Source organism: Streptomyces sp. NBC_00210 (assembly GCF_045160975.1).
Classification (GTDB): Bacteria; Actinomycetota; Actinomycetes; order Streptomycetales; family Streptomycetaceae; genus Streptomyces.
The window spans coordinates 6,372,275-6,429,085 of the sequence record NZ_CP108120.1 but is presented as its reverse complement, the minus strand read 5'-3'; the positions used below and the strand labels follow the sequence as shown (position 1 = coordinate 6,429,085).

The 56,811-nt window shown below is 69.8% G+C and carries 50 protein-coding genes, 3 pseudogenes and 1 riboswitch (1 of these 54 running past the window's edge); of the genes and pseudogenes, 30 read left to right on the top strand and 23 right to left on the bottom strand.

The features are described from left to right. Positions 1-76 precede the first annotated feature (76 nt). Both OG729_RS29030 and OG729_RS29025 read left to right on the top strand, forming a co-directional pair. The gene (locus OG729_RS29030) at positions 77-805 is read left to right on the top strand and encodes a rhomboid family intramembrane serine protease (RefSeq protein ID WP_405808809.1); all 729 of its coding nucleotides are present in this window, start codon (positions 77-79) and stop codon (positions 803-805) included. 74 nt (positions 806-879) lie between these two features. Further along, on the top strand, positions 880-1,161 hold the full coding sequence (locus OG729_RS29025) for an Lrp/AsnC family transcriptional regulator (protein WP_277325772.1): 282 nt from the start codon (positions 880-882) through the stop codon (positions 1,159-1,161). Positions 1,162-1,242: 81 nt separating this feature from the next. On the opposite strand, the gene OG729_RS29020 is transcribed toward OG729_RS29025, so the two are convergent. The 6 genes from OG729_RS29020 to OG729_RS28995 all read right to left on the bottom strand — a co-directional run bounded on the left by OG729_RS29020 (position 1,243) and on the right by OG729_RS28995 (position 8,458). Then, positions 1,243-2,655, bottom strand: a complete 1,413-nt coding sequence (locus OG729_RS29020; RefSeq protein WP_360866428.1) for an aminotransferase class V-fold PLP-dependent enzyme — start codon at positions 2,653-2,655, stop codon at positions 1,243-1,245. 201 nt (positions 2,656-2,856) lie between these two features. Continuing rightward, positions 2,857-2,974, bottom strand: a riboswitch (SAM riboswitch). A gap of 97 nt (positions 2,975-3,071) precedes the next feature. Continuing rightward, positions 3,072-4,136, bottom strand: a complete 1,065-nt coding sequence (trpD, locus tag OG729_RS29015; RefSeq protein WP_405808807.1) for an anthranilate phosphoribosyltransferase — start codon at positions 4,134-4,136, stop codon at positions 3,072-3,074. A gap of 158 nt (positions 4,137-4,294) precedes the next feature. Next, positions 4,295-5,917: a ubiquinol-cytochrome c reductase cytochrome b subunit gene (locus OG729_RS29010; protein WP_360866434.1), complete on the bottom strand. Its 1,623-nt coding sequence runs from the start codon at positions 5,915-5,917 to the stop codon at positions 4,295-4,297. After that, the gene (locus OG729_RS29005) at positions 5,914-6,966 is read right to left on the bottom strand and encodes a Rieske 2Fe-2S domain-containing protein (protein ID WP_360866437.1); all 1,053 of its coding nucleotides are present in this window, start codon (positions 6,964-6,966) and stop codon (positions 5,914-5,916) included. The genes OG729_RS29010 and OG729_RS29005 overlap by 4 nt, the downstream gene beginning before the upstream one ends. Next, on the bottom strand, positions 6,963-7,772 hold the full coding sequence (locus tag OG729_RS29000; RefSeq protein WP_360866440.1) for a c-type cytochrome: 810 nt from the start codon (positions 7,770-7,772) through the stop codon (positions 6,963-6,965). Before OG729_RS29000 ends, OG729_RS29005 begins: the two co-directional genes overlap by 4 nt. 65 nt (positions 7,773-7,837) lie before the next feature. Further along, positions 7,838-8,458 carry a heme-copper oxidase subunit III gene (locus OG729_RS28995; protein ID WP_360866443.1) on the bottom strand — a complete coding sequence of 207 codons (621 nt, stop codon included), beginning with the start codon at positions 8,456-8,458 and terminating at the stop codon, positions 7,838-7,840. A gap of 178 nt (positions 8,459-8,636) precedes the next feature. On the opposite strand from OG729_RS28995, the gene OG729_RS28990 reads away from it, so the two are divergent. Beyond that, entirely contained in the window at positions 8,637-9,038 is a 402-nt protein-coding gene (locus OG729_RS28990; protein WP_360866445.1) for a hypothetical protein, read from the top strand. Positions 9,039-9,100: 62 nt separating this feature from the next. Here the strand turns inward: OG729_RS28990 and OG729_RS28985 are convergent, their stop codons facing one another. The 4 genes from OG729_RS28985 to coxB all read right to left on the bottom strand — a co-directional run bounded on the left by OG729_RS28985 (position 9,101) and on the right by coxB (position 13,594). Further along, positions 9,101-10,354, bottom strand: coding sequence for an Ig-like domain-containing protein (locus OG729_RS28985; RefSeq protein WP_360866448.1), 1,254 nt, complete (start codon positions 10,352-10,354; stop codon positions 9,101-9,103). Between the two features lie 161 nt (positions 10,355-10,515). Further along, positions 10,516-10,914 carry a cytochrome c oxidase subunit 4 gene (locus OG729_RS28980; protein ID WP_360866450.1) on the bottom strand — a complete coding sequence of 133 codons (399 nt, stop codon included), beginning with the start codon at positions 10,912-10,914 and terminating at the stop codon, positions 10,516-10,518. Continuing rightward, entirely contained in the window at positions 10,911-12,641 is a 1,731-nt protein-coding gene (gene ctaD / locus OG729_RS28975; protein WP_360866453.1) for a cytochrome c oxidase subunit I, read from the bottom strand. Before ctaD ends, OG729_RS28980 begins: the two co-directional genes overlap by 4 nt. Next, a complete protein-coding gene (gene coxB, locus OG729_RS28970) occupies positions 12,638-13,594 on the bottom strand; it encodes a cytochrome c oxidase subunit II (RefSeq protein ID WP_360866456.1) in 957 nt (318 codons plus the stop codon). Before coxB ends, ctaD begins: the two co-directional genes overlap by 4 nt. 383 nt (positions 13,595-13,977) lie before the next feature. On the opposite strand from coxB, the gene OG729_RS28965 reads away from it, so the two are divergent. Then, entirely contained in the window at positions 13,978-15,360 is a 1,383-nt protein-coding gene (locus tag OG729_RS28965; protein WP_360866459.1) for an aminotransferase class V-fold PLP-dependent enzyme, read from the top strand. 171 nt (positions 15,361-15,531) lie between these two features. Here the strand turns inward: OG729_RS28965 and OG729_RS28960 are convergent, their stop codons facing one another. Further along, a complete protein-coding gene (locus tag OG729_RS28960) occupies positions 15,532-16,506 on the bottom strand; it encodes a carbohydrate kinase family protein (protein WP_360866462.1) in 975 nt (324 codons plus the stop codon). Between the two features lie 128 nt (positions 16,507-16,634). Here OG729_RS28960 and OG729_RS28955 point away from each other — a divergent pair, with 128 nt between their 5' ends. Together OG729_RS28955 and OG729_RS28950 are read left to right on the top strand one after the other, a co-directional pair. Further along, entirely contained in the window at positions 16,635-16,841 is a 207-nt protein-coding gene (locus OG729_RS28955; protein WP_360866465.1) for a hypothetical protein, read from the top strand. Positions 16,842-16,957: 116 nt separating this feature from the next. Next, positions 16,958-18,445, top strand: coding sequence for a hypothetical protein (locus OG729_RS28950; RefSeq protein ID WP_405808803.1), 1,488 nt, complete (start codon positions 16,958-16,960; stop codon positions 18,443-18,445). Between the two features lie 119 nt (positions 18,446-18,564). Here the strand turns inward: OG729_RS28950 and OG729_RS28945 are convergent, their stop codons facing one another. Next, entirely contained in the window at positions 18,565-18,921 is a 357-nt protein-coding gene (locus OG729_RS28945; protein WP_360867362.1) for an iron-sulfur cluster assembly accessory protein, read from the bottom strand. Positions 18,922-19,187: 266 nt separating this feature from the next. Between OG729_RS28945 and nadA the strand changes: the two genes are divergently transcribed. Next, on the top strand, positions 19,188-20,378 hold the full coding sequence (nadA, locus tag OG729_RS28940; protein ID WP_405808801.1) for a quinolinate synthase NadA: 1,191 nt from the start codon (positions 19,188-19,190) through the stop codon (positions 20,376-20,378). Positions 20,379-20,458: 80 nt separating this feature from the next. Here nadA and OG729_RS28935 read toward each other — a convergent pair whose 3' ends face one another. The 4 genes from OG729_RS28935 to OG729_RS28920 all read right to left on the bottom strand — a co-directional run bounded on the left by OG729_RS28935 (position 20,459) and on the right by OG729_RS28920 (position 23,642). Further along, positions 20,459-21,145, bottom strand: coding sequence for a response regulator transcription factor (locus tag OG729_RS28935; protein WP_360866473.1), 687 nt, complete (start codon positions 21,143-21,145; stop codon positions 20,459-20,461). Beyond that, a complete protein-coding gene (locus tag OG729_RS28930) occupies positions 21,142-22,362 on the bottom strand; it encodes a sensor histidine kinase (RefSeq protein WP_405808799.1) in 1,221 nt (406 codons plus the stop codon). The genes OG729_RS28935 and OG729_RS28930 overlap by 4 nt, the downstream gene beginning before the upstream one ends. 180 nt (positions 22,363-22,542) lie before the next feature. Next, positions 22,543-22,821 (bottom strand): hypothetical protein, encoded by a 279-nt coding sequence (locus tag OG729_RS28925; protein WP_405808798.1) that lies wholly within the window; start codon positions 22,819-22,821, stop codon positions 22,543-22,545. A gap of 29 nt (positions 22,822-22,850) precedes the next feature. Next, complete coding sequence (locus OG729_RS28920; protein ID WP_405808796.1) at positions 22,851-23,642, bottom strand: PspA/IM30 family protein; 792 nt, start codon at positions 23,640-23,642, stop codon at positions 22,851-22,853. 293 nt (positions 23,643-23,935) lie between these two features. Between OG729_RS28920 and OG729_RS28915 the strand changes: the two genes are divergently transcribed. From OG729_RS28915 to OG729_RS28905, 3 genes are all read left to right on the top strand, one after another. Then, positions 23,936-24,532, top strand: coding sequence for a DUF3043 domain-containing protein (locus tag OG729_RS28915; RefSeq protein ID WP_360866485.1), 597 nt, complete (start codon positions 23,936-23,938; stop codon positions 24,530-24,532). A 59-nt stretch (positions 24,533-24,591) separates the two neighbouring features. Then, a complete protein-coding gene (locus OG729_RS28910; RefSeq protein ID WP_360867365.1) occupies positions 24,592-25,326 on the top strand; it encodes a methyltransferase domain-containing protein in 735 nt (244 codons plus the stop codon). A 221-nt stretch (positions 25,327-25,547) separates the two neighbouring features. After that, positions 25,548-26,594, top strand: a complete 1,047-nt coding sequence (locus tag OG729_RS28905) for a S1C family serine protease (RefSeq protein WP_405808794.1) — start codon at positions 25,548-25,550, stop codon at positions 26,592-26,594. Positions 26,595-26,812: 218 nt separating this feature from the next. On the opposite strand, the gene OG729_RS28900 is transcribed toward OG729_RS28905, so the two are convergent. Continuing rightward, positions 26,813-27,019 carry a hypothetical protein gene (locus OG729_RS28900; RefSeq protein WP_360866491.1) on the bottom strand — a complete coding sequence of 69 codons (207 nt, stop codon included), beginning with the start codon at positions 27,017-27,019 and terminating at the stop codon, positions 26,813-26,815. A gap of 98 nt (positions 27,020-27,117) precedes the next feature. Between OG729_RS28900 and OG729_RS28895 the strand changes: the two genes are divergently transcribed. From OG729_RS28895 to OG729_RS28880, 4 genes and pseudogenes are all read left to right on the top strand, one after another. After that, positions 27,118-28,317, top strand: coding sequence for a bifunctional adenosylcobinamide kinase/adenosylcobinamide-phosphate guanylyltransferase (locus tag OG729_RS28895; RefSeq protein WP_405808792.1), 1,200 nt, complete (start codon positions 27,118-27,120; stop codon positions 28,315-28,317). A gap of 54 nt (positions 28,318-28,371) precedes the next feature. Beyond that, the gene (gene cobT, locus OG729_RS28890) at positions 28,372-29,442 is read left to right on the top strand and encodes a nicotinate-nucleotide--dimethylbenzimidazole phosphoribosyltransferase (protein ID WP_360867368.1); all 1,071 of its coding nucleotides are present in this window, start codon (positions 28,372-28,374) and stop codon (positions 29,440-29,442) included. A gap of 74 nt (positions 29,443-29,516) precedes the next feature. Further along, positions 29,517-31,292: a phosphatidylglycerol lysyltransferase domain-containing protein gene (locus tag OG729_RS28885; protein ID WP_405808790.1), complete on the top strand. Its 1,776-nt coding sequence runs from the start codon at positions 29,517-29,519 to the stop codon at positions 31,290-31,292. Continuing rightward, a pseudogene (locus OG729_RS28880) lies at positions 31,289-31,933 on the top strand (hypothetical protein); the annotation flags it as partial. The gene OG729_RS28885 and the pseudogene OG729_RS28880, both read left to right, overlap by 4 nt. A 236-nt stretch (positions 31,934-32,169) precedes the next feature. On the opposite strand, the pseudogene OG729_RS28875 reads toward OG729_RS28880, so the two are convergent. Next, a pseudogene (locus OG729_RS28875) lies at positions 32,170-32,916 on the bottom strand (hypothetical protein); the annotation flags it as partial. A 25-nt stretch (positions 32,917-32,941) separates the two neighbouring features. Between OG729_RS28875 and OG729_RS28870 the strand changes: the two are divergent. Then, positions 32,942-33,757, top strand: a complete 816-nt coding sequence (locus OG729_RS28870; protein WP_405808789.1) for an adenosylcobinamide-GDP ribazoletransferase — start codon at positions 32,942-32,944, stop codon at positions 33,755-33,757. A gap of 6 nt (positions 33,758-33,763) precedes the next feature. Here OG729_RS28870 and OG729_RS28865 read toward each other — a convergent pair. Then, positions 33,764-33,990, bottom strand: a pseudogene (locus OG729_RS28865) (endo alpha-1,4 polygalactosaminidase); the annotation flags it as partial. A gap of 305 nt (positions 33,991-34,295) precedes the next feature. Between OG729_RS28865 and OG729_RS28860 the strand changes: the two are divergent. From OG729_RS28860 to OG729_RS28830, 7 genes are all read left to right on the top strand, one after another. Beyond that, on the top strand, positions 34,296-35,834 hold the full coding sequence (locus OG729_RS28860) for a leucyl aminopeptidase (protein WP_405808787.1): 1,539 nt from the start codon (positions 34,296-34,298) through the stop codon (positions 35,832-35,834). 262 nt (positions 35,835-36,096) lie between these two features. Further along, positions 36,097-37,485, top strand: coding sequence for a dihydrolipoyl dehydrogenase (gene lpdA / locus OG729_RS28855; RefSeq protein ID WP_360866506.1), 1,389 nt, complete (start codon positions 36,097-36,099; stop codon positions 37,483-37,485). A 92-nt stretch (positions 37,486-37,577) separates the two neighbouring features. Further along, positions 37,578-39,350, top strand: coding sequence for a 2-oxoglutarate dehydrogenase, E2 component, dihydrolipoamide succinyltransferase (sucB, locus tag OG729_RS28850; RefSeq protein ID WP_405808785.1), 1,773 nt, complete (start codon positions 37,578-37,580; stop codon positions 39,348-39,350). Between the two features lie 207 nt (positions 39,351-39,557). After that, entirely contained in the window at positions 39,558-40,181 is a 624-nt protein-coding gene (locus tag OG729_RS28845; RefSeq protein ID WP_360866511.1) for a GntR family transcriptional regulator, read from the top strand. Between the two features lie 345 nt (positions 40,182-40,526). Next, positions 40,527-43,211, top strand: coding sequence for a pyruvate dehydrogenase (acetyl-transferring), homodimeric type (aceE, locus tag OG729_RS28840; RefSeq protein WP_405808784.1), 2,685 nt, complete (start codon positions 40,527-40,529; stop codon positions 43,209-43,211). 129 nt (positions 43,212-43,340) lie between these two features. Further along, positions 43,341-44,159, top strand: a complete 819-nt coding sequence (locus OG729_RS28835; protein WP_405808782.1) for a MerR family transcriptional regulator — start codon at positions 43,341-43,343, stop codon at positions 44,157-44,159. A 33-nt stretch (positions 44,160-44,192) separates the two neighbouring features. After that, positions 44,193-45,158, top strand: a complete 966-nt coding sequence (locus OG729_RS28830) for a helix-turn-helix transcriptional regulator (protein WP_405808780.1) — start codon at positions 44,193-44,195, stop codon at positions 45,156-45,158. 81 nt (positions 45,159-45,239) lie between these two features. Here the strand turns inward: OG729_RS28830 and OG729_RS28825 are convergent, their stop codons facing one another. Next, entirely contained in the window at positions 45,240-46,169 is a 930-nt protein-coding gene (locus OG729_RS28825) for an SDR family oxidoreductase (protein WP_405808778.1), read from the bottom strand. A gap of 122 nt (positions 46,170-46,291) precedes the next feature. Between OG729_RS28825 and OG729_RS28820 the strand changes: the two genes are divergently transcribed. Next, the gene (locus OG729_RS28820; RefSeq protein WP_360867370.1) at positions 46,292-46,813 is read left to right on the top strand and encodes a DUF4240 domain-containing protein; all 522 of its coding nucleotides are present in this window, start codon (positions 46,292-46,294) and stop codon (positions 46,811-46,813) included. Between the two features lie 98 nt (positions 46,814-46,911). On the opposite strand, the gene OG729_RS28815 is transcribed toward OG729_RS28820, so the two are convergent. Then, complete coding sequence (locus OG729_RS28815) at positions 46,912-47,418, bottom strand: GNAT family N-acetyltransferase (protein WP_405808776.1); 507 nt, start codon at positions 47,416-47,418, stop codon at positions 46,912-46,914. A 45-nt stretch (positions 47,419-47,463) separates the two neighbouring features. Here OG729_RS28815 and OG729_RS28810 point away from each other — a divergent pair, with 45 nt between their 5' ends. Next, on the top strand, positions 47,464-48,363 hold the full coding sequence (locus OG729_RS28810; protein WP_405808774.1) for a TIGR01777 family oxidoreductase: 900 nt from the start codon (positions 47,464-47,466) through the stop codon (positions 48,361-48,363). 243 nt (positions 48,364-48,606) lie between these two features. Further along, a complete protein-coding gene (locus OG729_RS28805) occupies positions 48,607-49,956 on the top strand; it encodes an NAD(P)/FAD-dependent oxidoreductase (protein ID WP_405808772.1) in 1,350 nt (449 codons plus the stop codon). A 122-nt stretch (positions 49,957-50,078) separates the two neighbouring features. Here OG729_RS28805 and OG729_RS28800 read toward each other — a convergent pair whose 3' ends face one another. After that, complete coding sequence (locus tag OG729_RS28800) at positions 50,079-51,524, bottom strand: regulator (protein ID WP_360866534.1); 1,446 nt, start codon at positions 51,522-51,524, stop codon at positions 50,079-50,081. A gap of 264 nt (positions 51,525-51,788) precedes the next feature. Between OG729_RS28800 and lipB the strand changes: the two genes are divergently transcribed. From lipB to OG729_RS28780, 4 genes are all read left to right on the top strand, one after another. Continuing rightward, positions 51,789-52,586 carry a lipoyl(octanoyl) transferase LipB gene (gene lipB / locus OG729_RS28795; protein ID WP_405808771.1) on the top strand — a complete coding sequence of 266 codons (798 nt, stop codon included), beginning with the start codon at positions 51,789-51,791 and terminating at the stop codon, positions 52,584-52,586. Positions 52,587-52,688: 102 nt separating this feature from the next. Then, positions 52,689-53,645, top strand: a complete 957-nt coding sequence (gene lipA, locus OG729_RS28790) for a lipoyl synthase (RefSeq protein WP_405808769.1) — start codon at positions 52,689-52,691, stop codon at positions 53,643-53,645. Positions 53,646-53,977: 332 nt separating this feature from the next. Further along, positions 53,978-54,187 carry a hypothetical protein gene (locus tag OG729_RS28785; protein WP_360866545.1) on the top strand — a complete coding sequence of 70 codons (210 nt, stop codon included), beginning with the start codon at positions 53,978-53,980 and terminating at the stop codon, positions 54,185-54,187. Between the two features lie 19 nt (positions 54,188-54,206). Continuing rightward, positions 54,207-54,914: a DUF4191 domain-containing protein gene (locus OG729_RS28780; RefSeq protein ID WP_405808767.1), complete on the top strand. Its 708-nt coding sequence runs from the start codon at positions 54,207-54,209 to the stop codon at positions 54,912-54,914. A 123-nt stretch (positions 54,915-55,037) separates the two neighbouring features. Here OG729_RS28780 and OG729_RS28775 read toward each other — a convergent pair whose 3' ends face one another. Continuing rightward, the gene (locus OG729_RS28775; protein WP_360866719.1) at positions 55,038-55,505 is read right to left on the bottom strand and encodes an RDD family protein; all 468 of its coding nucleotides are present in this window, start codon (positions 55,503-55,505) and stop codon (positions 55,038-55,040) included. A gap of 209 nt (positions 55,506-55,714) precedes the next feature. Here OG729_RS28775 and glnA point away from each other — a divergent pair, with 209 nt between their 5' ends. After that, positions 55,715-56,811, top strand: partial view of a type I glutamate--ammonia ligase gene (gene glnA, locus OG729_RS28770; RefSeq protein WP_360866722.1) — the 5' portion only. Its footprint extends 313 nt past the window's final position; the window shows 1,097 of its 1,410 coding nt (coding positions 1-1,097); it begins with the start codon at positions 55,715-55,717; its stop codon lies off the right edge, out of view.

Below are 56,811 nucleotides of genomic sequence, written 5' to 3'. Positions count from 1 at the left end.
CCTACGGCCTCGCCGGTACCCTGTGCCGCGGCGAGGCACCCTGTACCGTTCAGTCCCACTACGCCATGCTCTGTCCATGATCGGTTGGCGGGGTGCGGGCCTCGGGAGCGCGGTCCTGCGGGGCACGCTCACCGGACCTGCGGTGACGTACGGAGTGATCGCCGTCTGCTGTGCGGTGTTCGTGATCAGCCCGGTCTCGGGCGTCAACCCGGTGTACGGCACCGGTGACGCGCTGCTGACCGCGCAGAGCCTGTATTTCCAGCGCTGGGGCGTGATCCCCGCCGAGCTGCTGAACAGCTCCCCCGACACTCTCCTCACTCCCCTCACCGCCCTCTTCGTCCACGGCAGTTGGCTGCATCTGCTGGGCAACATGCTCTTCCTCTACGTCTTCGGGGCGATGGCCGAGGAGCGCATGGGGCAGCTGGAGTTCGCCCTGTTCTATCTGGGCTGCGGCTACCTTGCGCTGCTCGCCTACGCGGCGGCCAACGCCGACTCCGAGCAGACCCTGGTGGGAGCGTCCGGGGCGATCTCGGGCGTGCTCGGGGCGTTCCTGTACCTCTTCCCGAAGGCCCGGGTCACCAGTCTCTTCCCGTTCCTCTTCTTCCTGCCGCTGCGCTTCCCCGCATGGATCGTGCTGATCTTCTGGTTCGTTCTGCAGGGGTTGGCGGCGCGAGGGGCGGGCAGCGGTCCGGGGGTGGCGTATCTGGCGCATCTGGTGGGGTTCGGGATCGGGTTCCTCTACGCCTGGGGGCGATTCAGGCGTACGGCTGCCGTGATTCCCGGGGGCAGTGACATAGGGGGCTGACGCCGGGCGGCACCGGGACCCCCAGCCAGTAGGCTTGAGGCCCAAGCAGCGGCCACCGAGGGAGAAAGCCAGCCGTGATCACCGCGATCGTGCTCATCAAGACCAGCGTGGACCGCATCCCTGAGATCGCCGAGTCGATCGCCGCGCTGGACAGCGTCAGCGAGGTCTTCTCCGTCACCGGCACCTATGACCTGATCGCCATGGTGCGGGTGGCGAAGCACGACGACCTTGCGGATGTCATCCCCGGCCGGATCAGCAAGATCCAGGGCGTGGAGGCGACGGACACGCATGTGGCGTTCCGTACGTACTCGCAGCACGACCTGGAGGCGGCGTTCGCCATCGGCCTGGACGCGTAGCGCCTGAGGCGGGGGCACACAGGCAACAAGCCCGCGCCGGCAGGCGCGGGCTTGTTCATGGGCCCAGGGCAGCGGACCGGGTCAGACGGCCGGGACGCAGCGGCCGTCCTCCGTGTGGTACGTCCACTTCGCGCCGTCGCGCACCAGCTCCTTCACCGCCCCCACGAAACGCTCCACGTGCTCGTCCGGCGTCCCCGCACCGAAGCTCACCCTGATCGCGTTCAGCGAGCGCTCACCCGGCTCGGCCTCCGGCGCGCCGCACTCGCCCGGGTCCTGCGGGTCGCTGCCGAGCAGCGTGCGTACCAGCGGGTGGGCGCAGAACAGACCGTCCCGGACGCCGATCCCGTACTCCGCCGAGAGCGCCGCCGCGAAGTGCGAGCTGTTCCAGCCCTCCACCACGAAGGAGATGACGCCGACCCTCGGTGCGTCGTCACCGAAGAGGGAGAGGACCTTCACCTCGGGGACCTCCGCAAGTCCCTCCCGCACCTTCGCGATCAGGTGCTGCTCGCGCTCGACCAGCGACTCGAAGCCCGCCTCGACCAGCGCCTTGCAGGCGGACGCGATGGAGTAGACGCCGATCACATTCGGCGATCCCGCCTCGTGACGCGCGGCCGTGTTGTGCCACTCGACGTCCACACCGCCGTCCGTGCGCCGCGCGACCTTCCGCGAGGCGCCGCCGCCCGCCAGGTACGGCTCCGCGTCCTGCAGCCAGTCCGAGCGGCCCGCGAGAACGCCCGAGCCGAAGGGTGCGTACAGCTTGTGCCCGGAGAAGGCGATCCAGTCGACGTCCAGGTCCTGCACGGAGACCGGGTGGTGCGGCGCCAGCTGAGCGGCGTCCAGCACGATTCGCGCGCCGTGCGCATGCGCCGCGGCCGCCAGCTCCTTCACCGGCCACAGCTCACCGGTCACATTGGAGGCGCCGGTCACGCAGACCAGCGCGGGGCCGTGAGGCTCACGACCCGCGAGGGCACGCTCCAGTGTGGCGACGGCGTCCTCCGGCGTGCGGGGCGCGTTCAGGTACGTCACCCGCGCGTCCCTCCAGGGCAGCAGCGAGGCGTGGTGCTCGGTCTCGAAGACGAAGACCTGGCAGTCGGCGGGCACGGCCTGGGCCAGCAGGTTGAGGGAGTCCGTGGTCGAACGGGTGAAGATCACCTGGTCGCCGGGCCGGCAGTCGAGGAACTCGGCGACCGTGACCCGGCTGTTCTCGAAGAGGTCGGTGGACAGCTGCGAGAGGTACCCGGCGCCCCGGTGCACGCTGCCGTAGTACGGCGCGTACGCGGCCACGTCGTCCCACACCCGCTGCAGCGCCGGCGCGCTCGCGGCGTAGTCGAGGGCGGCGTAGGTGACCTCACCGCCGGTCACGAGCGGGACCGTCACATCGCGGCCGAGGACCGGCAGCGGCGCCGCGCAGGCGGGGTCGGCGGAGTCGGCAGCGGCGGAGGCTACGGAGGAGGGGGCAGAGGCGGCGGCAACGGCGTTCGGGCGTGCGGACATGGCGATATCTCCCGGCAAAGGCGGAATGGCTTCGTGAACCCGCGCATCGGCGCCTCAACGGCCGCTCTGCACGCGGGGGTTGCCTCGAACGCACGGCAACTGACCGTACGGAGGCGTACTGAAGTGGGGGCGAAAAGCCCTATCGCATTCGCTTGCTCACGAGACTGCTCCCTTGAGGACCAGGACCCCAGGGTTTGCAGGGGTCCGCGCTTGCCGCAGACCTCGCTGCCCACGGCCTGGTCTTCACCCGGGGCACCCCGCCACGGACGGAGGGTTGCCGGACAGCGAGCCGGGGCCTTAATCGCTGTCACTCATGACCTTGAAGAGCATCCTGCCATACGTCCCGCGGCGTGCAAGGCGAGGTCCAGTTCCTGAGACGGGAACCAGCACACGCCTTGCCTCACGCCACAGACGCCTCAGGCGTTGCTGACGGCCACCCAGCGCTCGAGCGCCGCCCTGGCCGCACCCGAGTCGATCGACTGGGCGGCCCTGGCCATGCCGGCCGCAAGCTGCTCGTTCAGCGTGCCGTCCGTCGGCTCCAGCGCCGCCAGCGCCGCTGCCGAGTTCAGCAGCACCGCATCCCGTACCGGCCCGGTCTCACCACTCAGCAGCCGGCGCGCGACATCCGCGTTGTACGAGGCGTCGGCGCCCCGCAGCGCCTCCACCGGCACCAGGTCGATGCCGATGTCCCGCGGATCGAAGGCCTCTTCGCGCACGGCGCCGTCCCGTACCACCCAGACCCGCGACGTCGCCGTCGTAGTCAGCTCGTCCAGACCGTCGTCACCTCGGAAGACCAGCGCCGAGGAGCCGCGCTCGGCCAGCACGCCGGCCACGATCGGCGCCACGCGGGCGTCCGCGACGCCGGTGGCCTGAGCCTTCACCTTCGCCGGATTGGTCAGCGGGCCAAGGAAGTTGAACGTGGTGCGGATGCCCAACTCCTTGCGGGCGGCAGCCACATGCCGCAGCGCCGGGTGGAACTTCACCGCGAAGCAGAAGGTGATCCCCGCCTCGTCCGCGACCTCGACGACCCGCTGCGGGGTCAGCTCGAGATTGACGCCCAGCTTCTCCAGCACGTCCGATGCGCCGCTCGCCGACGAGGCGGCACGATTGCCGTGCTTGACGACCTTCGCGCCCGTCCCCGCGACGACGATCGCGGACATCGTGGAGATGTTCACGGTCTTGGCGCCGTCGCCGCCGGTGCCGACGATGTCGACGCTGGGCCCGGGCACCTCGATCAGATTCGCGTGCGCGTACATGGTCCGTACGAGACCGGAGATCTCCTCGACCGTCTCGCCCTTGGCCCGCAGGGCCACCACGAAGCCCGCGATCTGTGCGTTCGTCGCCTCGCCGCTGAGAATGCGGTCCATCGCCCACGCCGTGGCGTCTGCGCTCTGGTCACGGTTCTCCAGGAGGGCGTTCAGCACGACGGGCCAGGAGAGGTCCGCCACGCTGTCGCCGCCACCACGGGTCACAACGTTCATGGTCCACTCCAGGGTCCACAGCCGAACAGGGATGCTCCCACCCTATCCAGCCCCGGGGACAGCAAAGAGCCCCGTCCGATGAATGGACGGGGCTCTCGCTCAGCTACCGCCGGGAGGTGCCCCCAGCTGTGGCGACCGCTGGGGGCGGTCAGCTGGGATCAGTGGTGGCCGTGGCCGCTGGTGATCTCCTTGTACTCATCCGGGGTGGGCTTGGGGATCTTGGTCCCCTCGCCGTAGAAGCCCTTGCTGAGCCTCGCCCTGAGCTTCTGGGTGAGCGGGACCTTGCGCTCGACACCGTTCTCGTCGACCGTCGGGCCGATCTCCAGCGGCTTGGGCTGCTCGTGCGCGGTCAGCGTGTACAGCTGCTCCTGGTTGAGCGGCTCGTGGACCTCGACGAACTCACCGTGCGGCAGGCGCTTGATGATGCCGGACTCGCGTCCGTGCAGCACCTTCTCCCGGTCGCGACGCTGCAGACCAAGGCAGATTCGCTTGGTGATGACGAAGGTGACGACCGGCGCGACGAAGAAGCCGATCCGGGCGAACCAGGTGATGTCGTTGATCGACAGATGGAAGAAGACGGCGAACATGTCGTTTCCACCTGCGATCAGCAGGACGAAGTACCAGGTCAGCCACGCCACACCGAAGGCCGTACGGGTCGGGGCGTTGCGCGGGCGGTCCAGGATGTGGTGCTCGCGCTTGTCCCCGGTGACCCAGGACTCGACGAACGGGTAGACCGCGATCGTGGCCAGGACCAGCGGGAAGATCATCAGCGGGATGAACACGCCCAGGGCGAGAGTGTGGCCCCAGAAGTTGATCTCCCAGCCGGGCATGGCCCGGATCAGCCCCTCGGAGAAGCCCATGTACCAGTCCGGCTGAGCGCCGGTGGACACCTGGTCCGGACGGTACGGACCCAGCGCCCAGATCGGGTTGATCGAGGCGATGGCGGCGACGGCCGCGATCACACCGAAGACCAGGAAGAAGAAGCCTCCGGCCTTGGCCATGTAGACCGGCAGCAGCGGCATGCCGACGACGTTCTTGTTCGTACGTCCGGGGCCCGCGAACTGCGTGTGCTTGTGGTAGAAGACCAGGATCAAGTGGCCCACCAGCAGGCCCATCATGATGCCCGGCAGCAGCAGGATGTGGATCGAGTAGAACCGGCTCACGAAGTCCCCGCCGGGGAACTCCCCGCCGAAGAGGAAGAACGACATGTACGTGCCGACGATCGGCATGGACAGGATCGCGCCCTCCATGAACCGGACACCCGTACCCGAGAGCAGGTCGTCGGGGAGCGAGTAGCCGGTGAAGCCGGTGAACATGCCGAGCACCAGCAGCAGGAAGCCGAAGACCCAGTTGACCTCGCGGGGCTTGCGGAAGGCGCCCGTGAAGAAGACGCGCATCATGTGCACGATCATGCCCGCGACGAAGATCAGCGCCGCCCAGTGGTGGATCTGCCGGATGAGCAGGCCGCCGCGGACGTCGAAGCTGATGTCCAGCGTCGAGGAGTACGCCTCGGACATCCGGATGCCCTGCATCGGGACGTACGAGCCGTCGTACACGACTTCGTTCATGCTCGGGTGGAAGAACAGCGTCAGATACACACCCGTGAGGATGATGATGATGAAGCTGTACAGGCAGATCTCACCCAGCATGAAGGACCAGTGGTCCGGGAAGATCTTCCGCATGTTGGACTTGGCGAGGGAGTAGATCCCGAGCCGTCCGTCCGCCCAGTCGGCGACCCGCTCGCCCGCGGGTGCCTTGCGGTTCTTCTCTGTAGTACTCATCCGCGCTCCCAGAAGGAAGGACCGACGGGCTCTTCGAAGTCGCCGAGCGCCTCAAGGTTGCCCTCAGCATTCACACCGATCCGCAGCTGCGGAAGGGCGTGACCGGCCGGGCCGAAGATGACGCGGGCGCCGTCGGAGAGGTCGAAGGTTGACTGGTGGCAGGGGCAGAGCACGTGATGCGTCTGCTGCTCGTACAGGCTGATCGGGCAGCCGACGTGGGTGCAGATCTTCGAGTACGCCACGACGCCCTCGTGCGACCACTCGAGCTCGCGCTTGTCCTTGATGTCCTCCGGCTGCAGACGGACGATCATCAGGGCCGCCTTGGCGATCTCCTTCTGGAAGTCGTGCGCGTCCTCCTCCAGGCCCTCCGGCTTGGCGAAGGTCAGCGATCCGACGACGATGTCCTCGGGACGCAGCGGCTCATTGGTGTTCATGTTGATGAGCTGCTTGCCCTTGGCCCACAGAGTGGTCCGGAGCTTCTTCTCGGGCAGCGGTCCCAGGTCGCGCAGCAGCATCACACCGGCGAGCGGCACCATGGCCAGCGCGCCGAACATGGTGGTGCGGATCAGCTTGCGCCGGCCGAGCGCGGACTCCTCGGCACCCGCCGCGAAGTCCGCCATCACCTTGGCCTTGACCTCGGCGGGGGCCGCGATGGGGTGGCGCTCGTCGGCGATCTCCACATCGGACATCAGGGTGCGGGCCCAGTGGACCGCGCCCGCGCCGATGCAGAAGAGGGCGACGCCGAGCGTCATGCCCAGCGAGAAGTTGAGCGCGCTCACATGGCCGATCGGCCAGATGAACACGATCTTGTCGACCGGGAAGATGACGTACGAGGCGATGAAGCCGATCGTGGCCAGCATCGACAGCGTGAACAGGAAGGCGACCGCACGCTCGGAGCGCTTGGCGGCCCGCTCGTCGATGTCCTGGATGCGCGGCTTGTGGACCGGCAGCCCCGGGTCGGCGAACGGATCTTCGGCAGTCTCTACCGTGCCGTGCGCGGTGCCCTGCTCAGCGGGCAGGTTCTCTTCTGGAATCTCTTGGCTACTCATGACTTCTTGGCCTTAGCGGTGTGGGCCGCGACCCAGACGGCAACTGCGATCAGTGCACCCAGACCGAAGATCCAGCCGAACAGACCCTCGGGCACGGGGCCGAGGCCACCCAGCTTGAGGCCGCCGGGGCTCTCGGACTCGTCACCGTTCACGTTCTGGAGGTACGCGATGATGTCCCGCTTCTGCTGCTCGGGCATCGTCGTGTCGGGGAAGGAGGGCATGTTCTGCGGGCCGGTCTGCATGGCCTCGTAGACATGCTTGGGTTCCACGCCCTCGAGGTTCGGGGCGTACTTGCCGTCCGTCAGCGCACCGCCCTCACCCGTGAAGTTGTGGCACTGGGCGCAGTTGGTACGGAACAGGTCGCCACCCTTGGCGATGTCCGCACCCTCGGGGCTGTACTGCTTCTCGGTCGGCGCGATCGGACCGGCGCCGAAGGAGGCGATGTACGCCGCGAGCTGGTCGATCTCGCGCTGCGTGTAGATGACCTTCTTCTTCGGCACCTGGGCGCCGGGCTGCTGGGCCGGCATCCGGCCCGTGCCGACCTGGAAGTCGACCGCGGCGGAGCCCACGCCGACCAGGCTCGGGCCGTCAGAGGTGCCCTGACCGCCGGTTCCGTGGCAGCTGGCGCAGCCGACGGTGTAGAGCTTCTTGCCCTCCTGGATGGCGAGGGACTGGGCGGTTTCATCGGCCTGCGCCTTGTCCACGGGTGCGAACGCGGCGTACAGCCCCCCAGTGGCCGCCAGCGCGAGGAGTAGGACGACGACCGCCGCCAACGGATGGCGTCGTCGTGCGGAGAGCTTTTTCACGGATTACCCCGGTGTCAGGATCTTCTGCGTCGATGCTTGCTGGATGTGTGTCGGGCCCGGCCCGACTACTTGATCATGTAGATCGTGGCGAAGAGGCCGATCCAGACGACATCGACGAAGTGCCAGTAGTAGGACACGACGATGGCGGCGGTTGCCTGCTCGTGAGTGAACCTTCTGGCCGCGTACGTCCTGCCGAGTACCAGCAGGAAGGCGATGAGGCCGCCCGTCACGTGCAGGCCGTGGAAGCCGGTGGTCAGGTAGAACACCGAGCCGTACGGGTCGGAGGACAGCGAGAGGCCGTCCTTCTTGACCAGCTCGGTGTACTCGAAGACCTGACCGCCGATGAAGATCGCGCCCATCACGAAGGTGATCACGAACCAGGCGCGGAGCTTCTTCACATCGCCCCGCTCCGCGGCGAACACGCCGAGCTGGCAGGTGAGGGAGGAGAGCACCAGGATCGTGGTGTTCGTCGCCGAGAAGGGGAAGTTCAGGGCCGAAGCCATTTCCTTCCAGTGCTCGGCGCCCGTCACCGATCGCAGGGTGAAGTACATCGCGAAGAGGGCCGCGAAGAACATCAGCTCGGAACTCAACCAGATGATGGTTCCGACGCTGGTGAGGTTCGGTCGATTGACCGACGGGTGCGCGTGCCCGGTTTCTACTGTCGTTGCTGTCGCCACGACCGACATTATGTCGGTCGCTTATCCCGCCCTCACTCCGGGGGGTGCCGTTCGGTGTGTCAGTAGGCTGTGTCCAGCCCGAACGGCCCATCGAAGCAGTGTCCGAAGCGCTGTTGACAGGGAGTGGGACGGAGTAGCATCCGCGCATCGGTTCCTGATGCAGTGCCGCCGTCGATTCGGAGGAACAATGCAGTCGAGCGCCACAGTCCTGGTCTACAGCGACAACGCCAACACTCGCGAGCAGGTGCGGCTGGCCGCTGGACGCAGGCCCGCGCCCGATGTTCCCCCGGTCGAGTTCGTCGAGTGCGCCACCCTCCCCGCCGTACTGAAGCGGCTGGACGAGGGCGGCATCGACGCGTGCGTCCTGGACGGTGAGACGGTTCCCGCGGGCGGCATGGGCGTCTGCCGGCAGATCAAGGACGAGATCTTCAACTGCCCGCCGGTGCTGCTGCTGATCGGCCGCCCGCAGGACGCCTGGCTGGCCACCTGGAGCCGTGCGGAGGCCGCGGTGACGCTCCCGGTCGATCCGGTGGAGTTCGCCGACGCGCTGGCCGGCCTGCTGCGCGCCCGGCTGGCCATCAATTCCTGAAGCCGAGCCGCTTTCCCAGTCGCCCTTTCTGAGACGGGCCCGGACCGTGCCTGGCCGGGCCGTCAGACCTCGGGACGCAGCCGCGCCACGTCCACCGGGCTGCTGCCGTCTTTGGTGTCGGCCACCAGCGCGCTGCCACCGCGCCACCTGTCCCAGGACACGTTCCAGTCGCCGAAGCCGTTGCCGAACGGGTCCATCTCGGCGCCCTGGCTGTTGATGACCTTGACTATGTCGCCTTCACGGACGGTCTCGAAGAACCACGCGGCGTTGCCGGTGGACATCCCGGTGCAGCCGTGGCTGACGTTCGCGTACCCCTGTGAGCCGACCGACCAGGGCGCGGCGTGGACGTACTCACCGCTCCAGGTGACCCGTGTCGCGTAGTAGACGGGCAGGTCGTACGAGTCCGCACTGCCCTCCGCTATCCCGATGCTGGTACCGCGCATCCGTACGAAGTACTCCTTGCCGAGCACGACCTTGATTCCGTTGCGGGTGGAGAAGCCGGGCTTGCCGGTGGTCACCGGAATGGTGTTGATCACTTCTCCGTTGCGCTTGACCGTCATCTGGTGCGACCCCGCGTCCGTAATGGCCTCGATGCGGTCCCCGATGGTGATTTTCAGGTCCTTGGAGGGGCCGCCGTAGAGCTTGTCGGAGACCTTGACGCCCTGGAGGTTGCTCGTGGCCCGCAGGGTCGCGCCGGTGGGCCAGTACTCCTTCGGGCGGTAGTGCAGTTTCTTGTCGTCCACCCAGTACCAGGCGCCCTCCACGGAGGGCATGGACTCGACCTTCAGGGCGCGTTCCACGACGGCCCTGGCCGCCTTGTCCTTGACCGGGAGGCTGAGCTCCGCGGTGATGGGCTGGCCGACGCCGTACGTGCCCGCCTTGGGGCCGAGGTTGACCGTCAGGAGCCGCTTGGCGGGTGAGGTCTCGAAGGCCAGCGTACGGACGCCCGGGGAGCCGTCCTCGTCCTCCGTGGAGACCTTGACGGTGTACTTCACGCCGGCGGACAGAGGTGCGGTGGAGCGCCAGCGGGCGCCTTCGGCGTCGAGTTCGCCGGCGAGGTGGTGTCCCGAGTCGTCGGTGACGGTCACATCGGTGATCCGGCCGTCGTCGCCCGTGGCGACGACCTCGAGCGGCTTGTCGGGGTCCACCTTGGTGCCGCCGTCGGGGGTGTTGACGGAGACCTGGTCCGCCGCGTCGAACGGCTTCGCGGCGAGCGGGTGGCTGTCGGAGTCCGAGCATGCTGCTGCGGTCGCGCCGAAGGACACGACCAGCAAGGTGCAGCTGAGGACGGTGCGAATGCGCGGCGTGTGGTTCATAAGCACACGCTATGAAGATCAGTTGGCAGCGGCGCGCTGGGTGACTCCAAACGGAGGGGCCCGGATCCCCCTCACGAGTGAAGGGGATCCGGGCCCTGCCGTGTGTCGCTTGACGCGGCGCCGTATTGGTCAGGGGCCAACCCCCGGACCCTCAGCCGGAACTACTGGTTCTGGTTCTCGCCGCGGTAGTACTCGAATACCCAGCCGAACAGACCGATGAAGACGACCGGGACCGAGAAGTACAGCAGCCACCAGCCGAAGACGACGCCCATGAAGGCCAGGGCACCGCCCACGGCCAGGGAGAGCGGCTGCCAGCTGTGCGGGGAGAAGAACCCCACCTCGCCGGCCTCGTCCGCCACGTCGGCGTCCTTGTTGTCCTGCGCCATGGCGTCCACTCGCCGGGCCGTGAAGGCCAGGTAGTAGCCGATCATGATGCTCAGGCCGAAGCCGAGGAAGAGCGCCGTAGTGCCGGCAGGCTCCTTCGACCACACGCCATAGACGACCGCCATGGCGAGGATGAAGACGCTCAGCCAGAGGAACATCTTGCCCTGGATCCTCACTTGCCCGCCTCCTTCTCACCAGCAATGACGCCGGCGCCGTGGCCGACGTGCTCGAGGGCCGCGATCTCCGGGTGGTGCAGATCGAACGCCGGGGATTCGCTGCGGATCCGGGGCAGAGTGATGAAGTTGTGCCGCGGCGGCGGGCAGGACGTCGCCCATTCGAGCGAACGGCCGTAGCCCCACGGGTCGTCGACCTCGATCTTCTTGCCGTACTTGGCCGTCTTCCAGACGTTGTAGAAGAACGGCAGGATCGACAGACCGAGCACGAACGAGCTGATCGTGGAGATCGTGTTCAGCGCGGTGAAGCCGTCGGCGGCGAGGTAGTCCGCGTACCGACGCGGCATGCCCTCGGCGCCCAGCCAGTGCTGCACCAGGAACGTGCCGTGGAAGCCGATGAACAGCGTCCAGAAGGTGATCTTGCCGAGCCGCTCGTCCAGCATCTTGCCCGTGAACTTCGGCCACCAGAAGTGGAAGCCGGCGAACATCGCGAAGACCACGGTGCCGAAGACGACGTAGTGGAAGTGCGCGACGACGAAGTACGAGTCGGAGACGTGGAAGTCCATCGGGGGCGAGGCCAGGATGACGCCGGTCAGTCCACCGAAGGTGAAGGTGACCAGGAAGCCGATCGTCCACAGCATCGGAGTCTCGAAGGACAGCGAGCCCTTCCACATGGTGCCGATCCAGTTGAAGAACTTCACACCGGTCGGTACCGCGATCAGGAAGGTCATGAAGGAGAAGAACGGCAACAGCACGCCGCCTGTGACGTACATGTGGTGCGCCCACACCGTCACGGACAGACCGGCGATCGCGATGGTCGCGCCCACCAGTCCGATGTAACCGAACATCGGCTTGCGGCTGAAGACTGGGATCACCTCGGAGACGATCCCGAAGAACGGCAAGGCGATGATGTACACCTCTGGATGGCCGAAGAACCAGAAGAGGTGTTGCCAGAGCAACGCGCCGCCGTTGGCCGCATCGAACACATGGGCGCCGAACTTGCGGTCCGCCTCCAGCGCGAAGAGCGCGGCGGCCAGCACCGGGAAGGCCAGCAGGACCAGCACACCGGTCAGCAGCACGTTCCACACGAAGATCGGCATCCGGAACATCGTCATGCCGGGAGCGCGCATGCAGATGATCGTGGTGATGAAGTTGACCGAACCGAGGATCGTGCCGAAGCCGGAGAAGGCCAGACCCATGATCCACATGTCGGCGCCGACACCCGGCGAGCGGACCGCGTCCGACAGCGGGGAGTAGGCGAACCAGCCGAAGTCGGCCGCACCCTGCGGGGTGAGGAAGCCGGCCACCGCGATGAGCGAGCCGAAGAGGTAGAGCCAGTACGCGAACATGTTCAGCCGCGGGAACGCCACGTCGGGCGCGCCGATCTGCAGCGGCATGATCCAGTTCGCGAATCCGGCGAACAGCGGCGTCGCGAACATCAGCAGCATGATCGTGCCGTGCATCGTGAACGCCTGGTTGAACTGCTCGTTCGACATGATCTGGGTGCCGGGACGGGCCAGCTCGGCGCGCATGAAGAGCGCCATCAGACCGCCGATGCAGAAGAACGCGAACGACGTGATCAGGTACATCGTGCCGATGGTCTTGTGGTCAGTGGTGGTCAGCCACTTCACGACCACACTCCCCGGCTGCTTGCGCCGTACCGGCAGCTCGTTCGCGTACGAGTCGTCAGCTGCTTCGGCGGCACCCTGAGGTTCGTTGAGGATGCTCACAGTTTGTTCGTCTCCGAGTTCCGGGCCGGGTCGGTCTGCTCGATACCGGCCGGGATGTAGCCGGTCTGCCCCTTCTTCGCCAGCTCCTGGAGGTGCTGCTGGTAGCGCTCCGGGGAGACGACCTTGACGTTGAAGAGCATCCGGGAGTGGTCGACGCCGCAGAGCTCCGCGCACTTGCCGAGGAAGGTGCCCTCCTGGGAGGGCGTCACCTCGAAGGAGTTGGTGTGCCCGGGGATGACGTCCATCTTCATCAGGAAGGGGACAACCCAGAAGGAGTGGATGACGTCACGAGAGGTCAGGACGAACCGGACCTTCTCGCCCTTGGGCAGCCACAGCGTCGGGCCCGGGTTGCCGGTCTGGGGGTTGCGGGTGCCGGGGATGCCGGCGTCGTAGACGCCGCCCGCGTTCGCCGGGTAGTCCGCATGGAATCTGTCCGGAATCGCTGCCAGGTTCGCGTCGGTCTTGGCGTCACCCTTCACGCCCGGCACGTTCTCGATGTAGTTGAAGCCCCAGCTCCACTGGTAGCCGACCACGTTGACCGTGTGGGCGGGCTTGGAGAGAGCAAGGAGCTTCGACTCGTCACGTGCGGTGAAGTAGAAGAGCACCGAAACGATGATGAGCGGAACCACCGTGTACAAGGCCTCGATGGGCATGTTGTACCGGGTCTGCGGAGGTACCTCCACCTTGGTACGGCTGCGCCGGTGGAAGATGACACTCCAGATGATCAGCCCCCACACCAGGATGCCCGTGACGAGCGCTGCCGCCCACGAGCCCTGCCAGAGGGAGAGGATCCGGGGAGCCTCCTCCGTTACCGGGGTGGGCATTCCCAGGCGGGGGAAGTCCTTGTATGTGCAACCAGAGGCGGTCGCCAGGACAACGCCCGCGGTCAGCACCTGGAGCAGCTTCCGCCGCATCGGGCGCCGCGACGAGCGGTCGGAGCCGTTGGGACTCACGTAGCGCCTTCCCGAGAGTCTCGGCCCGCGCGACGGGATGCGGCCGTCTCGCTTGTCGGTCGCCGGCCCTGACGCGGGCAGGGGTTTGGATGTTTATGCGGACCAAACCCTACTGGACGCTATTTGGGGTCGCGCGGGGAGGGTGCCCAACGCGCCGTCCGACACCCCGAAGGAATGGACTGCCCTTGGTTCAGGCGCTGAATCCCGGCCTCCGGTGGGCATCTGACGGCCCCTGGCCTACGCCCCCCATGGAGCCGGCACCGGCGTACGGCCCTCTGCCCGCGCCCCCATTACCGGGAGCGCGGGGACGCGCCCACGAACCCTCCACCGGGAGCGCGGGGGCAACCACGGACGTGGTGACTCGGCAGGGTTAGCGTTGCAGCGTGCCCTACTTCGATGTCGCGTCCTCCGCTCCACTGCACCCGGTGGCCCGGCAGGCCCTGCAGGCCTCCCTCGACGAGGGCTGGGCCGATCCCGCCCGGCTCTACCGCGAGGGGCGGCGCGCCAGGCTGCTGCTGGACGCGGCGCGGGAGGCCGCGGCGGAGGCCGTGGGCTGCCGGCCGGACGAGCTCGTCTTCACTCCTTCGGGGACCCGAGCGATTCACCTCGGAATTTCCGGCGTGCTCGCGGGGCGTCGGCGTGTCGGGCGCCATCTGGTGGTCTCCGCTGTCGAGCACTCGGCGGTGCTGCATGCGGCGGCCGAGCACGAGGCGGCCGACGGGGCGACGGTGACGGAGGTGCCGGTGAACCGTGCCGGGGCGGTATCGGCTGCCGCGTACACCGCCGCCCTGCGGGACGACACCGCGCTGGTCTGTCTGCAGTCGGCCAACCACGAGGTGGGAACGGAACAGCCGGTGACGGAGGTTGCCGAGGCGTGCGCGACGGCGGGGGTGCCGCTGTTGGTCGACGCGGCGCAGTCGCTCGCGTGGGGGCCGGTGGCCGGCGACTGGTCGCTGCTCGCCGCGAGCGCGCACAAGTGGGGCGGGCCCGCCGGGGTGGGGCTGCTCGCCGTACGCAAGGGTGTCCGGTTCGCCGCTCAAGGGCCCGCCGACGAGCGGGAGTCGGGGCGGTCGGCCGGCTTCGAGAACATCCCGGCGATCGTGGCGGCGGCGGCGTCGCTGCGGGCGGTACGGGCGGAGGCGGCGGACGAAGCGGTACGGCTGCGGGCCCTGGTGGACCGGATCCGCGCACGGGTGCCGGAGCTGGTGCCGGATGTCGAGGTGGTGGGCGATCCGGTGCGCCGCCTCCCTCATCTCGTCACCTTCTCGTGTCTCTATGTCGACGGAGAGACAGTGCTGCATGAGCTGGACCGGGCGGGGTTCTCGGTCTCGTCGGGCTCCTCCTGTACGAGCAGCACGCTCACGCCCAGCCATGTACTGCGGGCCATGGGGGTGCTGAGCGAGGGGAATGTTCGGGTCTCGCTGCCGCTCGGCACGACGGAGGAGGACGTGGAGCGCTTCCTGTCGGTCCTGCCCGGTGTGGTGTCGGCGGTACGGGAACGCCTCGGCGCGCCCGTCACTTCGCCGGGGTCCGGGCAGACGGCGTCACTCGTGGTGGACGCACTCGGCAAGCGGTGCCCGATCCCGGTGATCGAGCTCGCGAAGGTGATCGGGGACGTGCCGATCGGCGGCACGGTGACGGTGCTGTCGGACGACGGGGCGGCGCGGCTGGACATCCCGGCATGGTGCGAGATGCGGGGGCAGGAGTACGTGGGCGAGGAAGGGGCGGAGCGAGGCGTGGCGTACGTGGTGCGTCGGGTGATGTGACGTCTGCCGGGGGGTGCCCCTCCCCGCCCCTTCCCGAACCATGGTCTTCGCCCCCGGACCCCGGACGGGCTTGACGTGGCCGGGCATATCAAGCCCCGCCGGCGTTTGAGGCATGGGGGTGCCCCCACGCCCGCAGGGCGTGGGGGCAGGGTCCGGGGCGGAGCCCCGGTGTCAGTGCAGGTGGCGCTGGACGTCCGCGGACGCGTCGTGGCCGTACGCCTTCGTGAAGCGGTCCATGAAGTGCGCCCGCCGCAGCGTGTACTCCTGCGTGCCCAGCGTCTCGATCACCAGCGTCGCCAGCATGCAGCCGACCTGCGCCGCGCGCTCGAGGCTCACCCCCCAGGACAGGCCCGACAGGAAGCCCGCGCGGAACGCGTCGCCGACGCCCGTCGGGTCGACCTTGGCCTCCTCCTCCGGCACGCCGACCTCGATCGGCTGCTGACCGGCGCACTCGATGCGGACGCCGTTCGAGCCGAGCGTAGTGACCCGGTGGCCGACGCGCGCCAGGATCTCCGCGTCCGTCCAGCCCGTCTTGGACTCGATGAGCCCCTTCTCGTACTCGTTCGAGAAGAGGAAGGTCGCCCCGTCCAGCAGTATCCGGATCTCGTCGCCGTTCATGCGCGCGATCTGCTGGGAGAAGTCGGCCGCGAAGGGAATCGCGCGCGAGCGGCACTCCTCGGTGTGGCGGAGCATCGCCTCGGGGTCGTCCGCGCCGATCAGGACGAGGTCCAGCCCGCCGACCCGGTCGGCGACGGACTTCAGCTCGATGAGGCGGGCCTCGCTCATCGCGCCGGTGTAGAAGGAGCCGATCTGGTTGTGGTCGGCGTCCGTGGTGCAGACGAAGCGCGCGGTGTGCAGCACCTCCGAGATGCGTACGGAGGCGGTGTCCACGCCGTGCCGGTCCAGCCACGCGCGGTACTCGTCGAAGTCGGATCCGGCCGCGCCGACCAGGATCGGCCCGCTGCCGAGCTGTCCCATTCCGAAGCAGATGTTGGCGCCGACACCGCCCCGGCGCACATCGAGGTTGTCGACCAGGAAGGAGAGGGAGACCGTGTGCAGTTGGTCCGCGACCAACTGGTCGGCGAAGCGGCCGGGGAAGGTCATGAGATGGTCGGTGGCGATGGAGCCGGTGACTGCGATTCGCACGGCGATGCGCTCCTGGGGCGGGGTGGGTTTGACAGTTCACGCTACCGGGTCGACGGCCCCTCGCGAAGTGCGGAAACTACCCGATAGTAGGCCTTTTTCATGGTCGCCCCGGTGCGTACGGTGCGGATATGACGAAGCCCATCACCCCCCGCGAGTCGCGAGAGTCCGAGATCAGTCTGGCCCAGCTGCGCGGTGACTGCGCACGGATGGCTCCGCACTGGGTGGTGCCCGCGGCGGCCGTGCCCGCGCCTGTGCCGCCGTCCCGTATCCATGGTGTCGTGGTTCCGGCCTCTTCCGCCCGGCTTCTCGACGCGATGGCGGAATACGGCGACTAGTTCCGCTCGGCGACTGAGTTCCGCTCAACGGGGGGCGCATCAGGGAACCGTGCGCTCCCCCGCTCCGTCACATTCATGTCCCCGTACAACGGAGACATGAGACAAGGAGCGATGCGGTGAGCAGTACGGAGCGACCCCCCAACAGCGTGGACAGCCCCCGCCGTCGGCGTTCCCCGTTCGTCGTCGCCTCAGTGGCGGCGGCTGTGCTGATCGCGGGTGGCGGTGGCGCGTATTTCGCGACGGCCGGCTTCGGCAGCGACGGCGCACAGGCCAAGAGCGGTGCGCCGGGCAAGGGCTCGAATCCGCCCCCGCTCGCCCTGGACGACCGCGGGGACGGTTCGGGCCGCAGCGGCATCGCGCCGGGTGAGCCCGACCCCTCGGGCGGGGTCGTCTACCGGGCCGCGGGCAAGCTGCCGGACGGACCGGACAAGGCCGCCGTCCACCGTGCGAAGGGTGCTGTCACGGCGGCCGAGGTGACGGCGCTGGCGAAGGCGCTCGGGCTGCCGGGCACACCGCGGCCGGTCGGCCAGGCCTGGAAGATCGGGGCGGACAAGGACGGCGCGGGCCCGCTGCTGCAGGTCAACAAGGAGGCGCCGGGCACCTGGACGTTCGCCAGGTTCGGGCCTTCGCCGGGCGGTGACAACTGCAAGAAGGTCGATGTCTGTCCGTCCCGTGGCGACTTGGGGACAACGGGCGGGAGCACGGCCCGCACCGCGCCGGTGAGCGAGGAGGCCGCGAAGAAGGCCGCGTCGCCCGTGCTGAAGGCGCTCGGCCAGAGCGACGCGAAGCTGGACGCCCGCCAACTGATGGGCTCGGTACGGGTGGTGAACGCCGATCCGGTGGTCGGCGGCCTGCCGACGTACGGCTGGACGACCGGCGTCCAGGTCGGCGCGGACGGTCAAGTGGTCGGCGGCAGCGGGCAGTTGAAGAAGCCCGTCAAGAGCGACGAGTATCCGGTGATCTCCGCCCAGGAGGCGCTGAAGCAGCTGAACAAGGACTCCAGGGGCAGCGGCCCGATCGGTATCGGCGGCTGCGCCACGCCCGTGCCGCTGGAGGGCGAGCAGAAGCCCGACGCCCCGTGCGAGCCGAAGGGCGGGGTTACGGGTCCGCAACAGCTGACGATCGGCAAGGCGGTCTTCGGACTGGCCGCGCAGTACGTCGACGGGCAGCAGGCACTCGTACCGTCGTGGCTCTTCCAGGTGGAGCCGAAGGGCGGCGCCCAGCCGTTCACCATCGCGCAGCCCGCGGTGGCCCCGAAGTTCCTGAAGCAGCCCACGCCGCCGGCACAGAACGTCAAGCCGACCGAGCCGCGGAAGGACCACGCGACGCCGTCCGACCGGCGCGTCCAGTCGTACAGCGCGGACGGGCGGACCCTGACCGTGACGTTCTGGGGCGGGGTGTGCAGCGACTACGCGGCGACGGCGACGGAGAGCGCCGACACCGTGAAGGTCAAGATCACCGAGACGAACCCGGACCCGGATCGGGTCTGCATCGCCATCGCCAAGGAGCTGACGGAGAAGGTGACGCTGGACAAGCCGCTGGGCGACCGGAAGGTCGTGGACGCTCAGACTGGTCAGGCCGTACCGCGGAGCCCGACCCGCTGAAGCGACACAGCACCGAACTGACACAGCGCACGTACGAAGGCGGCGGCCCCCGGTGTCGGGGGCGCCGCCTTCGTACGTGTCGTACCGGCCTCGAGCTTTAGTCGTACCCGCCTCGAGCTTTAGCTGAAGGAGTCGCCGCAGGCGCAGGACCCGGTGGCGTTCGGGTTGTCGATCGTGAAGCCCTGCTTCTCGATCGTGTCCACGAAGTCGATCGACGCGCCGCCCAGGTACGGGGCGCTCATCCGGTCGGTCACGACCTTGACGCCGCCGAAGTCCTTGACGACATCGCCGTCGAGCGAACGCTCGTCGAAGAACAGCTGGTAGCGCAGGCCGGAGCAGCCGCCGGGCTGAACGGCGACGCGCAGCGCCAGGTCCTCACGGCCTTCCTGGTCCAGCAGGGCCTTGACCTTGGCCGCGGCGGCGTCGGACAGGAGGATGCCGTCGTTCACGGTGGTGGTCTCGTCCGATACGGACATCTGCTTCTCTCCCGGGTTGTACGGAGACTGCTTGCCGACGATTGCAACCGGCATGGCCGCGGATTCATTCCGGGCCGAGGGGCTGACTTTCCCCTTCATGCTCGCACACCGGCTCGCGGGAGGGGGCTGACCTGTGGACGGCGGGTGTACAGCGGGGTGTACGGGGGGTGCGTCACATCGACGCTATGGACATCGTCAAAGTGACGTGAAGCAGTTATGATAGATAGCGTCAAATAGACGAGAAGTACCTCTGAAGAAGAGAAAGGGTGCGTGACGTGACCACCGCCCAAGCCCGCCCTGAGCTCGACGTCCAGCCGACGCCGCTCGCCCTGCTGCTGCTCGGCCGTGAGGCCGACCCCCGGAGCGAGCGCGGCGTGGAGTGCCCCGGCGACCTGCCGTCCCCGTCCGACCCGGACCTGGTGGAGCGCGCCCGCGCGGCCAAGGAGAAGCTCGGCGACAAGGTCTTCGTCCTGGGCCACCACTACCAGCGCGACGAGGTCATCCAGTTCGCCGACGTCACCGGCGACTCCTTCAAGCTGGCCAAGGACGCCGCGGCCCGGCCGGAGGCCGAGTACATCGTGTTCTGCGGTGTGCACTTCATGGCGGAGTCCGCCGACATTCTGACCTCCGACGACCAGAAGGTCGTGCTGCCGGACCTGGCGGCGGGCTGCTCGATGGCGGACATGGCGACGGCCGAGCAGGTCGCGGAGTGCTGGGACGTGCTGACCGACGCCGGCATAGCCGAGCAGGTCGTGCCCGTCTCGTACATGAACTCCTCGGCGGACATCAAGGCCTTCACCGGCAAGCACGGCGGGACGATCTGTACCTCGTCGAACGCGAAGCGCGCGCTGGACTGGGCCTTCGAGCAGGGCGAGAAGGTGCTCTTCCTGCCGGACCAGCACCTGGGCCGCAACACCGCGGTACGTGAGATGGGCCTGTCGCTCGACGACTGCGTCCTGTACAACCCGCACAAGCCGAACGGCGGGCTGACCGTCGAGCAGCTGCGCGCCGCGAAGATGATCCTCTGGCGCGGTCACTGCTCGGTGCACGGTCGCTTCTCGCTGGACTCGGTGAACGACGTACGCGAGCGGATCCCGGGCGTGAACGTCCTCGTGCACCCGGAGTGCAAGCACGAGGTCGTGGCCGCGGCGGACTACGTCGGCTCGACGGAGTACATCATCAAGACGCTGGAGGCGGCCCCGGCCGGCTCCAAGTGGGCCATCGGCACCGAGCTCAACCTGGTCCGCCGGGTCGCGAACGCGCACCCCAACAAGGAGATCGTCTTCCTCGACAAGACGGTCTGCTTCTGCTCGACCATGAACCGCATCGACCTGCCCCACCTGGTGTGGGCGCTGGAGTCGCTGGCGGAGGGGAATCCGGTGAACCGGATTCAGGTCGACAAGGAGACGGAGAGCTTCGCGAAGCTGGCGCTGGAGCGGATGCTGGCGCTGCCGTAGCGCGTCCGGTCTGTCGGTAAGGGGCACCCGCAGTTGCGGGTGCCCCTTACTCCGCCCTGGTACTTACTCCACCCTGGTACTTACTCCACCCTTGGACGAACCAGGCCCGATTCATACGCGATGACCACCAGCTGGGCACGGTCGCGGGCACCCAGTTTCGCCATCGCGCGGTTCACATGGGTCTTGACGGTCAGCGGACTGACCGCGAGCTGTTCGGCGATCTCGTCGTTGGAGTGGCCACCCGCGACCAGGACGAGGACCTCGCGCTCGCGCCCGGTGAGCGCGGCGAGCCGCTCGGAGTACGCCTTGGACTCCTGCCCGTCGTCCGAAGTGCCGCCCTGCGCGAGGAACTTGGCGATCAGGCCCTTGGTCGCCACCGGCGAGAGCAGCGCCTCACCCGCGGCTGCGATACGGATGGCGTTCAGCAGTTCGTCCGGTTCCGCGCCCTTGCCCAGAAAGCCCGACGCCCCGGCCCGCAGCGACTGCACCACGTACTCGTCCACCTCGAAGGTGGTCAGCATGACGACCCGTACCTGGGACAGCTCGGGGTCCGCGCTGATCAGGCGGGTCGCGGCGAGCCCGTCCGTACCGGGCATACGGATGTCCATCAGGACGACATCGGCCTTGGCCGAGCGGGCCAGGTCGACCGCCTCGGCACCGTCCGCGGCCTCCGCGACGACCTCCATGTCGGGCTCGGAGTCCACCAGCACCTTGAACGCGCTGCGCAGCAGCGTCTGGTCGTCGGCGAGCAGCACCCTGATCGTCATCTGTCCTCCCCCGTACGTGTCTTGAGCGGCAGTATCGCCTGTACGCGGAAGCCGCCGCCGTAGCGGGGACCGGTGGTGAGGGTGCCGCCGAGCGCGGTGACGCGCTCGCGCATGCCCAGCAGACCGTGGCCGCCACCGACCGTCTGCCCCTGCGGCTCCGCGCCGTTGTCCAGCACGGTCACTTCCAGGGTCGGGCCGACCCTGATCACGCTCACCTCGGCCTTGGCGTCGCGGCCCGCATGCTTCTGCGCATTGGTCAGCGCCTCCTGGATGATCCGGTACGCCGCGAGGTCGACGGCCGCCGGCAGCCTGATGCCGTCGTCGGCGCGGGCCACCTCCACCGGCAGACCTGCCTGCCGGAAGGTGATGACCAGCTCCTCGAGGACTTCGAGGCCGGGCGCCGGCTCGGTCGGGGCCTCCGGATCGCCGGACTGGCGGAGCAGGCCGACGGTGGCGCGCAGTTCGTTGAGGGCCGAGCGGCTGGCCTCGCGCACATGGGCGAGGGCTTCTTTGGCCTGGTCGGGCCGCTTGTCCATGACATGGGCCGCCACACCCGCCTGCACATTGACCAGGGCGATGTGGTGCGCGACCACATCGTGCAGATCGCGGGCGATCCGCAGCCGCTCCTCGGCGACCCGGCGGCGGGCCTCCTCCTCACGGGTGCGTTCGGCGCGCTCGGCCCGCTCACGTATCGCGCCGACGAAGTCACGACGGCTGCGTACGGCATCGCCCGCGGCCGCCGCCATTCCGGTCCAGGCGAAGATTCCGAGGTTCTCCTGGGAGTACCAGGGAGGCGAGCCGAAGAACATCGCGGCACCCGTCAGCACCGCCATGGTGAGCAGGCCGACCCGCCAGGTGGTGGGCCGGTCGGTGCGGGAGGCGACCGTATAGAGCGCGATCACCGCGCTCATCGCGACCGGGGCGGGCGGGTCTCCGGTGACCAGTTCGACGACGGAGACCGCGCCGGTGAGGACGAGCACCGCCAGCGGGTTGCGGCGGCGGAAGACGAGCGCGCCGGCCGCCGGGACCATCAGCAGCACACTGCGCAGCTGAGGGGTCCGGCTCCCGAATTCCGGCCCGTGCCGCCCGTTCGGGTCCGCGAAGGAGCCGACGACCATGCAGATCAGCACGGCCGCCGCGAGTGCGCCGTCCAGCGCCAGCGGATGCGCGCGGAGCCAGCGCTGGGTGCGGGCGAACCCGGTGGCGAGTGAGGTCACATCGAGCAACGGTACGGCGTGCCGCGAAAGCCGCGTACATGCGCGCGTACATGCGCAAGCACATGCGCAAGCACATGCGCGAGCACAGCAGATGACGGCAGAACGCCCCGCCCCGGATCATCCGGGGCGGGGCGTTCTGTCTGTTGGAGTGCGGAGGTCGACCCGCAGGGAGTGCGGACGTCAGCCGGGGATGAGGCCGTCGTCTCTGAGCAGCGCCCGGACGTCCTCGAGAGTCGCGTCCGGAGTCGGGAGAATCAGCTCGGACGGCTCCAGGGAGTCGTCCGGAAGCGGCTCGCCGAGCTCCCGGACCTTGCCCAGGAGCGCGTGGAGCGTGCGGCGGAAGCCCGGGCCGTCACCGCTCTCCATCTCGGCCAGCAGCTCGTCGTCGAGCTTGTTCAGCTCAGCGAGGTGGCTGTCCGCCAGCCTCAGCTGACCCTCCCCCATGATCCGTACGATCATGACGAGTCCCTACTGCTTGTCGCTGCCTGTCACTGCTTGTCGAACTTCGGGGTGTTCTGCTGCCCGGCCGCGTCCTGCTGGCCGGAGCCGCCTTCGATGGCCTGCTGCGAGGTCGAGCCGCCCGCGAGCTCGGCCTTCATCCGCTGCAGCTCCAGCTCTACATCAGTACCACCGGAGATGCGGTCCAGCTCGGCGGCGATGTCGTCCTTCGCCATCCCGGACTGGTCGTCGAGCGCACCGGAGGCGAGCAGCTCGTCGATCGCGCCGGCCCGGGCCTGCAGCTGCGCGGTCTTGTCCTCGGCCCGCTGGATCGCCATGCCGACGTCGCCCATCTCCTCGGAGATGCCGGAGAAGGCCTCGCCGATCCGGGTCTGCGCCTGGGCCGCGGTGTACGTGGCCTTGATGGTCTCCTTCTTCGTGCGGAAGGCGTCGACCTTGGCCTGCAGCCGCTGGGCCGCGAGGGTGAGTTTCTCCTCCTCACCCTGCAGCGTCTGGTGCTGTGTCTCGAGGTCGGTGACCTGCTGCTGCAGCGCGGCGCGGCGGGACAGCGCCTCGCGCGCCAGGTCCTCACGGCCGAGCGCCAGCGCCTTGCGGCCCTGGTCCTCCAGCTTGGTGGACTGTCCCTGCAGCTGGTTCAGCTGCAGCTCGAGCCGCTTGCGGGAGGTCGCCACATCGGCGACTCCGCGGCGCACCTTCTGGAGCAGTTCCAGCTGCTTCTGGTACGAGTAATCGAGGGTTTCGCGCGGATCCTCGGCCCGGTCAAGGGCCTTGTTTGCCTTCGCGCGGAAGATCATCCCCATACGCTTCATGACACCGCTCATGGGCTTCGCGCGCCCCCTTCTGACGGACTCAGCTTCAGCACTCCAACAGAACCCACAGTACGGGCCTTGCATCCATTACCGCACTGTTCGAGCGCGGATGCGCTCATCCCCAAGGACGACTGACAACGGCCCCGATCCGGCGCAAGGAGTAGGTGGCCATCAGGGAATCCACGGGCAACGTCCGCTCTGTCCGGCTTGCGGCCGGGTTCTGTCCTTCTACAGACGCACGGTGTTGCGCGATCGTTCCCGGGCGGTGCCCCGTCCCTGCGTTCCACCCCGTACCCTTGGGCTTTGTGTTTGGTAGCCGTTCCAAGGAAGAGAAGTCCCCCACCGACAAGGTGCCGCTGGACCTCTCCAAGCATCCCCGCGACCCCGAGGCCCCCAAGGGCCGCCCCACGCCGAAGCGGAGTGAGGCACAGACCCAGCGTCGCCGTGCCTCCAGCGCGCCGGTCGACCGCAAGGAGGCCGCGAAGCGCCAGCGCGAGGCCCGCCGCTCGGACATGGCCAGGCAGCGCGAGGCGCTCGCCAGCGGCGACGAGCGGTATCTGCCGGCCCGCGACAAGGGACCGGTCCGCCGCTTCGTGCGCGACTTCGTGGACTCGCGCTTCTGCATCGCCGAGTTCTTCCTGCCGCTCGCGGTGGTGATCCTGGTCCTGAGCATGGTCCGGGTGGGCTCGCTGCAGAACATCGCGCTGCTGCTCTGGCTCGGTGTGATCGTCCTGATCGTCGTCGACTCGATCGGCCTGGCGTTCCGCCTGAAGAGGCAGCTGAACGAGCGCTTCCCGAACGAGTCCAAGCGTGGTGCGGTCGCCTACGGCCTGATGCGTACGCTCCAGATGCGTCGCCTCCGGCTGCCCAAGCCGCAGGTCAAGCGCGGAGAGCGGCCCTGAGCACGAAGATCTCCGGTTTCGGAGGTGCTTCGGCCGAGTGGCTTGCCGGGCTCCGTGGACTGCGCAACACCGTCCGCCAGGAGCTCGTCGCCCGACAGCTGGACGAGCAGATAACCGCCCGCTATCCGGTAGGACAGCGGCTGCGGATACTCGACGTGGGGATGGGCCAGGGCACCCAGGCGCTGCGCCTGGCCCGGGCCGGGCACACGGTGACAGGCCTGGAGTCCGAACCGGACATGCTCCGGGTGGCCCGTGAGTCGCTCGCCACCGAGCCGGCCGGGATCCGCGAGCGGGTCCGGCTGATCGAGGGTGACGGCCGCGACACCGGGGTGCACTTTCTGCCGGGCAGCTTCGACGTGGTGCTCTGCCACGGCGTGCTCATGTATGTCCCGGAGCCGGACGCGATGCTCGCGGGCCTGGCCAGGATGCTGGCGCCGGGCGGGCTGCTCTCGCTGCTCGTACGGAACGGGGACGCGCTGGCCATGCGGCCGGCGCTGGACGGGGACTGGACGGGCGCACTGGCCGCCTTCGACTCGGACACGTACACCAATCGGCTCGGGCTGCCGGTGCGGGCCGACCGTCTGGATGCGCTGACGGCGACGCTGGCGGGTATCGCGGCGCCGCTGCACGCCTGGTACGGGGTGCGGGTCTTCACGGACAACGTGCCCGTGGAGTGCGAGCTGCCGGCCGCGGCCGAACTGGAGCGGCTGCTGGCGGCGGAGGACCGTGCGGGTCGCACGGAGCCGTACCGGCGGGTGGCGGCGTTGCTGCATCTGTGCGGCGTACGCGGCTGAGCTGCGGGACACGACCGAGCTGCGCGGCTGGAGTGGCGCGGATGAGTGACGCGGCTGGGTACTGAACCCGGGTCGCGGCTCGGACGCCGCCGGGAAATCCACCGAAAGAGCGAACGAGAAGCCGCGTCCTGCTGCTGCGCACCCCACTGATCGGGGTCTACCAGAGGCCATTTCGCAGCAAAAACGGGCTATGTCGCGGAGCAAATAGGGATACTCCGGACATGGACGCATCGCTCGTACGCCGTGTACTGATGCCTGTGACCGCTGCCGTCTGCGCGGCTGCCCTGTTCGGCGGGTGCACGGGCTCACCGAAGGAATCCGCGTCGCCGCAGGCCGCGCCCAAGGCCGCCAACGATCTGGAGGCCGACTACGAGAAGGTGATCAGAAACGTCCTGCCGTCGGTCGTCCAGATCCAGGCGGGCGACAGTATCGGCTCGGGCGTCGTCTACGACGACAAGGGCCATGTCGTCACCAACGCGCATGTAGTGGGCGCCGAGAAATCCTTCAACGTGACCGTGGCGACGGGTGAGCTGGAGCTGACAGCACAGCTGGTGTCCTCCTACCCGGAGCAGGATCTGGCGGTCATCAAGCTGGACAAGGTGCCACAGGGTCTGAAGGCGGCGAAGCTCGGTGACTCGTCGAAGGTCGAGGTCGGGCAGATCGTGCTGGCGATGGGTTCGCCGCTGGGTCTGTCCAGCAGCGTCACGCAGGGCATCGTCTCGGCGGTCGGCCGCACGGTGCGCGAGGGCGAGGACGGGGGCGGGACGGGCGCGACGATCAGCAACATGGTGCAGACGTCGGCGGCGATCAATCCGGGCAACAGTGGTGGGGCGCTGGTGAATCTGGACAGCGAGCTCATCGGGATTCCGACGCTGGAGGCGGTGGACCCGGGACTTGGCGGTGTGGCGACGGGCATCGGCTTCGCGATCCCCGTCTCGACGGTGAAGTCGATCGCGGACCAGATGATCAAGAACGGCGAGGTCACGCACTCGGGCCGGGCGGCGCTGGGCATCACGGCGCGGACGGTCCTGGACGACAGCTACCAGCCGTCGGGGGTAGCGGTGGTGTCGGTGGCGAAGGGGGGCCCGGCGCAGAAGGCGGGTATCCGGCCGGGGGACATCATCACGAAGCTGGGCTCGACGGAGATCACGTCAGTCATGTCACTGGCGGAGGCGCTGGCGTCGGCGAGCCCGGGCGAGAAGGTGGCGGTGACGTATCTGCGGGGTGGTGAGGAGGGTCGGGTCGAGGTGACGCTGGGCGAGGCCTGAGCGGCGGGGGCCGGGGGGTTGTTTCCTGCGGGCGAGGCCCGGTGGGGCTGACGCCCCGCCCCCGGGAAGCGGCAGGTTCGCGCCGCAGGCAGGCCGGGGGAAACCACGCACCCGCGGCCGGAAACAGCCAGGGGCACGGGGACCCCACTGGCCGCGGACCCGACGCCGTGCGGGCCGTCCCGCGGCGCGGACCTCGTGGAACCCGTGCCCCCCGGCTGTCAGCCCTCCGCGTTCAAGCTCATCGGGCCGTAGATCTTCGCGCCGTCCTCCGACAGCACCACCTGGTCCGCGCCGCCTTCGAGCAAGTCCTTCCAGTACTCGCCGATCCAGGACTCCGCGTCACCCTGCGTCGTGAACTCCTCCGGCTGCACCGCCGGCTGGACCTCCGTGCCGTCGGACTTCTCGAAACGCCACGTCCATGCCATGTCCGCCTCCCACTCCCAGGGGCCACCAGCTGATCACTATCCTGCCCGCAGCGTATCCGGGCGCGCACCGCCCGCGGTGACGCGGGAGGATCAGAGGCGTGGAACTGACTCTGCTCGGCACCGGCGGGCCCGCCGGACTGCCCCGCCCCGACTGCCCCTGCGCCGTCTGCGCCACGGCCCGCGGGCCGTATGCGCGGGCGGCCACCGCGCTGCTCATCGACGGGGCCCTGCTGCTCGACCTCACGCCCGGCGCCGCGCTCGCCGCAGCGCGGTCCGGGCATTCCCTCGTCGGCGTACGGCAGGTGCTGCTGACGCATCCTCACGACGGGCCGGCCGTGGATCTGCCCGCCGGGCTGCCCACGGCCGGGCGCGTGCCGGACGGGCAGGAGCTGACGCTGATCAGTGGGCACCGGGTGCGGGCCATGCCGATGGACCACCCCGGTACCGGGTACGAGGTGACGTCGCCGGAGGGCGAGCGGCTGCTGTACATGCCGCCGGGCGCCGCGCCCGCGGGCCTCGCAGAGGGCCTCGCCGCGTACGAGATGGTCGTGGGCGATGTCGTCGGACGGCCGGACGGCATCGCCCGGCTGCGTGCCTCCGGCGCGATCGGCTCGACCACCGACATCGTCGCGGTGCACCTGGACCACGACGTCCCCGGTGGTCCCGAGCTCGCCCGCCGCCTTGCGGCCGCCGGCGCGCGGGCCGTGCCCGACGGCACGACGCTGATCGTCGGCGAGTACCACGCCGTACCGGATCTCCCCCGCCGCACCCTAGTCACCGGCGGCGCCCGCTCGGGCAAGTCCCTCGAGGCCGAGCGGCGCCTGGAGTCCTTCCCCGAGGTGCTGTACGTCGCGACGGGCGGCAGCCGGGACGGGGACGCCGAGTGGTCGGCCCGCGTCCGGCGGCACCGCGAGCGCCGGCCGGGCTCCTGGCGTACCGCCGAGACCTGCGACCTCGTATCTCTCCTTGCCGAGGACGGACCGCCGATGCTGATCGACTGTCTGTCCCTGTGGCTCACCGACGCGATGGACCGGGTGGGCGCCTGGGACGACGCCAAGTGGGCGGCGCACGGCGAGCGCGCACTGCACGAGCGGGTCGCCGAACTGGTCGAGGCCGTACGGCAGACCCAGCGCACCGTCGTCGCTGTGACCAATGAGGTGGGCTCCGGTGTCGTGCCCGCCACCGCGTCGGGCCGGCGCTTCCGCGACGAACTCGGCCGCCTCAACGCCGCCTTCGCCGAGGAGTGCGAGCATCTGCTCCTGGTCGTCGCCGGTCAGGCCCTCGCGCTGCGCAGCTGACGGGCGCTGCCCTATGGCGACACCGCTGCCGGTACTGTTCGGCGAATGAGCAGGCTGAATCTCGACGACTTCTCCGATCTGATCGAGCGCCCCGACAGCGGCATGCGGCGTGACGCCGAGGAACGCCGGGAGCGGCTGATCGTCCCGCCCGGTTCCCTCGGCCGACTGGACGAGCTGGGCGAGTGGCTCTCCGCCGCGCAGGCCTCCGTACCGGTCAAGGCGATCGAGCAGCCGCGGGTGGTGCTGTTCGCCGGTGACCACGGGGTGGCCGAACTGGGCGTCTCCGGCCGGGAGTCCGGTTCCGCGCACGAGCTGGTGCGCGCCACACTGGAGGGCGCGAGCCCCGTCGCCGTACTGGCCCGCCGGATGGGCGTACCGGTGCGGATCGTCGACGCCTCTCTGGACTGCGACCCCGAGCTGCTGCCCGAGGATGTCGTACGCCGCCGGGTGCGGCGGGGCAGCGGACGTATCGACGTCGAGGACGCGCTGACCGTGGAGGAGGCCGAGGCAGCCGTACGCCTGGGCATGGCCGTCGCCGACGAGGAGGCCGACTCCGGCACCGACCTGGTCGTGCTCGGCGATCTGAGCGTCGGCGGCACCACACCGGCCTCGACCCTGATCGCCGCCCTGTGCGGCACGGACGCCTCGGTGGTGACCGGCCGCGGCGGCGCCGGCATCGACGATCTGGCCTGGATGCGCAAGTGCGCGGCGATCCGTGACGCGCTGCGGCGGGCCCGGCCGGTGCTCGGCGATCAGCTGGAGCTGCTGGCGACGGTGGGCGGCGCGGATCTGGCCGCGACGACGGGCTTCCTGCTGCAGAGCGCCGTACGCCGGATGCCGGTGATCCTCGACGGGGTGGTCTCGGCGGCGTGTGCCCTGGTGGGGCAGCGTGCGGCGTTCCGGGCGCCGGACTGGTGGCTGGCGGGCCAGCTGAGCGGCGAACCGGCGCAGGCCAAGGCCCTGGACCGGATGGCGCTCAACCCCCTGCTCGATCACGGCGTCACTGTGGGCGAAGGAACCGGGGCATTGCTCGCACTCCCCCTCGTGCAGGCTTCGGCCGCGCTCGCGGCCGAACTGCCGGAGCGTACCGAGCCGGTGGAGCCGGTGGAGGGCGACACGGACTGACGCGTGGGTGCGGCCGCCACAGGCCGCCGCACCTCGCCCATCATGACGCGAGATGCCCCATATCATCGCGTTTCATGGGAGAGGTCCGTTTGTCCAGCGAAGAGGCCGGCCGGGGTACGAGCCGAAGCACCGTCCGCTCACGACGCAGCGCGGCATTCGCCGTCTGGTACCTGCGCGCGGTGGCGTTCATCAATCTCCTGAGCGCCGTATGGGTCTCTTTCGGGCAGGATCTCCGGCGGCACAACATCGACGACTTCTTCACGCCGTATCTGCTGACGGCGGGCTTCGCCTCCGGGGTCTTCACGCTCTTCCTGGCGATCACCATGCGTCGCCGCAAGCGGGCCGCGTGGATCCTCAACTCCGTACTGGCCGGGCTCTTTCTGCTGCTCTTCGTCCTCGCGGTCGCCGTCGACCCGGCCATCAGGGAGCACGCACAGAACTGGATCTCGCTCGTCCTGACCGCCGCCTTCGTGCTCGCGCTGCTGCTCGGGCGGCGGGAGTTCTACGCCAAGGGCGACCGCGCCAACCCCAAGCTGGCCGCGGCCGTAGGGATCGGCGGGCTGCTGCTGACCTCGCTGCTCGCGGCCATACTCGTCACCGTCACCAACACCTCGGGCGGCCAGTCCACCTTCCTGGAGCGCTGGCGCTACGGCGTGATGCGGCTCGTGTCGCTCGCCGCCGACGACTCCGGCTTCGCCGGGATCAGCACGCCCGGCTGGGTCAACGTCACCATCAACGTCCTGTCCACGCTGCTGCTGCTCGCCGTGCTGTACGCGGCCTTCCGCTCCCGCCGCGCGGTCGACCCGCTCACCGAGGACGACGAGGAGAGACTGCGCGTCCTGCTCCAGCGCCACGGCGACCGCGACTCGCTCGGCTACTTCGCGCTGCGCCGGGAGAAGAGCGTCGTGTGGTCCCCCACCGGGAAGGCGGCGGTCACCTACCGGGTGGTGGGCGGAGTCTCGCTCGCCTCCGGCGATCCGCTCGGCGACCCGGAGGCCTGGCCCGGCGCGATCGATCCCTGGCTCGCAAAGGCCCGCGAACACGGCTGGATCCCGGCCGTGATGGGGGCGAGCGAGGAGGCCGGCACGATCTATGCGCGGCACGGCCTGGACGCCCTGGAGCTCGGCGACGAGGCGATCGTAGAGACGGACGACTTCACCCTGGACGGGCGCGCGATGCGGACCGTGCGCCAGGCCTACAACCGGGTCAAGCGGGCCGGCTACGAGGTACGGATCCGCCGCCACGAGGAGATCCCGCCCGAGGAGATGGACGTCCTGCTGGCGCGGGCCGACGACTGGCGCGACGGGGCCACCGAGCGCGGCTTCTCGATGGCGCTCGGGCGGCTCGGAGATCCCGGTGACGGCCGCTGTGTGATGCTCGAATGCACCGACGGCCAGGGCGAGTTGCGGGCGGTGCTGAGCTTTGTGCCCTGGGGTCCCAAGGGGCTCTCGCTCGACCTGATGCGGCGCGACCGCGACTCCGAGAACGGCCTCATGGAGTTCATGGTCATCGAACTCCTGCAGCGCGCAAAGGAGATCGGGATCACTCAGGTCTCATTGAACTTCGCGATGTTCAGATCGGTCTTCGAACGTGGCTCGAAGCTCGGCGCCGGTCCGGTGCTGCGGCTGTGGCGCTCACTCCTCAGCTTCTTCTCCCGCTGGTGGCAGATCGAGTCCCTCTACCGGGCCAACGCCAAGTACCGACCGATCTGGGAGCCGCGTTTCATGCTCTTCGAAAAGAGCGCCGACCTGCTGCGCATCGGCGTCGCCGCGGGCCGCGCCGAGGGTTTCCTGGAGGCGCCCGGTCTGCCCAAGTGGCTGCACCGCAGACACCTGGAGACCAAGCGTTGAACAGGGTGAGGGCGTTCGCGCGCCGCGAGTGGGGACCGCTGTACGCGACCCTGCGCAAGGCGCTCGTCACCAAGAAGTGGCGGGCCCTTCCGATGACGCTCGGGGCGGTCTGCCTCACAGCGCTCTTCCAGCTGATCCAGAACCAGTCCTGGGGCTTCGGCCCGGTCCGCGGAATCGGCTTCGTGAAGGCCGAGGACCCGCTCTGGGTCGCCCTGCTGCGCACCCCGCTCTCGCTGTTCGTACCGGCGCTGGATCTGCCGGTGTGGGGCGCGCTGGCGCAGATCCTGCTGGTGTTCGGCATCGCCGAGATCGCGCTGGGCCGGTACCGGACGCTGGTGATCGCGTACGCGTCGACGCTGGCCGGTACGACGTGCGCGCGGATCGGCATCTCGCTCGGCCCCGACGGCGTCTTCGGGCTGCCCGCGTCGGATGCCCTGATCGTCGACACCGGCCCCTCTGCGGCGGTCGTCGGCCTCGCTGTCTTCGTCTGCTGGCGCTACCGGGCCCGGCTCACGATGTCTCTCGTGATCGCGTCGATGATCGTCGAGGTGCTGGTGAAGAACAATCTGGCGGGCAAGGAGCATCTGGCGGCGATCGCCGCGGTGCTTGCGGTGATCGGGCTCTCGACGCTGCGCCGCCGGCGGCGCCTGCGGCACCGGCTTCAGCCGTCGCGCGAGGCGGGCCGGTCGGGCGGCGCATCGGGCCGGGGTGCGTCAGGCCGGTCGGGTGAGTCAGGCCGGTCGGGCGCATCGGGCCCGGGTACGTCACGCCCTGGTGCATCGGGCAGGCCGGGCGGCGCGTCAGGCCCGGGTACGTCAGGTCGGTCGGGCGGCGCGTCGGGCCCGGGTACGTCAGGCCCAGGTACGTCAGGTCGGTCGGGCGCGTCGGGCCGGTCGGGCGCGCCGCCAATAAGGTCCTGAAACTTGTGCCGGGGCCGGTTCCAGCGCCGGTCGTGGTGGAAGGCGCGCAGCCCCGCCTTGGCGCGGGCCTTGGGCCGGTTGCGATAGAAGCGGCGGGCCCAGAAAGAGCCGGGCCTGGCCAGCCGGACGGCCCCGAAGATCGCCACGAACGGCACCAGAACGCTGATCAGGGCCATCCGTGGCTTGCCCTTGAACATCGTGATGAGTACCAGGAGGAAGTTGATCGCCACAGTGAGGAGCAGCGAGGCACGGTCCTGGCGCTCGTCGGGGCTCACCTCGTTGACACCGAGCGGCGAGAAGCCGCTGAGGACCAGCAGCGCCAGAGCCGCGGCGAGCACCACCACCTCCACGCTCTGACGGCCCTGCTCGGTCCAGTAGACGTCGTCGAGATGGAGGATCAGCGCGAACTCGTCGAGGACGAGGCCGGCGCCCATGCCGAAGATGATCGCGCAGACCGCCGCCGCGGGGCCGTACCGGCTGCTGCCGACCGCCCCGAAGCCGCCGATGACGGTGAGGAAGATGCCGGGGACCACATGGTGGATGTGCATGCCGCCCGGCGTGACGTTCTTGAACGGCCCCCTGCCTGCCCTGATCAGCCGGGTGACCATTCGGGTGATCAGGAAGGTGAGTACAAAGGAGGCCAGCGCGAGCAGCATCGGGAGCTTTCCCGGCTCGATGATGTTGCGGTAAAACCAGTGACCCATGCCACCCGCTCCCGATTCGCGCGTTATGCGCAATTTACCGTCAGTCGGGCCGGGCTACCCTTCGCCGGTGCTCCCACTGAACGGCATACGTTTCGCCTTCGGCACCCTGACCGTGCTCCCCGTCCGCGTGACGCGCTGGGACCGGGACGCGGCACGCGCCGGAATGCTCAGCGCGCCGCTCGCCGGCCTGGTCGTCGGCCTCGTGGCGGCGGCCGCCGGGAGTGTGCCGGCGCTGCTGGGCGCGGGCCCGCTGCTCGCCGCGGTCGCCACCGTCGCCGTCCCCGCCGCCCTCACCCGGGGCCTGCATCTGGACGGCCTCGCCGACACCGCCGACGGGCTCGGCAGCGGCAAACCCGCGGAGGATGCGCTGCGGATCATGAAGCAGTCGGACATCGGTCCGTTCGGGGTCATCACGCTGCTGTTCGTGCTGCTCGCCCAGGTCGCTGCGGTGGCCGAGCTGTACGGCCGGGGCTGGGCGTACGGCGCGCTGGGCGCGGTGGTTTCGGGCGTGACCGCACGCCTCGCCCTCACTCTCGCCTCGCGCACCGGCGTCCCGGCGGCCCGCCCGGAGGGCCTGGGCGCGGCGGTCGCGGAGTCCGTTCCCGTACGCACCTCTCTCGCCGTCGCCGCCCTGGTCACCGCGGGCTGCGCGGGGGCGGGCGCGCTGCTCGGCGGGTACGCGGCGGCGCATCACGCGCTGGCTGTGGCGGCCGGCCTCGGTGCGGCCCAACTCCTGCTGCGCCACTGCGTCCGCCGGTTCGGCGGCGTGACCGGCGACGTGTTCGGCGCGCTGGCCGAGGCGGCGGCGACGGCTGCGCTGATCGCCCTGGTGCTCGGCTAGGCCCTGGCAGGGCCTGCGCCACACCCCGAGCTCGTACTTCTTCAGCATCGAGCTGAGCTGCAGCCGACGGGCCGGCCGACCGCAAGACCGCGGTCGTGCGCGAGGCCGGCGATCAGACGGTTGTGGCGGAGCTGGTCGGCGGCGGTGACGGGGAAGCCGGTGCGGTTGGCGTACCCGTCCATGTTGTCCGGCTCGACCGCGTCGAAGCCCTTGGTGCGGCACATGTCGATGCGCGCCGGTGGAGAGATAGCAGATGACCTGTCCTCGTCCTGCTGTGTTGTACAGCCCGCCAGGACGAGCAGGAGCAGCGCGAACGGCAGCGATACGCGTCTCACAGGGCGTGCGGAAGGGTACGCGTGCCACTGAAGTCTCGTAGATCGGCGCCGAACGTGAGAGAGACGCCACTGACGAGTGAATTAACGCCGCCGTGAGCGGGCCAGGTGACCGAGCGTAGGCTCTTGTCCGGCGCGGGATGTCGATCCGTCCCCACCACCCCCCTCTACGGCCTGGAACTCAACGGAAGCGAGATTTCACCACCGTGACTGCTCTCACTCTCAGCACCGCCGGCGCAGCGACGCTCCGCGCCGACGCCCTCGTCGTCGGCGTCGCGAAGGGCGCCAAGGGCCCGGTCGTCGCGCCGGGCGCCGAGGCCGTGGACAAGGCGTTCGACGGAAAGCTCGCCTCTGTGCTGGACACCCTCGGCGCCACCGGTGCCGAGGGCGAGGTGACCAAGCTCCCCGCCCCCTCCGGTCTCAAGGTCCCGGTCGTCATCGCGGTCGGCCTCGGTCCGGTCCCGGAGAAGGACGAGGCGTACCCGGCCGAGTCGCTGCGCCGTGCCGCCGGCTCCGCGGCCCGCACGCTGACCGGCACGAAGAAGGCCGCCTTCGCGCTGCCCATCGAGGCCTCGGAGGACGCGGAGGCCATCGCCGAGGGCGCGCTGCTCGGCGCGTACGCCTTCAACGCCTACCGCGGCGTCGAGAAGGACGCGAAGAACACCAAGGACGGCAACGGCGCCAAGCTGCCGCTCGCCGAGGTCGCCCTGCTCGGCGCGAAGCCGCGCGACAAGGCGTACAAGGCCGCGGCCGAGCGCGCGATCGCGCTGACCGAGGAGATCAACCGCGCCCGCGACCTGATCAACACCCCGCCGAACGACCTCACCCCCGAGGCCTTCGCCGCCGTGGCCACCGCCGCCGGCAAGGAGAACGGCATCAAGGTGCAGGTCCTGGACGAGAAGGCGCTCCTCAAGGGCGGCTTCGGCGGCATCCTCGGTGTCGGCCAGGGCTCGCAGAACCCGCCGCGCCTGGTGAAGCTCACCTACACCCACTCCAAGGCGGCCAAGACGCTCGCACTGGTCGGCAAGGGCATCACCTACGACTCGGGCGGCATCTCGCTCAAGCCGGCCGGCCACAACGAGACGATGAAGTGCGACATGAGCGGCGCCGCCGCGGTGTTCGCCGCCGTCGTCGCGGCCGCCCGCCTGGGCATCGCGGTCAATGTCACCGGCTGGCTCGCGCTCGCCGAGAACATGCCGTCCGGCTCCGCCACCCGCCCCGGCGACGTGCTGCGCATGTACAGCGGCAAGACGGTCGAGGTGCTCAACACCGACGCCGAGGGCCGTCTGGTGCTGGGTGACGCGCTCACCAAGGCGTCCGAGGAGAACCCGGACGCGATCGTCGACGTCGCGACGCTGACCGGCGCGATGGTGATGGCGCTGGGCAACCGCACCTTCGGCATCATGTCGAACGACGACGCCTTCCGTACCTCGATCCACGAGATCGCGGAGGAGGTCGGCGAGCAGTCCTGGCCGATGCCGCTGCCGAGCGAGCTGCGCAAGGGCATGGACTCCCCGACCGCCGACATCGCGAACATGGGTGAGCGGATGGGCGGCGGCCTGGTGGCCGGTCTGTTCCTGAAGGAGTTCGTGGGCGACGGCATCACCTGGGCGCACCTGGACATCGCAGGCCCGGCCTTCCACGAGGGCGCGCCGTTCGGCTACACGCCGAAGGGCGGCACCGGCTCGGCGATCCGCACGCTGGTGAAGCTCGCCGAACGCACGGCTGACGGCGACCTGGGTTAGGTACGTGCGCCTTCGGCGGGCCTCCTCTCCTACCCGAGGAAGGCCCGCCGCAGGCGCCCGTACGTGGGAGTAACCCCCGGAAGAGCTCAAGGTCACCATCTCAAGCCCCGGCCCCGCGTCCCGCCTTCCGTCAACAAGTGCGAAGATGGGTTCTCGGCAGGACAGGGCCCCCACCACAGGGCCGAAGAAACAGCGGCCGAACACCAGCCGCCGCCCGGTCATCGAAGGCCGGCGACCGGCGCACATGCATGGAGGACGTGACGTGGCGAACGACGCCAGCACCGTTTTCGACCTAGTGATCCTCGGCGGTGGTAGCGGCGGTTACGCCGCGGCACTGCGCGGAGCGCAGCTGGGCCTGGACGTCGCCCTGATCGAGAAGGACAAGGTCGGCGGCACCTGCCTGCACCGTGGCTGCATCCCCACCAAGGCCCTGCTGCACGCCGGCGAGATCGCCGACCAGGCCCGTGAGAGTGAGCAGTTCGGCGTCAAGGCCACCTTCGAGGGCATCGACGTCCCGGCCGTCCACAAGTACAAGGACGAGGTGATCACCGGGCTGTACAAGGGCCTGCAGGGTCTGATCGCCTCCCGCAAGGTGACGTACATCGAGGGTGAGGGCCGGCTGTCCTCCCCCACCTCCGTCGACGTCAACGGCCAGCGCGTCCAGGGCCGCCACGTCCTCCTCGCCACCGGCTCCGTACCGAAGTCGCTGCCGGGCCTGGAGATCGACGGCAACCGCATCATCTCCTCCGACCACGCGCTGGTCCTGGACCGCGTTCCGCAGTCCGCGATCGTGCTGGGCGGCGGCGTCATCGGCGTCGAGTTCGCCTCCGCGTGGAAGTCCTTCGGTTCCGACGTCACCGTCATCGAGGGCCTGAAGCACCTGGTCCCGGTCGAGGACGAGAACAGCTCGAAGCTTCTTGAGCGCGCGTTCCGCAAGCGCGGCATCAAGTTCAACCTGGGCACCTTCTTCGAGAAGGCCGAGTACACCGCGGACGGCGTGCGCGTCACCCTCGCGGACGGCAAGACCTTCGAGGCCGAGGTGCTGCTGGTGGCCGTCGGCCGTGGCCCGGTCTCCGCCGGACTCGGCTACGAGGAGCAGGGCGTCGCGATGGACCGCGGCTTTGTCCTGGTCGACGAGTACATGCAGACGAACGTCCCCACGATCTCCGCGGTCGGCGACCTCGTCCCCACTCTCCAGCTCGCGCACGTCGGCTTCGCCGAGGGCATCCTGGTGGCAGAGCGGCTGGCCGGTCTGAAGACCGTTCCGATCGACTACGACGGTGTGCCCCGGGTGACGTACTGCCACCCCGAGGTCGCCTCCGTGGGCATCACCGAGGCCAAGGCCAAGGAGGTCTACGGCGCGGACAAGGTCGTCGCCCTGAAGTACAACCTCGCGGGCAATGGCAAGAGCAAGATCCTCAAGACCGCGGGCGAGATCAAGCTCGTCCAGGTCAAGGACGGTGCCGTGGTCGGCGTCCACATGGTCGGTGACCGTATGGGCGAGCAGGTCGGCGAAGCCCAGCTGATCTACAACTGGGAGGCTCTGCCGGCCGAGGTCGCGCAGCTCATCCACGCGCACCCGACGCAGAGCGAGGCGCTCGGCGAGGCCCACCTGGCTCTCGCGGGCAAGCCCCTGCACTCCCACGACTGAGCCCCTCGGGCGCGACGACACTTCCGCACGTCCCCTCGCTCGGCGCTCCGCGCGAGCTGGGGAGACCCCATCCGTTAGGAGCAACAGAAACCATGTCGGTTTCCGTAACCCTTCCGGCGCTCGGCGAGAGCGTCACCGAGGGCACCGTCACCCGCTGGCTGAAGGCCGAGGGCGAGCGTGTCGAGGCCGACGAGCCGTTGCTCGAGGTCTCGACCGACAAGGTCGACACCGAGATCCCGGCCCCCGCCTCGGGCGTCCTCGCCTCCATCAAGGTCGCTGAGGACGAGACCGTCGAGGTCGGCGCCGAGCTGGCGATCATCGACGACGGCAGCGGCGCCCCGGCCGCGGCCCCGGCTCCGGCCGAGGCCGAGACCGTGGTGGCCGAGGTTCCCGCCGCGCCCGCTCCGGCTCCGGTCGCCGAGGCCCCCCCGGCTCCGGCCCCGGCCGCCGAGCCCGCTCCCGCCGCTGCCCCCGCGGGTGGCGCCACCGGCACGGACGTCGTCCTCCCGGCGCTCGGCGAGAGCGTCACCGAGGGCACCGTCACCCGCTGGCTCAAGCAGGTCGGCGAGAGCGTCGAGGCCGACGAGCCGCTGCTCGAGGTCTCCACGGACAAGGTCGACACCGAGATCCCGGCGCCCGCCTCCGGCGTGCTGCTCGAGATCACGGTCGGCGAGGACGAGACCGCGGAGGTCGGCGCCAAGCTGGCCGTGATCGGCGCCGCGGGTGCCGCTCCGGCCGCGGCTCCCGCGCCCGCCGCCCCGGCTCCTGCCCAGGCCGCCGCTCCGGCTCCGGCTCCGGCTGCCCCTGTGGCCCCGGCCGCGCCCGCCGCCCCGGCCCCGGCCCCGGCTCAGGCGGCTCCCGCCCCCGCTCCGGCTGCCGCTCCGGCCCCCGTGACCCCGGCTCCGGCTGCTCCGGCCGCCCCCGCCGCGGGTGAGGCGAGCGACGCATACGTGACCCCCCTGGTCCGTAAGCTCGCCGCCGAGAACGGCGTGGACCTGTCCAAGGTCAAGGGCACCGGCGTCGGTGGCCGTATCCGCAAGCAGGACGTCATCGCCGCCGCCGAGGCCGCGAAGGCCGCCGCCCAGGCACCGGCCGCCGCCGCTGCTCCGGCCGCTGCGAAGGCCCCGGCTCTCGAGGTGTCCCCGCTGCGCGGTCAGACCGTCAAGATGACCCGCATGCGCAAGGTCATCGGCGACAACATGATGAAGGCGCTGCACACCCAGGCCCAGCTGACCTCGGTCGTCGAGGTCGACATCACCAAGGTGATGAAGCTGCGCGCCCGGGCCAAGGACGCCTTCGCCGCCCGTGAGGGCGTCAAGCTGTCCCCGATGCCGTTCTTCGTCAAGGCCGCTGCCCAGGCGCTGAAGGCCCACCCGGTCATCAACGCCCGGATCAACGAGGACGAGGGCACCATCACCTACTTCGACACGGAGAACATCGGCATCGCCGTGGACTCCGAGAAGGGCTTGATGACCCCGGTCATCAAGGGTGCGGGTGACCTCAACCTGGCCGGTATCTCCAAGAAGACCGCGGAGCTCGCGGGCGCCGTGCGCGCCAGCAAGATCACCCCGGACGACCTGGCGGGTGCGACCTTCACCATCAGCAACACCGGTTCGCGCGGTGCGCTGTTCGACACGATCATCGTGCCGCCGAACCAGGTCGCCATCCTGGGCATCGGCGCCACCGTCAAGCGCCCGGCGGTCATCGAGACCCCCGAGGGCACGGTCATCGGAATCCGCGACATGACGTACGTCGCGCTCTCCTACGACCACCGTCTGGTGGACGGCGCCGACGCGGCCCGCTACCTGACGGCCGTCAAGGCGATCCTGGAGGCGGGCGAGTTCGAGGTCGAGCTCGGCCTGTAAGGCTTACCAGCACTGCGTGTGGCCCCCGTCCGGTCTTCCGGGCGGGGGCCACGCGCATACGCGAGCCCTTCTCCGGCGCTTTCGGCGGCGGCCCAACACCCGCCCCAAGCAGGCCCAGTAGTGCGCCGAGCCACCACGCGACCTCAGGGTCGACGAGCGGCGGCAATAATGGCCCCTGTGTCCGCGCTGTCCTCCCCGGGAGCCCCCATGACCCCGCCCATCGTCCACTCGCTGCGCGAACAGATCCGCGAGCACATCGTGGAGGGGATCGTCAGCGGCCGCTGGAAGCCCGGCGAGCGGATCGTCGAGCGGCGGATCGCGACCGAACTGCAGGTCTCCCAGACGCCCGTGCGCGAGGCGCTGCGGGAGCTGGAGAGCCTGCGGCTGATCGAGTCCGCGCCCAACAAAGGCGTACGGGTACGGAATCTGACCGCGGCGGATCTGGAGGAGAGCTACCCCGTACGGGCCGGCCTGGAGCAGATCGCGGCGGAGCTGGCGGCCGGGCGGCTGGCCGAGGACTGCTCCGCGCTGGAGCCGCATGTGGCGGCGCTGTACGCGGCGGACGCGGCCGGGGACTCGGCCGCGCAGGTCCGGCACACGGTCGCCTTCCACCGTGAGCTGGTGCGCGCGGCCAGGAACGGGGTGCTGCTGCACACCTGGGAGGGACTTGGGATCGAGGTGTTCACGGCGCTTTCGATCCGCTGGCTGGGGACGGTGCAGAAGTCGTACGCGGAGGAGCACGAGGCGCTGGTCGAGGCGTTCCGCCGCCGCGACCCGGAGATCGGCGCGCTGGTCAAGGCCCACGTCCTGGGCTGCGCGCCGCGCGCCTGACCGGGGCTCCGCCCCGAACCTGGCGAACCGCAACAGGACGACCCCGCACCGCCACCTCAAATCGCCGGACGGGCCGAACAATCAAGCCCGTCCGGCGATTGAGCACGGACACACCGGGTGACCGGGCGGACCGCGGGGACCGGCGACGGGTCGTCCGAAACGTACCCATTTTGCGCGGCACCCTGTGCCCCATTTCGCGGCACTGGATGCCAATTTCCCGCCAAGCTTTGATCGATCATCGATCAGGGACTTACAGTCGACACCGGGTCCACCGACCCCCAGCCCTGTCCTGCCAGACAAGGCACCCCCTATCTCCACCCCCCTCCAGTCCGGAAGGCGGCGACCATGCCCGACCCCGTACGCGTACGCAAGCTTCCGAGCGAGCTCGACCAGCTCCCGGACCGCGACGCCGAGGAAACCGCCGAGTGGGCGGCGTCCCTCGACGCCGTCACCCAGCACGCCGGCCCGCACCGCGCCGCGTACCTCATGCGCCGCACCCTCCAGCACGCCGAGACGGCCGGCGTTCCCGTGCCCCGGCTGCTGGAGACGGACTACGTCAACACCATCCCCACCACCGCCGAGCCCGCCTACGGTGATTTTCCGGGTGATGCGGCGCTGGAGGCCCGTATCACCGCGTGGAACCGCTGGAACGCGGCCGCGATGGTCACCCGTGGCTCCAAGCACGGCGTCGGCGGCCATATCGCCACCTTCGCCTCCGCCGCCTGGCTCTACGAGACCGGCTTCAACCACTTCTTCCGCGGCAAGGAGGGCGACGGCAGCGGAGACCAGCTCTACATCCAGGGCCACGCCTCGCCCGGCATCTACGCCCGCGCCTTCCTCGACGGCCGCTTGAGCGAGCAGCAGCTCGACAACTTCCGCCAGGAGGCCGGCGGCAACGGACTCCCGTCCTACCCGCATCCGCGCCGGCTGCCCTGGCTGTGGGAGTTCCCCACCGTCTCCATGGGCCTCGGCCCGCTCTCCGCGATCTACCAGGCGCGCTTCAACCGCTACCTGCACAACCGTGGCATCAAGGACACCGCGAACTCGCACGTCTGGGCGTTCCTCGGCGACGGCGAGATGGACGAGCCCGAGTCGACCGCCGCCCTCGCGCTCGCGTCGCGTGAGCGGCTCGACAACCTGACCTTCGTCATCAACTGCAATCTGCAGCGCCTCGACGGCCCGGTCCGCGCCAACTTCAAGATCGTGCAGGAGCTGGAGGCCCAGTTCCGCGGCGCCGGCTGGAATGTCGTCAAATCGCTCTGGGGATCCGCCTGGGACGAGCTGTTCCAGCTGGACGTCACCGGCGCGCTGGTCCGCCGCCTGCGTGAGGTCCCGGACGCGCAGTTCCAGACGTACGCGACCAGGGACGTGGCGTACATCCGCGAGCACTTCTTCGGCGCCGAGCCCGCGCTCGTCGAGCTGTCGAAGCTGCTGAGCGACGCGAAGATCGCCGAGTGCTTCTACACCTCCCGCGGCGGCCACGAGGCCCGCAAGGTGTACGCGGCGTACCGGGCGGCCGTCGAGCACAAGGGCGCGCCGACGGTGATCCTCGCGCAGACGGTGAAGGGCTACACGCTCGGCAAGGGCTTCGAGTCCAAGAACGCCAACCACCAGATGAAGAAGCTGACGATCGACGAGTTCAAGGGCATGCGTGACCTGCTCGGGCTCCCGATCGCGGACAGCGCCTTCGCCGACGGCCAGGTGCCCTACGGCCACCCCGGCGCGGACTCCCCCGAGGTCCGCTACCTCACCGAGCGCCGCGCGGCGCTCGGCGGCCCCGCCCCGGCCCGCCGGGTGCACGCGGTGGCACTGCCGACGCCGGAGGAGCGTGGCTTCAAGGCGCTCGAAAAGGGCTCCGGCAAGCAGGAGATGGCCACCACCATGGCGTTCGTACGTCTGGTGAAGGACCTCATGCGGGACAAGGAGACCGGCCGGCGCTGGGTTCCGATCGTCCCGGACGAGGCGCGCACCTTCGGCATGGAGTCGCTGTTCCCGTCGGCGGGCATCTACTCGCCGCTGGGCCAGACGTACGAGCCGGTCGACCGCGACCAGCTGATGTACTACAAGGAGGCCAAGGACGGCCAGATCCTCAACGAGGGGATCACCGAGGCCGGGGCCATGGCCGACTTCATCGCCGCCTCGACGTCGTACGCGACGCACGGCGAGCCGATGATCCCCTTCTACATCTTCTACTCGATGTTCGGCTGGCAGCGCACGGCCGACCAGATGTGGCAGCTCGCCGACCAGCTCGGCAAAGGCTTCATCGTCGGCGCGACGGCCGGTCGTACGACCCTGACCGGCGAGGGGCTGCAGCACGCGGACGGCCACTCGCACCTGATCGCGTCCACGAACCCGGCGTCGCTCAACTACGACCCGGCGTTCGCGTACGAGATCTCCGTCATCGTCAAGGACGGTCTGCGCAGGATGTACGGCCCCGAGGCCGAGAACGTCTTCTACTACCTGACCGTCTACAACGAGCCGAAGCCGCAGCCCGCGATGCCGGAGGGCGTCGAGGAGGGCATCCTGCGCGGTCTGTACCGCTTCAAGGAGGGCGTCGCCGGAGCCGCCGACTCGCCGCGGCTCCAGCTGCTGGCCTCCGGCACCGCGATCCACTGGGCCCTTGAGGCGCAGGAACTGCTCGGCGCGGACTGGGGGGTTGCGGCCGACGTCTGGTCCGCGACCTCCTGGGGCGAGCTGCGCCGCGACGCGCTGGAGTGCGACGAGGCCCTGCTCCGCGGCGAGCAGCGCACTCCCTATGTCACCCAGGCGCTGGAAGGCGCACCCGGCCCGGTCCTGGCCGTGTCCGACTGGATGCGCCAGGTGCCCGACCAGATCAGCCAGTGGGTCGAGCAGGACTACTCCTCGCTCGGCACGGACGGCTTCGGTCTCTCCGACACCCGCGAGGCGGCCCGTCGCCACTTCGGCGTGGACGCCCAGTCGATCACGGTCGCGGCGCTGGCACAGCTGGCCCGGCGCGGCGAGGTCCCGGCCTCGGCCGTGAAGGAGGCGCGCGAGCGCTACGGCCTGTAAGGATCTCTTGTACGAGGTTGTACGAGGTTGTACGAATGGCGAACCCCCGGCGGCCCGACGGCGCCGGGGGTTCGTCGTGGGTGAATCCTTGACCCTGACACCGTGTGAAGCCGTGCAGTAGGAGGCGTCATGTTCACCATCGGAGACTTCGCCAGGCACGGCCGGGTGTCGGCCCGCATGCTGCGTCACTACGACGCGATCGGGCTGCTGCGTCCGGACCGCACCGATCCCTTCAGCGGCTACCGCTATTACGCGGCGGCCCAGCTCGCCCAGCTCAACCGCATCATCGCCCTCAAGGATCTCGGCTTCACGCTGCAACAGGTGCAGGAGATCCTGGAGGGAAAGGTGAGCACCCAGGAGCTGCGCGGGATGCTTTCGCTGCGGCGGGCCGAGCTGGAGACGGCGATGGCCGAGGCGGCCGCGCGGCTGTCCCAGGTCGAGGCGAGGCTCCGGTCGATCGAGAGCGAGGGTCACATGCCCACCGAAGACGTCATCATCAAGAGCATCCCCGCGGTACGGGTGGCCGAACTGACCGCCACCGCGGCGGGTTACGAGCCCGAGCACATCGGCCCGGTCATCAGCCCGCTGTACGACGAGCTGTTCCGGCGTCTGGAGGCGGCGGGCGTCACCCCGACGGGCCCCGGCATCGCGTACTACGAGGACGCGCCCGAGGGCGAGGGCGCGATCCTGGTGCACGCGGGAGTCACGGTCGCGGCCGCACCGCGGCCCGGCCAGGACTTCGAGATCGTCGACCTGCCCGCCGTCGAACGGGCCGCGACGATCGTGCATCGCGGCCCGATGGCCGCCGTCGTGCCGACCGCCCAGGCCCTGGCCCGCTGGATCGACGCGGGCGACCACCGCTCGGCCGGGTACGCCAGGGAGGTCACGCTGGAGTGCCCGGCGGACCTCGAGAAGTGGGTGACCGAGCTCCAGGAGCCGCTCGCCTGATCTCCGCCATCTGATCTCCGCCATCATGGGGTCATGCGCGCTGCCCGGCTGATCAAGATGGTTCTGCTCCTCCAGGCAAGGCCCTCGATGACCGGGGCCGAGCTGGCACGTGAGCTCGAGGTGTCGGAGCGGACCATCACCCGGGACGCCCTCGCGCTGTCGGAGGCCGGCGTCCCGGTCTTCGCCGACCGGGGCCGGGCCGGCGGCTACCGGCTGGTCGGCGGCTACCGCACCCGGCTGACCGGCCTCGGCCGCAGTGAGGCCGAGGCGCTGTTCCTGTCCGGACTCCCGGGCGCGCTGCGGGAGATGGGCCTTCACGACGCGGCGTCCGCGGCCCGCCTGAAGGTGTCCGCGGCGCTGGTTCCCTCGCTCAAGGACGCCCCGCAGAGCGTGGCGCAGCGCTTCCATCTCGACGCCCCTGGCTGGTACCAGGAGCCCGAGACACCGCAGTTGCTGCCCGCGGTCGCCGAGGCGGTGTGGGACGACCGTCGCATCAGGACCCGCTACCGGCGTCGGGACGCAGAGGTGGAGCGGGAGTTGGAGCCGTACGGGCTCGTGCTCAAGGCGGGTGTCTGGTACCTGTGCGCCCGCGCGGACGGGAGCTTCCGGGTGTACCGCATCGACCGGTTCACGGCGGTGGACGGGAACGGGCAACTCTTCGTACGGGACGAGGACTTCGATCTCCCCGGCTTCTGGGCGGAGCGCGCGGCCCAGTTCGCGCGCTCCATCCTGCGCGCCGAGGTGGTGGTCCGGCTCACCGAGGAGGGCGCGCGGCGACTGCCGTACGTCACGGACCGCGTGGCCGCCCGCGAGGCGCTGGCGGCCGCGGAAGGGCCGGACGGGCAGGGCCGGGTGACGCTCACGCTGCCGGTGGAGTCCCATGAGGTGGCGTACGGGCAGCTGTTCGCGCTGGGTCCGCATGTCGAGGTGCTCGAGCCGCCGGAGCTGCGTGCGCTGTTCGCCGAGTCGGCGCAGCGGGCGGCCGAGCTCTACCGGTAGCCGACGCCGGGGCAGTCGACGCTCCCGGTAGCCTCCCGGCAGTGGGGGCCACCGGCAGTCGGGGCCACCGGCAGGGCGGCCCTACCGGTAGTCCTCCAGGGACGGATCCGCGCCCGCAGCCTCCTCGGCCATGAAGCCCCAGACGTCCGGCCGGCTCCCGTCCGTGTCCGTGAAGCCGTACACCTTCGCCAGCTGTCCGCTGTGCAGCGACCGTCCGTTCCAGCGCGCCCGCTCCGGGTCCGCGGCGAGCGCCGCCACCCCCCGGCCGACATAGACCGGCGACTCCGAGAGCGCCCAGTGCCGCTGCTTGTCGATCCCGTCGCGCCAGGTCTCCTCGGTGAGGCCGAAGATGTCGAGCATCTCCTCGGAGCGGATGAACCCGGGCGTGACCGCCACCGCCGTGCCGCCCGCACTCTTCAGTTCCTCACCCAGGATGAAGGCCATCCGGATCGGGGCGTTCTTGGCCAGGTCGTAGTAGAAGTTCTCGCGGAAGTCCTTGTTGGACTCGGCCGTGCCGTCCGTGACCTCGACGACCAGGCCGCCCGGCCTGCGCACCAGCAGGGGAAGCGCAATGCTGCTGGTGATGATGTGGCTCCGCGCGCCGAGGTCGATCATCCGCAGCCCGCGGTCCAGCTCGATGTCCCACATCTTGGTGTTGAAGTCGAGCAGATGGTTGCCGCCCCAGATGTCGTTGACCAGGATGTCGAGCCGGCCGTGGTCCCGGTCGATCCGCTCGACCAGCGCCCGCACCCGGTCCGGCTCCAGATGGTCCGTCGGTACAGCGACGGCCTCGCCGCCCGCCGCCGTGACCAGCTCGGCCGTCTCCTCGATGGTTTCCGTCGCCCGGCCGACCTCGCTGATCCGCTCGCGGGTAGTGCGTCCGGTCACATATACGGTCGCGCCGGCGGCCCCGAGCGCCACGGCGATGGCGCGGCCCGCGCCCCGAGTGGCCCCCGCGACCAGCGCGACTTTCCCGGTCAGAGGCGTGTGCGTCGGTGTCTGCGTCGTCATGCGCCGACCGTCGCACGGATACCCGACATCTCCTGTCCGCCATTCGTCAGACTGTCGAAAGAGTCAGCATTTCGGCGGCTCCGCGTGCGCCGCCCCTCGCCAACCACGATGCTTGTCCCGTGATGGACGAGACGGAGTTCTGGGAGATCGTCGACAGCACCCGCGAGGCGGCCGAGGGTGACCCCGAGGACCATGCCGACCTGCTGGTCGAACGGCTGCTGCAGCTCGACCCCGACTCCGTGCTGGACTTCGCCCGGCACTTCGAGGCGCGCTACAACCGCGCGTACACCTGGGATCTGTGGGGCGCGGCAGCCGTGCTGCTCGGTGGCGCCAGCGACGACGCGTTCGACTACTTCCGCTGCTGGCTGATCGGGCAGGGCCGGGAGATCTTCGAGGGCGGGGTGCACGAGCCGGATTCGCTCGCCGAGCTGCTGGAGGAGTTCGACGAGGACATCGACGGGGACGGTGAGGAGCTGGGGTACGCGGCGGACGAGGCGTACGAGCAGCTCACCGGGGTCGTCGCGCCCGACCTGGGGATCCCGCCGCAGCCGGCCGAGCCGATCGGCACGCCGTTCGACTTCGACGACGACGCGGCGCTGGCGCAGCGCTTCCCCAAACTCTGGGAGCGTTTCGGGGCGATGTGAGCCATGCCCTCCGGCGTGAGCCAAACAGTCCGGTGATCCGAGCAGTCCGGTGCGATCCGAGCAGTCCGGTGTGATCCAGGGGTCCGGTCCGAGTCCGTTCAGCCGGTGAGACTGCCCAGACCGCGGCCCATCATGACGTCGTCCACGTACTGTCCGTCCAGGTAGAACTCCCCCGGCAGCACGCCCTCGACCGCGAAGCCCTCCGACTCGTACAGCGCACGCGCCGGCTTGTTGTGCCCGAGCACCCGCAGCGTCATCCGTACCGCGCCCTGCCGCCGCGCCTCGTCGCACGCCGCCCGCAGCAGCGCCCGGCCGGTGCCCCGCCCGCGCGCCCGGCCGGCCACCGCGAGGCCCTGGATCTGGCGCACATGCTGGTTGCAGGCGAGCGGTGTTGGCGGGATCAGCCGGACGTATCCGACGACCGTGCCGTCGGCGTCCTCGGCGACCAGGAAGTGCTCGGGCCGGTGGTTCGAGTCGAAGAAGGGGTCGTACGGAGGCGTCGGCCGCGGCTGTACGGAGTGCAGCGGCGACCAGGTGTCCCGGTCGAGCTCGCCGAGGGCTGCCTCGTCGGTACGGAGTGCGGGGCGTATGTGCGACTCGGACATGGTCGCCACTGTGCCATGGGCAGGCGCCGGGGCAGGATGGGGGCCATGCAGCCAACTCGTATTGCCGTCACCGGTTCCACGGGACTCATCGGCTCGGCGCTCGTGCGCTCGTTGCGCTCGGACGGGCACGAGGTGGTGCGCCTGGTGCGCCGCCCCGCACAGACCGGGGACGAGGTGGAGTGGGACCCGCAGCGGCAGTACGTCGACGTGGGCGGCCTGGTGGGCTGCGAGGCCGTGGTGCATCTCGCCGGGGCGGGGATCGGCGCGCGTCGCTGGAACGACGCGTACCGCAAGGAGGTCCGGGACAGCCGGGTGCTGGGCACAGCCGCGATCGCGGAGGCCGTCGCCTCCCTGGACACGCCGCCCCGCGTGCTGATCAGCGGGAGCGCGGTCGGCTACTACGGCGACACCGGGGACCGCGCGGTGGACGAGAGCGCGCCGCCCGGCGACGGGTTTCTGCCAAAGTTGGTCGTCGACTGGGAGGAGGCGGCGGCTCCGGCCGAGGAGGCTGGCATCCGAACGGCCTTCCCCCGCACCGGACTCGTGGTGGCACGCAAGGGCGGGGCATGGGGCCGGATGTTCCCGATCTTCAAGGCGGGCCTCGGCGGTCGGCTCGGCAGCGGCCGGCAGTACTGGAGCTTCATCTCGCTGCATGACGAGGTGGCCGCCCTGCGCCACATCCTGGACACCGAGTCGCTGTCGGGGCCGGTGAATCTGACGGCCCCGCACCCGGCAACGAACCGCGAGGTCACGGAGGCGATGGGCCGTGCGCTGCACCGTCCCGCGGTGTTCGCGGTTCCTGCGCCCGCGCTGCGGATCGCACTCGGCGAGCTGGCGGAGGATGTCCTGGGCGGCCAGCGGGCGCTGCCGACGAGGCTGCTGGAGTCCGGATTCTCGTTCGCGTTCCCGCGCATCGACGACGCGATCGGCGCGGCGCTGCGGTAGCGGTGCCGCTGTCCGCAAGTGCCGGACGGACTTGATGTCCGGCACTTGCGGCCCGTCCGGCACTTCAGGGTCCCGGGGCAGAGCCGGGAAAGCAGACGTGCGCCCCCGCGCACCGGTGCCCCACCGCATGCGCGAGTCCCGGTTCGGCCACCCCTGCCTAGTCTCGGTCCGAACTCGGGTATTCCTCGGGCCTGTCGGGGGCATGAGCCTCCCACCAGCCGCGCCGACCTCGGGGAGGGGCACGTGCTCAGCAGCACCGCTCATGATGCGGACGTCATCATTGTCGGGGCCGGAATCGCCGGTCTCGCAGCAGCTCATCAACTGACCGGCGCAGGCGTCTCGGTCAGTGTTCTGGAGGCCGGCCCTGAGGTGGGCGGGCGGATGGCCACCGACTACCTCGACGGCTTCCGGCTCGACCGCATCGGCCAGTTGCTCAACACCTCGTATCCCGAGCTGCGCCGCACGGGCGGGCTCGGGGACATGGTCCTGCGGGCATTCTCGCCCGGTGTGCTCGTGCACAGCGGGGGTCGGCTCCAGCGGACCGGTGAAGTGGTCCGGCGGGCCGGTGAACCAGGGAGCGCGCGATGGGGGTCCCCCGGCGCTCTCCGGGGCGTAGGGGGAGCATTCACCGTAGCGCGCGCCCTCGCGAGCGCCCCCCGGCCGCTCGACCAGGCCCGGCTCGGCGCATCCCTCGCCCGTATCGCCGCCACCCCGGTGGAGCGCCTGCTGGCCCGCCCCGAGCGATCCACGGGCGGCTCGCTCGGCGCCCGCGGCCTGCCGGCCCGTACGGTCCACGGCTTCCTGCGCCCGCTGCTCTCCTCACTGCTCTGCGATCCGGCGCTGACCACCTCCAGCCGATGCGCGGACCTGGCCCTGCGCGGCTTCGCCCGCGGCCGGATGTGCGTACCGGAGGGCGGCGCCGCGGCTCTGCCCCGGCAGCTGGCGGCCGCGCTGCCGCCCGGCACCGTACACACGGGGATTCGTGTCAAGGACGCCTCCATCAGCCGCGTGGCGACCGAGGAGTACGGCGAACTCCGCTGCCGGGCCCTCGTACTGGCCACCGGCGCCCGCGCGGCCGCCGAGCTGCTGCCCGGCCTGCGCGTACCGTCCTTCCACCCCGTCACGGTGCTGCACCACACCGCGCCCGAGGCCCCGCTCGCCGATCCGGCCCTGGTGCTGGACGCGGACCGCAGCGGGCCCGTCGCGCACACGGCGGTCATGAGCGAGGTCGACCCCTCGCGCGCGCCGCAGGGCCGGGTGCTGATCTCCTCGACGGTGCTCGGGACGCCCCCGCAGTATCTGGACCGGACGGTCCGCGCGCACCTCGCGAGGCTGTACGGCACGCCGACCGACGACTGGGAGCTGCTCGCGGTCCACCACGACCCGGAGGCGGTACCCGCGATGCCCCCGCCGCACGACCTGCGCCGCCCGGTGCGGCTGCTGTCCGGCCTGTACGTGTGCGGGGACCACCGCGACACGAGCACGGTCCAGGGCGCGCTGTTCTCGGGGCGCAGGGCGGCGAATGCGATCCTGCGCGACTTCGGCGTACGGGCGGGGTCCACGGGGGCGGCCGCGCTGCCGGCGGCGGCGTAACTCCTGGGGCTCCGCCCCAGCCCCTGGGCGTCCGGGGTCTGGGGCGAAGCCCCAGTTCCGGGAAGGGGCGGGTAGGGGAACAGGCCCCGGGCGTTCAGGGCCCGGGGGGCGCCCCCCGGGCATCAGCCCAGCGCAGCGACCCGGTCGCGATAGTTCCGCACCGCCGCCGCATCCCGATACGGCTCCAACCGCCGCTCGAATTCCCGTACATACTCCATCGCCCGTGCCGACCGCATCTCCGACGCCTGCAGCGCCGCCTCCGCCCCCAGCGCGCACGCCTGGTCCAGTTCCCCCAGGCCGAGCCGGGCGGAGGCCAGTACCACCCGGCAGAAGAGCCGGCTGCGCGCGAACGCCGGGGCGCGCAGTTGGAGCGAGCGCTCCGCGTGCTGCACCGCCGACCGGTACTGCTGCAGATCGCGGTGGCAGTGCCCGAACTCGTCCGCTAGCTGCGCCTCGTCGAAGAAGCGCGCCCAGTGCGGCACTTCGTCCCCCGGCCGCGCCGTCTCCAGCGCCCGCTCGGCCCTCACCAACGCGGCGGTGCACGCGCGCACATCGCCCAGCACACCGTGACCGCGCGCCTCGACCGCATGCAGCAGCGCCTGCACCAGCGGCGGCGCCGACGAGCCCACCCCCTGCTGGGCCACGCGGGTCAGCTGCACCGCCTCCCGCCCGTGCCCGAGATAGACCGCCTGCCGGCTCATGGTCACCAGCACATAGGAGCCGTACGCCCGGTCTCCGGCGGCCTGCGCGAGCCGCAGCGCCTGGACGAAATAGCGCTGGGCAAGCCCGTGGGCCGCGATGTCGTACGAGGTCCAGCCGGCCAGCCGGGTCAGATCGGCGGTCGCGGCGAACAGCCGCCGCCCGGTGGCCTCCCCGTAGGTGCCGCGCAGCATCGGCTCGGCCTCGTGCTCCAGGTAGCGGACCAGCGCCTGCCGGGCGTGCCCGCCGCCGTACGCGTGGTCGAGGCTGCGGAACAGCTCGCCGACGGAGCGCAGCGCCGCGATGTCACCACTGGAGACCTTCTGCCCCGGCCCCCGGTCGGTGCCGCGCTGCCGGGGGACGGTGGGCCGGCCCTGCACCGGGAGGCGGGTCGTCCCGTTCATCCCGGTATCACCCCGGCTCACCCGCTCGTCGGGCCGGCCGATCAGCCAGTCCCGGCTCGGTACCACCAGACCCGCCGGGGTGAAGGCGATCTTGCGGAGTTCCGCATGGCTGCCGGAGTCCTTTCGCCACAGCCCGCTGACGATGTCCACGGCCTCCTCGGGCGTGGCGGCGAACTCCAGACCCGCATAGACGGGCGCACAGGCGTCCAGACCCAGGTCCTGCGCCGACAGCCGACGGCCGAGCCGGCGGGTGAAGACCTCGGCGATCAGCGCGGGAGTGGTGCCGCGCGGCTGCTGGCCCCGTAGCCAGCGGGTCACGGACGTCTTGTCGTAGCGCAGATCCAGGCCATGCTCGAGGCCGAGCTGGTCCACTCGGCGCGCAAGTCCCGCGTTGGAGAATCCGGCTTCTGCGATGAGCGCGGCAAGCTGGCGGTTGGGGATGCGCTGAGGGGGTCGGTCCGTCATCAGCTGTGCGGTCTCCTGCCTTCCGGGCGGCCGGAAGCAGCCCTCATGGAACGGCGCGAATTTAGCCGCCCCGTCCGCCCCGACCGGCAGCTTCGCCCCACATTCATCCGATCGTGTGAGGATTGTGGACAACGCTGACGGGTCACCCTTTCCTCCCGTGGCCCTCCGGGCACGGGAGGTACCGCCAGACCCACCTCACGGGAGCCGCCGTACAGTGGCTTGGGCGTGATGAGTGCAGGGTGAAGGTTCTAGGGAGGCACAACCGTGAGTGAGCTGCGGTTCGTCCGACTGGGGTTCGGCGAGGAAGCCGTCGAGTACCAGGAGGCGTGGCAGAAGCAGCGCGATGTCCACGCCGCCCGCTTCGCCGACGAGATCGAGGACACCTGCCTGCTCCTTGAGCACCCACCGGTGTATACGGCCGGGCGGCGCACCGCGGACAGCGAGCGCCCGCTGGACGGCACCCCCGTCATCGACGTGGACCGCGGCGGCAAGATCACCTGGCACGGCCCCGGCCAGCTGGTGGGCTATCCGATCCTCAAGCTCCCGCGCCCGGTGGATGTCGTCGCGCACGTCCGACGGCTGGAGGACGCGCTGATCCTCACCTGTGCGGAGTTCGGCGTGCGGACCAGCCGGGTCGAGGGCCGCAGCGGCGTTTGGGTGCTCGGCGATCCGGTGGAGCAGCGTCCGGCGATCGGCGGTCTCTCGCTCGACTTCGACCCGCGACTGCAGGACGAGGAGTTCGACCCACGGCTCAACGGCCCGGAGTACGCCCCCTCCAACGCCGGCCAGCGCCGCGAGGACCGCAAGCTGGCGGCGATCGGCATCCGTATCGCCAAGGGCGTCTCGATGCATGGCTTCGCGCTCAATGTGAACCCGGACAACACCTGGTTCGACCGGATCGTGCCGTGCGGGATCCGGGACGCGGGCGTGGCGTCGCTGGCGAACGAGCTGGGCCGGGAGATCACGATCGCCGACGTGCTGCCCGTACTGGAGAAGCATCTGCGGGATGTGCTGGAGCAAGCGGTGCTGAAGCCGCGTGAGGTGGAGAAGGCGACCGCCTAGGGAATGCGTCCCTCTGGCCATGGGTTGGCCAGACGTAATGGCGCACTTTTAACGGGCGTACCCTGGTGTTCGCCGAAGAATCGAAGCTGTAGGGAGCCGGTCGTGTCCGCAGTCGCACCCGACGGACGCAAGATGCTGCGCCTGGAGGTCCGCAACAGCCAGACCCCCATCGAGCGCAAGCCCGAGTGGATCAAGACCCGGGCGAAGATGGGCCCCGAGTACAACCAGCTGCAGAAGCTCGTCAAGAGCGAGGGCCTGCACACGGTCTGCCAGGAGGCGGGCTGTCCGAATATCTTCGAGTGCTGGGAAGACCGCGAGGCCACGTTCCTCATCGGCGGCGACCAGTGCACTCGGCGCTGTGACTTCTGCCAGATCGACACCGGCAAGCCGCAGGAGCTGGACCGTGACGAACCGCGCCGCGTGGGCGAGTCGGTCGTGACGATGGACCTGAACTACGCCACCATCACCGGCGTCGCGCGCGACGACCTGGAGGACGGCGGCGCCTGGCTGTACGCGGAAACCGTGCGCCAGATCCACTCGATGACGTCCGAGCGCGAGTCGGGCCGCACCAAGGTCGAGCTCCTCATCCCCGACTTCAACGCGGTGCCCGAGCAACTGGCCGAGGTCTTCTCCTCACGCCCCGAGGTGCTTGCGCACAATGTCGAGACCGTGCCGCGGATCTTCAAGCGGATCCGTCCCGGTTTCCGATACGAGCGCTCCCTCGAGGTCATCACGCGCGCCCGTGAGGCGGGTCTGATCACCAAGTCGAACCTCATCCTCGGCATGGGCGAGGAGCGCGAAGAGGTCAGCGAGGCGCTGCAGCATCTGCATGACGCGGGCTGCGAACTGATCACGATCACCCAGTATCTGCGTCCTTCCGTGCGCCACCACCCCGTCGAGCGCTGGGTGAAGCCGCACGAGTTCGTGGAGCTGCAGCAGGAGGCCGAGGAGATCGGTTTCTCCGGTGTGATGTCGGGTCCGCTGGTGCGTTCCTCGTACCGGGCGGGGCGGCTGTACCAGCAGGCGATGGAGCGGCGGGGCGCGACGGTCACTCCCTAGTGATCTGGCCGCCTCGCTCGGCGTGTGAATTCAGGCACAAGAAACTACCGCCGAGTAATGGCGCATTGACGCGGCTCGTACCCTCCCCGCAGGTCGGGGCGGCGTACGGGCCGCGTCAGTGTTCCTAGGGTCTGCGTAAAGGTTTCATCGCTGTTTGACCGCTCGGTCACGCCCTGGTAACACCAATCAGTAACCCTGACTGTACGCACAGCACGCACCACCCCTCGTGGAGCTCCGCACCGCTCCCCGTAACGGTCAGGGCAACCCCGCACCGCAAGCCCCGCACCGCACCCGCTCACCGTCGTCACCCACCCCGAGGGGGGACCTCAACCATGCAGGCCGTACCGGTTCGACCCGTACGCGCAACCGCCATCCCGTCCGTCACCGATGCTCTGCGCGCCATGGAGTCGCTGCTTCTGGGCAGCGGCCAGCGCACAGCCCGCAGGAACGCTTGGACCTCAGTCCTGGAAGACCGGCGCCGGGCCAAGGACCGGGTCGAGGCGCAGCATGTACTGGAGGCCGTGGCTGGTCGCACTTCCTAGGCCACGTAAACTTCCACACATGGCGAGGAAGGCAAACTCAGACAGCGCTGACGCTGCTGCGAACCCCGGGCGACTGAAGCAGATCGCCCTGACGTACAAGATGACCCGGAAGGCCGACTCGAAGGTCGGTCTTGTCGTCGCGGCTGTGGGAATCGTCACCTTCGGTGTCTTCCTCACGATCGGTTTCTTGATCGACCACCCTGTTTATCTGGGCATCCTCGGTTTCCTGCTGGCCTTCCTCGCGATGGCGATCGTCTTCGGACGCCGCGCCGAGCGGGCGGCCTTCGGGCAGATGGAGGGCCAGCCGGGTGCGGCGGCGGCCGTACTGCAGAACGTGGGCCGCGGCTGGACCACGACTCCTGCGGTCGCGATGAACCGCAGCCAGGACGTGGTGCACCGGGCGGTCGGCAAGGCCGGCATCGTGCTGGTGGCCGAGGGCAACCCGAACCGGCTCAAGACACTGCTCGCGGCCGAGAAGAAGAAGATGGCCCGCATCGTGGTGGACGTGCCGGTGCACGACATCATCGTCGGCGACGGCGACGGTCAGGTGCCGCTGAAGAGGGTGCGCACGACGATGCTGAAGCTGCCTCGGGTGCTCACCGGACCGCAGGTCACGTCGACGAACGACCGTCTGCGGGCGATGGGCGACCTGATGAGCAATATGCCGCTGCCCAAGGGGCCGATGCCGAAGGGCACGCGGATGCCGCGCGGCGGAAAGATGCGCTGACGTTCCACGACGTGAAGAGGGGCGCCCCGGACTGTTCCGGGGCGCCCCTCTTGTCGTCTTCTCGCCTTCGTACGGCTTCTCGTCTTCGTACGGCTTCTCGTCTTCTCGCCTTCGTACGGCTTGCTAGATCCGCACCTGTACGGCGCGAGCGAGGCGGTCGTGCAGCCCGCGCCCGTCGCGGTCCCAGATGAGGGCCGGGATCGCGAGGGTGAGCAGCAGACTGCGTAGGGCGACCCGGAAGACGCCGAGCCTTCCGCCGTCCTCGGCGATGACGCGGAGCCCGAGGAGGCGCTTACCGGGTGTGAAGCCCACGGTCCCGACGGTGAGCACGCTCAGTACGAGAAAGATGCCGAGGGCCCAGTTCCCCGCGGCCTTCCCGTCACCATTCGCAAACAGTCCGTATGCGATCAGGAGGCAGAGCCCCCAGTCGATGAAAACGGCCCCGAAGCGCCGCCCGAGCGGGGCGATGGAGCCCGGTCCCGCCTGCGGCAGGCCCAGCCGCTCGCCCCGGTGACCGAAGTCGGCACCCATGTCCTCGGCGGCCGCGCGGGGCCCGGAGAGCCACGATCCGATTGCTTGCCTGTTGTCCACCCGTCCACGGTACTGGCCCCGCTTTGGATCACTTCGGGCCGGGTCCTTGACACAGTCTTGATCCCGGCTCCGGTTAACTTGAGCGAAACAAATGGGTCATGCTTGAGAAATCCGGCCTGCCTAAGGTCGGGTCCAGCGTGTGCCACCGCACTGGCCGCACGACGAGCAACCACCCCGCCCGTCCCCGGGTCGGGAGTAGGAGGAGTTGGATGTTCCAGAACGCCGACGACGCCAAGAAGTTCATCGCCGACAACGACGTGAAGATGGTCGACGTCCGGTTCTGCGACCTTCCCGGCGTGATGCAGCACTTCACGATCCCGGCGACGGCGTTCGACCCGTCCGACGAGCTGGCCTTCGACGGCTCGTCGATCCGCGGCTTCCAGGCGATCCACGAGTCGGACATGGCGCTGCGCGCGGACCTGTCGACGGCGCGGCTCGACCCGTTCCGCAAGGACAAGACGCTCAACATCAACTTCTTCATCCACGACCCGATCACGGGCGAGCAGTACAGCCGTGACCCGCGCAACATCGCGAAGAAGGCGGAGGCGTACCTGGCCTCCACCGGCATCGCGGACACCGCGTACTTCGGCCCCGAGGCCGAGTTCTACGTCTTCGACTCCGTGCGCTTCAACACCACGTCGAACGAGGGCTTCTACCACATCGACTCCGAGGCCGGCGCCTGGAACACCGGAGCGATCGAGGACAACCGCGGCTACAAGGTCCGCTACAAGGGCGGCTACTTCCCGGCCCCGCCGGTCGACCACTTCGCCGACCTGCGCGCCGAGATCTCCCTGGAGCTGGAGGCGTCCGGCATCCAGGTCGAGCGCCAGCACCACGAGGTGGGCACCGCCGGCCAGGCCGAGATCAACTACAAGTTCAACACGCTGCTGGCCGCGGCCGACGACCTGATGCTCTTCAAGTACATCGTGAAGAACGTCGCCTGGCGCAACGGCAAGACCGCGACCTTCATGCCGAAGCCGATCTTCGGCGACAACGGCTCGGGCATGCACGTCCACCAGTCGCTGTGGCAGGGCGGCGTCCCGCTCTTCTACGACGAGCAGGGTTACGCGGGCCTGTCGGACACGGCCCGCTACTACATCGGCGGCATCCTGAAGCACGCCCCGTCGCTGCTGGCGTTCACCAACCCGACGGTGAACTCGTACCACCGCCTGGTCCCCGGCTTCGAGGCCCCGGTCAACCTGGTCTACTCGCAGCGCAACCGCTCCGCGGCGATGCGTATCCCGATCACGGGCTCGAACCCGAAGGCGAAGCGCGTCGAGTTCCGCGCCCCGGACCCGTCCTCGAA

What these genes read in the sequence shown, in the direction of transcription:
- OG729_RS29010 (WP_360866434.1), bottom strand. Translation starts at nt 5,917, where the DNA reads ATGAGTACTACAGAGAAGAACCGCAAGGCACCCGCGGGCGAGCGGGTC.
- OG729_RS28990 (WP_360866445.1), top strand. Translation starts at nt 8,637, where the DNA reads ATGCAGTCGAGCGCCACAGTCCTGGTCTACAGCGACAACGCCAACACT.
- OG729_RS28780 (WP_405808767.1), top strand. Translation starts at nt 54,207, where the DNA reads ATGGCGAGGAAGGCAAACTCAGACAGCGCTGACGCTGCTGCGAACCCC.
- OG729_RS28845 (WP_360866511.1), top strand. Translation starts at nt 39,558, where the DNA reads ATGACCCCGCCCATCGTCCACTCGCTGCGCGAACAGATCCGCGAGCAC.
- OG729_RS28885 (WP_405808790.1), top strand. Translation starts at nt 29,517, where the DNA reads ATGGGAGAGGTCCGTTTGTCCAGCGAAGAGGCCGGCCGGGGTACGAGC.
- OG729_RS28820 (WP_360867370.1), top strand. Translation starts at nt 46,292, where the DNA reads ATGGACGAGACGGAGTTCTGGGAGATCGTCGACAGCACCCGCGAGGCG.
- trpD (WP_405808807.1), bottom strand. Translation starts at nt 4,136, where the DNA reads ATGAACGTTGTGACCCGTGGTGGCGGCGACAGCGTGGCGGACCTCTCC.
- OG729_RS28935 (WP_360866473.1), bottom strand. Translation starts at nt 21,145, where the DNA reads ATGACGATCAGGGTGCTGCTCGCCGACGACCAGACGCTGCTGCGCAGC.
- OG729_RS28830 (WP_405808780.1), top strand. Translation starts at nt 44,193, where the DNA reads ATGCGCGCTGCCCGGCTGATCAAGATGGTTCTGCTCCTCCAGGCAAGG.
- OG729_RS28920 (WP_405808796.1), bottom strand. Translation starts at nt 23,642, where the DNA reads ATGAGCGGTGTCATGAAGCGTATGGGGATGATCTTCCGCGCGAAGGCA.
- OG729_RS28905 (WP_405808794.1), top strand. Translation starts at nt 25,548, where the DNA reads ATGGACGCATCGCTCGTACGCCGTGTACTGATGCCTGTGACCGCTGCC.
- OG729_RS28815 (WP_405808776.1), bottom strand. Translation starts at nt 47,418, where the DNA reads ATGTCCGAGTCGCACATACGCCCCGCACTCCGTACCGACGAGGCAGCC.
- OG729_RS28925 (WP_405808798.1), bottom strand. Translation starts at nt 22,821, where the DNA reads ATGATCGTACGGATCATGGGGGAGGGTCAGCTGAGGCTGGCGGACAGC.
- OG729_RS29005 (WP_360866437.1), bottom strand. Translation starts at nt 6,966, where the DNA reads ATGAGTAGCCAAGAGATTCCAGAAGAGAACCTGCCCGCTGAGCAGGGC.
- OG729_RS28870 (WP_405808789.1), top strand. Translation starts at nt 32,942, where the DNA reads ATGCGCAATTTACCGTCAGTCGGGCCGGGCTACCCTTCGCCGGTGCTC.
- OG729_RS28835 (WP_405808782.1), top strand. Translation starts at nt 43,341, where the DNA reads ATGTTCACCATCGGAGACTTCGCCAGGCACGGCCGGGTGTCGGCCCGC.
- OG729_RS29030 (WP_405808809.1), top strand. Translation starts at nt 77, where the DNA reads ATGATCGGTTGGCGGGGTGCGGGCCTCGGGAGCGCGGTCCTGCGGGGC.
- OG729_RS28995 (WP_360866443.1), bottom strand. Translation starts at nt 8,458, where the DNA reads ATGTCGGTCGTGGCGACAGCAACGACAGTAGAAACCGGGCACGCGCAC.
- OG729_RS29020 (WP_360866428.1), bottom strand. Translation starts at nt 2,655, where the DNA reads ATGTCCGCACGCCCGAACGCCGTTGCCGCCGCCTCTGCCCCCTCCTCC.
- OG729_RS28900 (WP_360866491.1), bottom strand. Translation starts at nt 27,019, where the DNA reads ATGGCATGGACGTGGCGTTTCGAGAAGTCCGACGGCACGGAGGTCCAG.
- aceE (WP_405808784.1), top strand. Translation starts at nt 40,527, where the DNA reads ATGCCCGACCCCGTACGCGTACGCAAGCTTCCGAGCGAGCTCGACCAG.
- OG729_RS28825 (WP_405808778.1), bottom strand. Translation starts at nt 46,169, where the DNA reads ATGACGACGCAGACACCGACGCACACGCCTCTGACCGGGAAAGTCGCG.
- OG729_RS28985 (WP_360866448.1), bottom strand. Translation starts at nt 10,354, where the DNA reads ATGAACCACACGCCGCGCATTCGCACCGTCCTCAGCTGCACCTTGCTG.
- OG729_RS28810 (WP_405808774.1), top strand. Translation starts at nt 47,464, where the DNA reads ATGCAGCCAACTCGTATTGCCGTCACCGGTTCCACGGGACTCATCGGC.
- sucB (WP_405808785.1), top strand. Translation starts at nt 37,578, where the DNA reads ATGTCGGTTTCCGTAACCCTTCCGGCGCTCGGCGAGAGCGTCACCGAG.
- OG729_RS28955 (WP_360866465.1), top strand. Translation starts at nt 16,635, where the DNA reads ATGACGAAGCCCATCACCCCCCGCGAGTCGCGAGAGTCCGAGATCAGT.
- OG729_RS28945 (WP_360867362.1), bottom strand. Translation starts at nt 18,921, where the DNA reads ATGTCCGTATCGGACGAGACCACCACCGTGAACGACGGCATCCTCCTG.
- OG729_RS28785 (WP_360866545.1), top strand. Translation starts at nt 53,978, where the DNA reads ATGCAGGCCGTACCGGTTCGACCCGTACGCGCAACCGCCATCCCGTCC.
- OG729_RS28800 (WP_360866534.1), bottom strand. Translation starts at nt 51,524, where the DNA reads ATGACGGACCGACCCCCTCAGCGCATCCCCAACCGCCAGCTTGCCGCG.